This window comes from Cytophaga hutchinsonii ATCC 33406, assembly GCF_000014145.1.
Classification (GTDB): Bacteria; Bacteroidota; Bacteroidia; order Cytophagales; family Cytophagaceae; genus Cytophaga; species Cytophaga hutchinsonii.
In genome coordinates this window covers 533,530-591,200 of record NC_008255.1, presented here as the reverse complement: position 1 = coordinate 591,200, position 57,671 = coordinate 533,530, and the positions used below count along the sequence as shown (strand labels likewise).

Here is a 57,671-nt window from a genome sequence, read left to right as displayed (position 1 = left end):
AACAAGTAATTGCGGTTGTGCCAAAGCAGCCTGTTCACCGGTAATGGCGGCCTCACCGAAGCGTTCAGCAATGGCCGCTTTTATATCCTGAAACGTATAACTCATGCAATATTTTTTTCTTTGGCATGCGTTTCCAGAAAGCGTTCAACCGCTTTGGGCGCTACCAGTGTTTCTTTTCTGATCTTTTCCTGTAATTTTAAAAAACCGCCGATAAGCGCTTCAGGCCTCGGCGGACAGCCTGGTACATAAATATCAACCGGCACAATACGGTCCACCCCTTTCACTACGTGATAGCCATGTTCCCAATACGGACCGCCGCAGTTGGAGCAGGATCCCATTGAAATAACATATCTCGGTTCAGGCATCTGTTCGTACAAACGGCGGATGCGGTCCGCCATCTTAAAGGTTACGGTACCGGCAACAATCATCACATCCGACTGGCGCGGGCTTGGGCGCGGGATTACGCCAAAGCGGTCCAGATCATACCCCGATGTAAACGTCTGCATCATCTCGATCGCACAGCACGCCAGGCCAAAGCTCATAGGGAAAAGCGACGACAAACGTGCCCAGTTCAGCACATCTTCCAGTTGCGAAACGACAATGCCGCCTTGTCCAAATTTATGATCGAGTAAACTCATGAATGTTTGATTTTTCACCTACCCTGCAAGGGAGTAGTTTCTTAAGCATTAATCTTTTTTATGTATCCTTTGAAGGTTAAACCCTTTTCCGGCTGCGCATATTTTTCATTGATGGCCTCATATAGATTCTTCGGAACCCTGGAAACAAACGCATCTGCTTTCACTTCAGGTTTGTTCCAGTCCAGATATCCCTTGCGCCATACATACACAAGACCAATAAATAACAGCGTAATGAAAATCAGTATTTCAATGAGTGAAAAGATTGTCCATGCACCTTGTGTAGCTGCATCCAGCCTGTGATCACCGTACACCGTAGCGATTGGAAATAAATAAATAACCTCCACTTCAAACAACACAAAGATCAGCGCAGTCAGGTAATAGCGTGCGTTCATATTTACCCAGGCTTTGCCTACCGCATCTTCGCCGCATTCGTACACCATCAGTTTTTCAATATTCGGGCGGTTAGGCCGCAGCAGTGCAGCCACACCAACACCAATAAGTACAAACACAATACCGGTGATGATAAACAGGAGAATAACGCCGAATTCTGAAAGCTGTGAGGAAGTTTCAGTCATTTTAAAGGTGCTTATTTGAATAATTGTTTGAAATCTATGAAAGAAGAAACAAACTGAATGAGTTGATCCATAAACAATACCGTTAAGGGCGCCCAGAAACACGCGCTTAAAAACATGTAGAGGATAATTTTCTTTTTGTGTTCACCAAAAGATATGGCTATTAAAGCGCCGCCAATAGGCGAAAAGAGTACCGGTGTAAGGAAAGCAACGCCGATCAAACCTCTTTTGTTCCACACACGTACAATATTTCTGGTTTTAGGGGAAAATGTTTTGCGGTTTTTAAAAAGCGTTCTTTTTAAAAAACCATAAAATAAATCACCCAGTAAAGTCGTCAGCAGTACCACGGTAAGCATCATTCCGATTACCATCAGAATAATGATTTCCCAGTTGCTGAGCGAAAAAGCTTTCCCTATGAATGGCGCAAATCCAAACTTAGCGGAACTTACTAATATGACAGTTACATACTGTATTGCTTTTTCTAACATAGGACAAATATAAGCCCAAATGCCCATAAATACGAACGAATAATCAATTGCTTTTGCACGCCGGATCGATGATAAGAAGCTTATCTACCTTAAAAACAGTACCAAACAATATTAAAATTTGAATAATCCGTTAAAAGATTCTTGGCCGCGGTTGGCACGTCTACGTACAAACGAATAAAAAATATGTATTATAGTTTCTTAAGTAAACTGCCAGCCACTGCCTATAAGCCATCGGACCGCAAAAAAACCTTCCTGATCAATCAAGATAGGCCTCTTTTAACCGTTGGCTTTAGTCAACGGTTAAAAGAGGGTTGGCGCGTTTACGCGCAACCGAATAAAAAATATGTATTAGGGTTTCTTAAGTAAACTGCCGGCCACTGGCTATAAGCCATCGTGCCGCAAAAAAAAACCTTCCTGATCAATCAAGAGAGGCCTCGCTTCATTACCGTTGGCTTTAGTCAACGGTTAAAAGAGGGTTGCCAGTTTGCGTACAACGGAATAAAAAATATGTATTATGGTTTCTTAAGTAAACTGCCGTCCACTGGCTATAAGCCATCGGACCGCATAAAAAACCTTCCTGATCAATCAAGATAGGCCTCTTTTAACCGTTGGCTTTAGTCAACGGTTAAAAGAGGGTTGGAGCGTTTACGCGCAACCGAATAAAAAATATGTATTATGGTTTCTTAAGTAAACTGCCGGTCACTGGCTATAAGCTATCGGACCCCGTAAAAACGTTCCTGATCAATCAAGAGAGGCCTCGCTTCATTACCGTTGGCTTTAGTCAACGGTTAAAAGAGGCTTGCCAGTTTGCGTACAACGGAATAAAAAATATGTATCATGGTTTCTTAAGTAAGCTACCGGTCACTGGCTATAAGCTATCGGACCCCGTAAAAACGTTCCTGATCAATTTAAGAGAGGCCTCGCTTCATTACCGTTGGCTTTAGTCAACGGTTAAAAGAGGCTTGCCAGTTTGCGCAATAAACAACTACGCACAATCAAGTATTGCTCAGGCGCAAACGTGCCGGACCCTGGAGTAAAATAAGGTTATTATGGTTTCTTACCATCTGGCTGCAGCCAACCGTAAAAGAACTGTCAAGAGAATAAATGCATTCAACATTAATGCCCTATATTTGCACCACTCATCCTATAAAAAATGATTCGTACCATTACTTTTTTCAGTATCCTGGCTGTTCTTTTGCAATTCCAATCAAAAGCACAAAGTACCTATATCCCCTTAAATACAGGCGCTTACCATCTTACAGACCGGTATGAGGTGTTAAGCGGACGCATTGACCCGGCCATACACAGTTCTCTAAAACCTTATAACAGAGCTCACACCATTCAATTTATTGATTCATTGCCCACAGAAACCATCCAAACAAAAGCGGATAGTTTTAACATCAATTATTTCAACATTGATTCCTGGGAATGGTCGAACAGCAGCGCAGCAGCTTCGAAAAAGCCCCTGTTGAAATATTTCTACGAAAAACAAGCCGATGCCTATTCTGTCAATATAAAAGACTTTGACCTGCATGTGAACCCTGTATTGTATTTCCAGGGCGGCAACGGCGCCGGTAATACACAGCGCAACTATACCTTTACCAACACCAGAGGTATTGAGATCCGCGGACGGATCGCGAACCGCGTAGGTTTTTACACCTTCTTCGCAGATAACCAGGGAGCATTTCCGAATTATGTAAACGATAAAGCAGCCTATTATACACCCGAAGGTTCACCAACGCCAATTGTTCCGTATGAAGCCTTTTCAAAATTTTTCAAAACCAATGGATATGATTTTATCACCGGCCGCGGTTACATCACGTTCGAACTGGTAAAAAAATACATAGACATGCAGTTTGGCTATGATAAAAATTTCATCGGGAATGGCTATCGATCCCTGGTGCTCTCGGATGCCGGCGCACCATATACGTTTATGAAATTGAATACACGTGTCTGGAAATTGCAATACCAGAACATCTTTGCGCAAATGACCGCAGATGCACACGGAGCAAATGAATTGTATCCTAAAAAATATACTGCTTTCCACCATTTATCACTGAACATCGGCAAGAACCTTAACATCGGTTTGTTTGAATCCATTGTGTTTGGCCGTGCAGACTCTACCAGACAAGGTACTTTTGACATCGGTTATCTGAACCCGGTGCTCTTCTACCGTTCCATTGAGCAGGCAAACGGCAGCAGCGACAACTCCATTCTCGGGATTGATTTTAAATACAATTTCTTAAAACATTTTTCTTTCTACGGACAGATCGTGATCGATGAAATGATCTTCCAGGAAGTTAAAAACCAAACCGGCTGGTGGGCTAATAAACAGGCGCTGCAGCTTGGGCTGAAGTATTTCAATGCACTGGGCATAAAAAATCTGGACTTGCAAGCTGAAACAAATATTGTGCGGCCATATATGTACCAGCACGCGAATTACTATACCAGCTACACGCAATACAATCAGCCGCTTGCCCACCCGATGGGCGCAAACTTTACAGAGTTTATCGGTATTGCCCGTTATCAGCCTTTACCCCGCTTAATGCTGCAGGCTAAAGTATTTTATACGATCCTGGGAGACGACAGCACCACAACCAAAAACGATGTGCAGAACAACAATGGCGGAAACATCTTCAAAAGTTATACGCCTATTGCGGAAGCAAATACCTACAACAATAAAATCGCTCAGGGCATCCGTACCAATATTCTGTTCTTAAGCGCACAGGCAAGCTATCAGGTTCGTCATAATTTATTCGTAGATTTGACGTATATATACCGGAAACAAGACAGCGAACTCGCTTCGCGCAACCAGACAACCAATTACATCTCCTGCGGCGTACGATTAAACATTCAGCCCCGCACCTACGAATTCTAATACCGTTCAATGAAAACATTTAACCGAATACTCGCGTTTGCCAAGCCTTATCCAAGGTTTGCCGTTCCCTATTTTATTTTCGCAATGGCTTCCACCCTCTTTGGCCTGGTGAACTTTGCATTCTTAATGCCCATTCTGGACTTATTATTCAATGCAACAAAATCCCTGGAAAATTTAACGAAACCGGTACCAGGTTTTAATATTGATTATTTCAAAGGTATTCTGGATTATTACACCGCATCCTTGATTCAGGAATATGGCAAAAGTACAACGTTGATATTCATTGCGCTTTTTCTGATCAGTACAAATTTTCTTACCAACATCTTTAAATATTTTTCGCAGCTCATCAATACCCGTTTGCGTGCAACGGTTATTTATAACATGCGCGAACGTATGTTTGATAAGGTAGTGAAGCTGGATGTAGGTTATTTTACCAATCAGCGCAAAGGCGATCTGATGTCGCGTATGACAAATGATTTAGGTGAAATAGAAAACTCCGTGATCGGTGCCTTACAGGTATTTTTCAGAGATCCGTTCAACCTGGTTATTTATTTTATTACGCTGTTAATGATCCAGTGGGAATTAATGCTTTTTACGCTGCTGATCCTGCCAATAGCAGGTTTGGGCGTTTCCATCATTGGTAAAAAATTAAAAAAAGAATCCGAAGAAAGTCAACGCTCCGTTGGGCATATCCTGTCGCTGATCGATGAATCCATTAGTGGCATTCGTATCATCAAAGGATTTATTGCCGAAAAATTTGTCATTAATCGGTTTAATGATCAGGGGAAAAAATATGCAGATCTGACAAACTCCATGGGTAATAAAAGAGAACTTGCTTCTCCGTTAACAGAATTCATGGGCGTTACCATCGTTGCGATCATCTTATATATCGGAGGCAATCTTGTATTCTCCGGAAAAATGGAAGCAAGTACCTTTTTCTTATTTATTATCTGCTTCTACAAAATACTTGAACCGGTAAAAAGTCTTGCCTCTTCCATTACATCCATCCAGCGCGGCATTGCAGCCGGCGACCGGATTTTTGACATCCTGGATCATCCGGTATCTATTGAGGATACTCCATCGGCAAAAACACTCTCTGCATTCACTACGGGTGTAAGCCTGAAGAACATTGGCTTTAAATATGAAGAACATGAAGTATTGAAACATATTTCCATTGACATACCAAAAGGAAAATTGATTGCACTTGTGGGACCAAGCGGCGGCGGTAAATCTACCTTAGTCGACCTCATTCCGAGATTCTATGACCCGGCAACAGGCAGCGTAGAAATTGACGGTGTCAATATCAAAGACTATACACTGAATTCCTTACGTTCGTACATTGGTATTGTAACGCAGGAATCGATTTTATTTAACGATACTATTTTTAACAACATTGCTTTTGGTCTGCCGAACATTACACAGGAAGATGTTGAACGCGCAGCACGTATTGCCAATGCGCATGAATTTATCATCCGTACCGAAAAGGGATATCAGACTTCTATCGGCGAGCGCGGTTCTAAATTATCAGGCGGACAGCGTCAGCGTTTAAGCATTGCCCGTGCGGTATTAAAAAATCCGGACATCTTAATTTTAGATGAAGCAACATCTGCCCTTGATAATGAATCTGAAAAACTGGTACAGGAAGCATTAAATTATTTAATGAAAGACCGTACGTCCATTGTTATTGCACACCGTTTAAGCACCATCCGTCACGCCGATATGATCCTTGTACTGGACAAAGGCCAGATCAAAGAACAAGGCACCCACGAACAATTGCTGGCGCAGGAAGGCATCTATTACAAATTACACCAGCACGCCAGCGAAACCGGCGGCATGATCATCGAATAACGCGGTAGGGGCTGGCGGCGCCAGCCCCTTTGAAAAAAAAGTCTGGCGCAGCCAGCCCCCTACTGTCCCGTCATCCATTTTTTAAATAAACCGCCCCATACTACGCGCAACGATGACGGCGGGGTTTTATCTGCATACATTTTTTCTCTTTTCAATTCGATCAGATCGTATAATTTTTCTGCGAGCTGGCGTTCATGAAAAATATAATAATGCAATTCTTTGTGAATGGTCTGCAGCATCATTTCTTCATACCAGGCACTGAGTTCCCTATCTGCATAATCCTCGAAGCCCATTTTTTCAAGTACCAGATCCGTAAAATTGGTATAAAATTTTTCGGTATTTAATCCAACCGATTGCAATCCTTCGATTAACCGGTGATTGCGCATGTCTGCCAGCAGCAGGATAATTGTCTCCTTACGATGTGTGGTGTTTTTTTCCATAGACTAGATAACTAAAACGAACAATAGGCAGTGATGAAAAAAAATGCATAACACATGCCTTACATATTTGTAACCGAAAGATACAAATCAAATTTTAATAGTCCTATATATAGTACTATTAAAATGCATAAATCTATCGATTTTTGATCATGTCACTGACGAAAGAGCATTTTTTAAAGACCATAGGTAAAAAAATCAAAACCTTGCGTGAAGCAAAGGGTCTTTCTCAGTATGCTTTAAGTGACGAATCCGGAATTTCGCGCAGCCAGATTGTGCGGTTAGAGAACGGCGACCTGAACTGTACGCTCGCAACACTGCTGGTACTGGCAGAAACGCTTGGGGTTGAACCAAAGGACCTGCTGGATGTGTAAGGCTTTGTAAGGGCGAATTGCATTCGCCCGTGGACTGTGTTACCGCCTCAACAGTTATATACATACAATCTCTCAAGAGGCACCAAGCATTATATATAACAACACCCGCATCTACTGATTATCTGACTGCTTAAATCCTAACTACTTAAAAAAAGCAAATCTCTTTTTAGGTTTTATAAGAAGATTCGTTTGCAGGTGTTTTTCTTTGCTTCAAGTACTTCATACAGGCACGTGGCTAAATACAGCTCATGTTTTCTGAATGTATTCAGATCCGTATTAAACAACGTATACACAGAATCTTCATACCAATTAAAGAGCAGATCTTCATGCTCTTTTGCAATTTCCATTTTTGCAAAGATCAGATGGGTAAATTTTAATAAGTTTTTTATGACCTTTCATAAAAAATAATATATGGAAAAGGCTAAAAATGAAGCTTTAGACTCAAGACTGGAAAAGGTTGGTCGGAATAATGGATTTACGGATTAAAAAAAGGGCTACACTTCCTACGAACAGTTTGCTTTTGATCATAATTTGCCTCGTTCAGGCTATGGTGATCATGAGAATGGAAAAAATATGACGCTCGCAAGTTTGATACGACTACTGGATATTCATGAGATTACTTTGAATGATTTTTTTAAGGGATTTAAATAGAAACTAATATTTTAAAAGCAAATGACGATGTTTTTCAATGTACAATATACTATTGCTATTAAGCTCTTTAATTTTTTCTTTCCCTGTTACTCCGATTTTTTGATACGCAGAAAAATGAATTGTATCTGAAAGAATAATTTTTCCATCATTTTCAAAACTTATTAAGTGTTTGTCAAACAGCGCATCATAGGTTGGAGAAAGTAAAATGCCGTTATTAACATCTAATCGCTCTTTATCAGTTGCATCTTTCCATGGATGAATGTGTGATGCATTTAAAAGATTTAATTTATCAAAACCTGTAACCGCACACTTATATTGCCAGTGATGAATAATACTTTTCCGATATGCTCCCTGCCCAACACGCAAATTTACCTCACCCTTACGACTTGTTTCTTTTATTGAATCGATTCCATAAAATGGAATCGATTCTGCTGCTAGAAAATCAGTACTTTGATTCAATTCTTTAACTGATGGTAAAATTGCGCCTTTTCTTTTAAGAAAAAACCGTATACCTACACGTAGTTGTTTACTTGAGTCATGTGTCGGAAAATAATCAGTATCATAAAATTCTAATTCACAAATATACTTTACGATACCTGAACGTTGATATTGAAAAAGAAAAACTTGTTTCCCATTATCAATATGATCTCTTAAAGCTAAATTTCCTCTTGTAAAAGACATATCTCCCATTTGTCCTTCACCAGTATATTCAAATACATTAGGATTTTCCCATCCATCTTTATAACCATGCTGTTTTCCTGTAACTCCTGAAAAAATAAATATATAAGGATAATTCGCACAGTTAGATATCCCGCTCTGAGCATTTCCACCATATTGCTTATGTAGATCTGTACGTTTATATTCTTGTTCAGGAATAAATGGTTGTGTCATTATTGAATAATTAAGTTAAAGCTTTAAATATAAAGAAAGCTTAATAACAATGTTATTACATATTACTCATGATAAGCAATATCCTTAGATGTCACTTTGTATTTTGCAACGTCTCTAGTTGAATAAATATTTACTACTGTTACTGCAATTATTTTTACATTTACATTTATACCCTGTTTTATATTGTCATTATAAAGACCAATATAGTATCTTCCTGCTTGATTAGGAAAACTCAATCTTCCTTGATCACTTACTACATCTCCCTGTTTATATTGAAAAAAACTAAGCCCATACATAAAATTTTGTGCGCTATTATAATCTGACAAAAAATGGTATTTAACATTTTCACCGATAGCTGTACTAGTAAAAAAAGATGCACCATCTAATGCTAAAGCTACTAATGGTCCATATGGAGGTATTTTCCCTACATGTTGTGAAGTCGAATTTAAAAATTTTTGATTTGCTTCATCATATGCTTTCTTTCCTGCTTCATCGACTCCTATATAGTAAGAAAAACTTATTGTATTTGCTGGTAAAATAAAATCTACAATATTCCTACTCGGTGTACCACTCATAACTGTAGAAGAATGTACTGATGCCATTTGATCGCAAACATTTACCAAAGTCGTATCTATCTTAAATAAATAGCGTTCTTGAACTATATAATGAACAGTATCATATAATGTTTTCCATATAACGTTTGTATTAAAATTTTTAAACTCTTCACTAGATGGTATTCTTTGGATTTTTATTTTACAAACTCTTCCAGATATCGCAGAATTATAAAACGGAAATTTATAAATTGATTTTTTTGAAACGTTAACTGTCTTATTCGAAAATCCTCTTGTTTCATATTCCATATATTTAGAAGATGACGGCATTTCAATTATTTCAACTTCTTTTAAAGGCTTATTATCAATTTCTAAAAATGTAAAAACAATTTGATCACCTTCTTGAAACCCAAAATATAATTCTTCAGAAGACATTCCAGCAATTTTAAAAGTTCTTTCTGTTATATCAACAGGTTGTAACTGTGAGAAAGATTCTATAGATAAAACCGATATAAAAAAACAAATAATTATACTCTTCATATTTAATTTAGAATTTTTAATACTTTAATAACAATACCCACAAGCTTTATATTTTCCATGTTTATTAATTGCATCATCTTTAGTAACGCGAATTACTTCATGCGTACATTTATTTAATCCCTGACAGTAATCACTATGATATGCATAAGACGTAGGGCTTATACATATCAATACCATAGGCGATGCTGCTTGAAAAGCAAGGCACAAAATACATACAAATGCAATTAACCATTTACTCTTTTGTTCCATACTCTTTTTAAAATAACCACTATTTAACAACCTCTACCTCATAACTTTCGACAGCCTGTAGAAGTTGATCCGTAAAATTGTAGAGGTCATCTAATTTTACAAGTTCGTGTTTGATATCCTTTTTGGCTTCATCTAAAAAACTGATGTATTTTTTAGATCCGTTCAACCAAAGCCTGCAGATTATTTTACGATTGCTATCATCCAATAAAATCCCATAATAGGATTGCGTATCTCTACCAAAAATTCGGTTCACATCGGTCTTCTTTCTAAGAATCGCTTTAACAATTAAGAATGCTTCTTTTTCTTCTTCTGTTGTTTCTGTTTGCTTAGCCATAGTTTCAGTAGTTACTTGTTCGATAGCTTGCTCTGCTTCTTTTGTAATCTCTTTATCTAACGCAGACTTTAAACGATCGCTAATCATATCTGAAATAAATTGATTGACAGATTTTCGCACAATCTCCACAAACTGTGTCATTACTTTATCTGTAGCTCTACCATGATATACCTGGCTAACAAAAAATTTAACGAAAGCTTCGCTTGGTATTTTTAATTCATTCGACATGATGTTTTTAATTTCATTCGAATACTTTAATTCACTTGCCGTATTAGTTACAGCCTCAACATCAAAATATGATTTATGAAATTTCTTCAACTCCAAAACTTCTACTTCTTTCATATCAGCAATGTTGAATTCGAAAAATGGTTTCTCATCCATTTTATTTTGTTCAACTAAATCAGTGTAGAAGCGATAGTTTAAGCCATTTGTGAGTAAACCAAATTTTGCTTTGGTTGTGTGAAAATAGCGGAACAATTGGGAATTGTGTGGATCTAACTTTTCATTGTGATGTTTACATTCAATAAGAATAATAGGCTGACCATCTTTCATAATAGCGTAATCTACCTTTTCGCCTTTTTTAATGCCAATGTCAGCAATAAACTCCGGGTTAACTTCAAAGGGATTGAAAACATCATAACCAAGAATTTGAATAAAAGGCATGATTAAAGCATTTTTCGTTGCTTCTTCCGTCTGTATTTGAGGCAACATCTTTTCAACTTTGGTACCAAGCTGATGAATTTGATCTTTAAAATCCATTGTTATAAAATATTAAAAGTTAAACATAAAATATTCCGATGTCTAGACATCTTAAATTCAAAAATCTTTAATTAACTGATAGTCAAATTAAAAATTTAATGTCACAACATATGAAATTGAACTATTCTAAACAAGTAATTTTAATTTTAATCCAATTATATTTAATAAAAAATGATTAAAGTCATATTTACCCGAATACAGGATCCAAAAAATGAGTTGCTTATCTGCTTCCTGAAATTAAATGAATACTTATCTACTTAAAAGTCCTCAGCAACTCCGCCCCTTGCATCCTTCCCGAATACCCCTATCTTTAGAGACAACTAAACCAATCAACCGTATGAGCACACCTTCTTCACCTAAAAAAATTACCTGGATCATTGGCCTAACCTGTGGGATCTTAGGCATCATCGGCCACTATGCACACGTGGATGTGCTGAGCGAATACAGCTATCCCTTATTGCTTACCGGTTTCATTGTACTGGCGGCAGGCACCACGTTTAAAGAACTGTAATTAATTATGATCCGCCGCGGCGGAATAAATTCATAATTATGAATGTAAAGTCTTAGTTGTGCTATTAAGCACATGTATAAATGGTCTGATTAATTACCTCTAGGAAAATGGATTCATAATTCATAATTCATAATTCATTCCGCCGCGGCGGACCATAATTCATTCCTCCATCAGAAACTCCACATGCTCGTGACTCAGGATAATATCCATAACCGTATCGGTAAATTCTTCGCCTAACTCTTTCTGACTCTTCGCAAAATTCACCCATTTCAGCGAGATCGGCTCTTCGTAGTTGTGTACACCGAAACCGCCGTGCAGCAGGTCATTAAAGGCATTCAGATTATGCCCTGTTTTCCAGTCCAGATTTTTTGTTAATACCTTATCTACTTCGTTATAAAAACCTTCCTCGTCCGAGAAGTTATTACCGTTGATTACAATGATCTGTTCCATACAGACAAGTTATTCATTTAATGCAGAAATGTAAAATGCTTTTTACCTGCAAAGACATTAAATGACTATATTAATTAAAACTACACTATCGATCTCCGTACTGACCCCGGCAGGGGTCAAATATCTGTAGTAAAGATAACCTAAGAATAAAGACGTACGCGCTCGAAGAGCGCAATCAGCATTCAAATCTATTTCATAAATCAACCGCCCATTGCGATCCCTGTGGGATCGTGCGTAGGTTTAGGTTATGTAGTTGCTCTATATATATGTGACCCCTACCGGGGTCGTATATCCAATAACAAAAAGATAGTATTAAATTTCAGAATCGCTGAATGAAACAAAAGATCTCGCAACAAAAACAGAAACGATTCAGGTTAATCAATTGAATCAGCTGAATCATAGTTCAGACATTTCAATACACCAGATACCATTCCAACCGCTCATCACTACTCTTCAACAGCACACGCAAGACATCCGCATCATACGGCGTTTTTTTCTTCTGCACAATGGCAGCCTTCAGCTCTTTGCTCAGATAGGGATGATAAAATTTATACGGCAGCAGCCACAGCGAATCTCCGGGAATCTTTTTCACCGCAGCTATACTCAACGTACACAGCGGTTTAATTTTTACATATGTTTCTTCAGGCATGCCATACACTTCTTTCAGCTGTTCTGCTTTTACATACCCGCCCAGCAGTGTCCGGTATTTAATGATGCGTTTCGCAAACGCCGGACCAATCCCAGGCAGGGCCTCCAGCGCTGAAGAATCAGCGGTGTTAAGATCAACCATCTTCTGTTTGCCGCGCCGGGTGTCTTTTGTTGCAAGCGGTTTTTTCCACTTCGTACTTTTTCCTTCTTTTGAATATTTTGTATACGGACCATCTGTCGCTGTGGATTCGCAGGAATCTGTCAATAGCTGAATCGTTGAAAGATCCGGCTGCTGTGGTGTGTAGAACAGATAGCGATAGCCATACTGCAGTAAAAATGGTGTGATCAGAATAAAAATGAGAAATAAAAAACCTTTTGCTTCACGGTTGCTGGAACCGCTAGCGTGTTTAGCTGACTGAAAAGACATAAATAAAAAGTTGAAAGTTACGGTTGTTTCTTGATAATTCCGGTATCGATTTTATGTAAGTACTGATTCATGTCCTGCTTAAGCTCCCCCGCCAGCAGGTACAAACCAATGATGTTAAAAATGCTCATGGAAAAAATCATGGCATCTGAAAAGTCTACTACTTTCGTAAGGCTCATGGATGACCCTACGATGATAAAAAAGCAATACATACATTTATAGATCAGTTCGGAAGTCTTGCCGGCACCAAACAGATACCCCCACGACTTCAAACCATAATACGACCAGGAAATCATCGTGGCGAAAGCAAACAGAAAGACACTGATGGAAAGAATGTAATGAAACCAGTTTACGGTACTGGAGAATGCATGCGAGGTAAGCGTGATGCCGTCTTTGCCTACATCATGATACGCGCCTGTAATCACAATCACTACCGCCGTCATGGTGCAGATCACAATCGTATCCAGAAACGGTTCCAGCAAAGATACAAGCCCTTCTGTAACGGGTTCATTGGTCTTCACCGCCGAATGCGCAATGGAGGCAGAACCGACACCTGCTTCATTTGAAAAAGACGCTCTCCGGAAACCGGTGATCAGCACACCCAGCACACCGCCATACATGGCATCTGCATGGAAGGCCCCATTCATGATCAGTAAAAAAGTCTGTGGAATTTTATCGTAGGCTGCAAAGATGATATACAGGCAAGCCGCTACATATAAGGCACACATAAAGGGAACAATTTTTTCGGTTACATGTGCAATGGATTTTAATCCGCCAATGATCACACTGCCTACGAGTAAACTCAAGATCAACCCGGGCAACCACAGGTTGTTTGCGAACCAGCTTGCGCTGCCGCCTGTTTCTGCTACCAGCTGCGCCGTTACCTGATTGCTCTGGAACATGTTGCCGCCGCCCAATGCGCCGCCGATACACATGACAGCAAACAATACGGCAAGCACTTTTCCCAATACCGGAAAACCTTTTGCTTTCAATCCGTCGCGCAGAAAATACATCGGTCCGCCCGACACAATACCGTCTGCACTTACCTGACGGTATTTTACGCCTAAGGTGCATTCTGCAAACTTTGTCATCATACCAAAGAAACCTGCAACAATCATCCAGAACGTAGCACCCGGCCCGCCCAGGGTAATCGCAACAGCAACGCCGGAAATATTACCTAAACCAACCGTACCCGACAACGCTGTAGCCAGGGCCTGAAAATGATTGACCTCGCCTTTCGAATCGGGTTCATCATATTTTCCGCGGACAATATTGATAGCCAGCCAAAGGCGTGTAACATTAATTGCTTTGAGATAAAAAAAGAAAAACAAACCAGCGGTAATAAGCCACAATACAATCAAGGGTACTTCAACACCCGAAACCGGAATCGAATAAAAAATAATTGACGTAATAAAATCGGAGACCGGACTGATAAACGCATTGATAGCGGCATCCAGGCTTTGTGTTTCTTCCATTGTATAAAGATAAGGGAGAATTTGAATAGGATACAAAAAAAAGAGTGGTGTAACTAGCACCACTCTTAACCCTTTTATCAACTTATTCGCCAACTAAACGAACAAAAGTTGGCTATGTAAGACATGTTCAAAAATGTTTCCCCTTTCAGGTACTTCATTATATTACTGTAAAACTAGCAGAAAGAATTTCTATATGCAAACAATTTACCGAATTAATCTCCTGCAAATGAATACATTACAAGCAAAAAAGTTTAACCTTTGTTAACGATTTTAAGGTAAAATCCATGTATTGACATTCTTTTTTCAGACACAAGGTTTAAAAATAAAGGCAGTTGATCTAAAAAAGACTGTTTTTCAAAAAAACAGGTTCTAAAATGATGTGTATAAAATTTTACGCCCGAACACTTCTTGAGGCTGCGTAGGGGCGTGAACGTAGGAACGTATGGGCGAATTGCATTCGCCCGGTTAACGTAGGGGCGAATGCAATTCGCCCCTACGTTAGTTGTTCTTTCAGCAGGTCCAGTCCTTCTTCTAATGTGTGTGGTTTGTAGCCCAATTGTTTTTTTGCTTTGTCGATGATAAAACCTGTTTTGGGCGGACGCAGAGCAGGTTGTGTAAAGGTGGATGAATCGGCTTGTTTGATCAATCCTTTATCCAGCTTCCATACATCGGCAACTTTATGTGCAAGTTCGTACGGGCTTAGCATTTCTTCGCCGGAAATATTAAAGATGCCTTCCGCCTGATTTTTAACAATCAGCCAGCAGCCCATCGCCAGATCCTCAGCTAATGTTGGTGTGCGCCACTGATCGTTTACAACGTTGATCTCTTTTTTCTGTTCGAGATTATTTTTCACCCACAACACAATGTTGCTGCGGCTCATATCCTGCACCACACCAAACACCAATACGGTACGTGCAATCGCCCATTTCAGTCCGGAGTTCTCAACCGCTTTCTCTGCTTCCCACTTGGTCCAGCCATAGTAGTTGACCGGGTTTGGTATTTCTTCTTCGGTAAGCGGCCCGCGTGTTCCGTCAAAAATAAAATCGGTAGATACATGCAATAGAAATGCGCCAACCTCTTTACATGCTTTTACAATATGTTTTACTGAGGTGATGTTCTGATCCACACAAGCTTCTTTGTTCAGCTCACATTGGTCTACGTGTGTCATCGCTGCCGTATGAATAACTGCATCCGGCTTATGTTTCCGGAATACCTTTAACACATTTTCTTCTGAAGTTATATCCATGGATTCGTAGATATAATCTTCGTAGATCTCATCGCGGTTAGCGCCACGTGCCGTAGCGATTAATGTGATTTCCGGTTTCAGGTATAGTAATGAAACCAGCTTCTGTCCAAGTAAACCGTTACTGCCGGTGATTAATATTTTCATAAGCGTAAGGCTTGAGGCTAAAAGCCTAAGGCTTGTTCAATGATTAATAATTATTTTTCTTTCTTTATTGAGCTATTCCCCGATCTGTGGCACACAGACCGCACATTCCGTTCTGTGTGCCACAGACCGGGGATAGAGGCTTTAGGCTAAAGGCTTGTCCAATGATTAGTAATTATTTTTCTTTCTTAATTGAGCAAATAAATAAATGAATCTCGGCTCAGGCATTAGGCATTCCGCCTTATGCGTTACACCTTATAAAACCATTCGCAGTCATACAGCTTAATGATCTTCTTTGTTTTCATTTTAACAGCCGTAACCTTCATCGGTACATTTTTTAGCGGTCTGCTTGCACCATCCACCTGTACCTGTGCGATCTTATCGATCACATCAAAGCCGCTGATGGTTTGTCCGAACACCGTATAACTGTTATCCAGGAATGGTGTTCCCTTTTTATTCTGAACAATGTAAAACTGAGAGCCGCTGGATGCGCGCTGCGGATTAGCCTCATCTCCCATACGTGCCGCCGCCAATGCGCCTTTATCATGTTTCAGGTTCGGATTGAATTCTGCCGGAATGGTATATCCCGGACCACCAATACCATCGTTGCTGGTGATTGAATCTTTTGAATTCGGATCTCCACCCTGAATCATAAAATCAAGAATCACCCGGTGAAAGGTAGTGCCATCATAAAAATGTTTCTGAGCCAGATCAATAAAATTCTTTTTATGCAACGGCGTCTGATCATATAACAATAACACAATATTGCCATACGATGTAGAAATCGTTACGACATAATCTTCTTTGGGAAGAACTGGTGCTGTTGCGGTTTGCGCCTGCATTGTAAATAAGGATACAAAAGCGAATAGGGTTAAAAGTAGTTGTTTCATATATTTCATAGTGTATAGTCTAAAGTGTAAAGTGTATCGGTTACATATTTCCATAAGTGGTTGGCAGTTTAAGTGAAACAAGTATTCATGCTTTAATTAAAAGCATGTCCACTTAAACATACCGAACCACGGCGAAATTTCTACGAAAAACATGCCGTGGTTCGGTATGTTTACGCAAGGGCATTAGATAAAAGGTTGTGTCATTCATTTGCGTAAACTACCAACCACTTGTTCAAACGACAGCAAAAGCGAATAGGGTTAAAAGAAATTGTTTTGCTGAGGTCATCAGAAAAAGAGCAAAAGTATTATCTCACATACGATTACACTTTACACCCTAAACGCTACACTTATCAGCTTTTGCTCAATCCTTTTTTAATTTCCGCCAGAATCTCATCTGCTCCATCCTTCAGCAGTACCGTTGCTAATTCCACGCCGCGTTGCTCTGCATCGGCTGCGGTAAAACGGATTTCTTTTCGCAGGTATTTCGTTCCGTCTAAACTTACAATACCACCTGTTAACAGATAATCTGTATCGCGTTCAACAGCCAATGCAAATACCGGAATGCTGCAGCCGCCTTCCAGTGTACGCAGAAATGCGCGTTCCGCTGACACAGCAGTCTCTGTTGCCGCATCATTCAATACGGCACGGATAACCGCTGCCTTTTCTTTATCTAAGGTTGAAGCTGCTTCTATCGCCAGCGTGCCTTGTCCGGCTGCCGGAATAAATTCTTCCAGCGAAAGTTTTTCTTTAATCAGCGAATCATAACCCATTCGGTGCATACCGGCATAGGCGAGCAGCATGGCGTCGCACGCCCCTTCTTCCATCTTACGGATACGTGTCTGCAGGTTACCGCGCATATCAACCATCTTTGCCTGCGGATAAAATTTCCGCAGCAAGGCTCTTCTGCGTGTCGAAGATGTTCCGATAATAAGATCTGGATTATTCTTTAATGTATCAATCGGCTTGTGACTCACCAATACATCATTGACCAGTTCACGTTCGGTGATGGCAAGAATGTACATACCGCCTTTTAAATGCGTCTGCAGATCTTTGGCACTGTGCACCGCGATATCAATCGTGCCGGCATGCAGCTGTTCTTCCAGCTCTTCGGTAAACAAGCCTTTCGACCCGATCTTAGATAAAGACTGATCTAAAATTTTATCGCCTGTTGTATCTATGATTACAATTTGCGGTTCTAACCCCTTTGTCTGTAAACAAGCCGCCACATGTTCTGCCTGCCACAAAGCAAGCTTACTGCCGCGTGTTCCAATCCGAACGGTCTTATTCATTATTTCTGTTTGAAAATTTTATTCATCTGAAAAGAAGTATCCATGAATACCATTTTCGAATTTATGTTTCGTTCGATCTCTGCATGTGCTTCATTCAATACCTGAGAAAGGCTCACTACTTTTTGAAAGTCGATCACATTACTGAACTTCTGCACCATATCATCGCTGCTTTCTTCATCCACCCGAAGCAGGTCTGTACCTACTTCTTTATACATTAAACTATCTCTGAAAATACCAAGACCATATTGCAGCAGCGATTTTTGTAATTCTCTCGGCAATGACCCGAATTCGTCTGACATGCGGATCATATCCTGCAGCTTGGAACCAAAGCATGCTCTGAACCAATCACGGATCTTGGATTCGTGATCCTGATCTTCTTCGGATAACAGCTGTATGGCTTCGCGCATGTTTCCATCTGCCAGATACGTTACACGTTTGGCCTGCGCCTCACTTATATTTCTATGCTGAATCAAATACTGTCTGATTTCGGCATCATTAAATAAACGCACCTGCACACGTTGCGTACGCGAAATAATCGTCGTTAATAATTTTTCCTGTTTGGCTGTAATCAGCAAAAACAATGTTTTGGCAGGTGGTTCTTCCAGCGACTTCAGTAAGGCGTTAGCGCCTTCTGCACGCATGGTTTCAGGCAGCCAGATAATGACTACTTTATATTCTGCCTCAAAAGCTTTCATGGATATTTTCTTAACAACCGTACGGCTTTCTTCTACATTGATCAGAAGCTGTTTGTTTTCGCCATCGATCACTTCCATCCAGTCGTTGAAGGTAAAGAATGGATTTGCTAAAAATGTTTCCCGCCATTCCGGGAAAAACACTTCGCTGGACGCATCTTTGGTAATCTTTTTGTTGGTTGTTACCGGAAAGATTATATGCAGATCTGGGTGAATAAGTTTATTGTATTTACTGCAGGAAGAACATTTTCCGCACGAGTCTCCGTCTGCTTTCTCCAGGCAGTTCACATAGGTTGCATACGCCAATGCCAGCGGCAGTGCGGCAGAGCCTTCAACACCTGCAAAAAGCTGTGCGTGTGCCACGTGATTATTCGTAACCGAATTAACCAGCGTTGTTTTTACTTCCTGTAAACCGGGGATCTCTGAGAATTGCATCTTACTTCGTTTTTAATACTACTGAACGTTGCGGAGCTTCTGCCTGAAAAATGTGTTTCAGGATTGAAATATCATCGCCGCTTAATTCTACTTTTCTTCGTGCCATTCCTTTTTTCGCCACATCACATGCTTCTTCCAGACGGAACTCTGTAAAGCCTGCTGCAGAGCCCCAGGCAAAGGAAGGAATAAATTTAGGCGGAAAGGCTGCATCGTAAATATTGCACGATACGCCAACAACACTGCCGGTATTGAACATGGCGTTGATCCCGCACCGCGAGTAATCGCCCATGATCAATCCATGAAATATTTTGCCGGTATCTTCCAGTTCATCATGTACATAGGAATGTACTTTGATGGACGAGTAATTATTTTTAAGGTTGGAAACATTAGTACCTGCTGCCAGATTGCACCACTCACCAATCACCGAGTTACCGATGAAACCATCATGTACTTTGTTGCTGTAGCCAATGAAGATGGTATTACTCACTTCACCGCCAACTTTGCAATACGGACCAAGTGTATTGTCACCACGCATCTTTGACCCCATGGCAACAACCGCTCCCTGGCATGCTGCAAACGGTCCTTTAATGATCGCACCTTCCTGGATCTCTGCATCTTTTCCGATATATACGGGACCATCTTCTGCATTAATAATAGCCGCGCGGATCTTTACGCCGTTTTCAATAAATATATTAGACGGATTATATACAATGGTATGTTTGTCTTCAATGGCACAGCTTGTTCTGTCTTTTGTAATCAGATTGAAATCACTGCGGATCTCCGCACCGTTATGCGTGAACAGATCGCTTAGCTGACGGATAACCAGCACTTCCTGAAAATAATCGATGTGCTTTTTTAATATCCCCTTTGATGCCAGTATCATTCCCTGGTATACCAGTCCTTCGCCTTCTTGTAATTTCAGGATCTCACCAACCAGGTGTTCGTTCGGACAAACCGAACCGTTGATTACGTATTCCGCGGATTCAACAGACGGATATTTTCCCTGTAAATAGGTTTCTGTCTGAAAGTAGCAGTGTGCGTTTAAAAAATATTGCTGCCATTTTTCACGGATGGTATAAATTCCTATGCGCAACTCTGCCGTTGGTCGTGTAAAGGTTAAAGGCAATAATGCCTTCCGGACACCCGGCTCATCAAAGAATAGAATATTCATATACCAAAAATAAAAAAGTCTTTCCAATTTCCATTGAAAAGACTTTAATTCCCTGTGAATGGGGAGAAATATTATTTTTTGTAACGTTTGTTGAATTTTTCAACACGTCCTGCAGTATCCAAGAACATTTTCTGACCAGTGTAGAAAGGGTGAGAAGCAGAACTAACTTCCAATTTAACTAATGGGTAAGATTTACCATCTTCCATTGTGATTGTATCGCCAGTTTTGATAGTAGAACGGCTGATGAATTTTACATCCGCAGACATGTCGTGAAATACAACTTCTCTATAATCTGGGTGAATACCTTGTTTCATGATCGTATTGTTTAATTTTTCTTTCTTTTTAACTGAAAATGCAGCCAGAAGCACGCGCTTACAGATCATTTTCTTTCCGTTCACTTAATGAATCGGACGACAAAAATACGGAATATTCCCAAGACAGCAAAAAATAACGGATAAATTATCCGAATTTCGGTTAAAAAGCTGAATATGAGTAAAAAAGATGGTGTATAGGTAGTTATATCAGAGCGTATTCTAATCGGCAGGATCCAGACTGGTTTGTTTAGATTTAGTAGTGTTTGGTTACATCTCGCTGGGCAAGCATTCTCCTGTAATTTTTTTAAACCATTAGCTAAAGCTAACGGCAATGAAGCGCGTCAGTACTTAAATTAAGAGAAGTCGCGCTTCATTGCCGTCACATTTATGTGACTGGTATATGAATGATATAATTCATAATTTCTAACATCCATTCTTTATATTTGTCCTTTAAGCATAAAATCCATGGCAGAGAAGAATCTTATTTTAACGAAGAAACAAATTCAGCAGCGCATCAAACGTATTGCATACGAAATTCTGGAACAGAACTTTAAAGAAAAAGAAATCGTTTTTGCCGGTATTTATGATCGTGGTTATTCTGTAGCCAAGTTGCTGGAAAAAGAATTTAAGTCTATTTCTTCTACACAAACCGTGCTGATCAAAGTAACGCTGGATAAGCAGGCTCCTTCTCAAAGTGAAGTGACGCTGGATGTGGATGTTAAGACATTAAAAAACAAATGCATCATTATCGTAGATGATGTATTAAGCACAGGCCGTACGATTGCCTACAGCTTAAAACCTTTTTTAAATATCCGGGTGAAGCGTATTCAGACGGCTTTCATTGTAGACCGTGGCCACCACACCTTCCCGATCTCCGCTGATTTTGTGGGCTATGTAATGGCTACTACCCTGAATGAACACGTTGAGGTTAATCTTTCTTCGAAGGAAATGGGTGTGTATCTGAGTTAAATATGAGTTATCTGATATATTATTTCAGAACATTTCTCTTAAAAATCAAAGATTGGCTGCCTGAAAACGTGGTGGATTGGCTCAATGGAATTAGTTTCATTGTTTCAATATGGCTTTTCATCTTTCCTTATCCTTTTTTTAAAGAATTGTTTTGCATTTTAGCATGTATACCAATACTAGGTATTATTATTACAATTTTTAAAGAAAATATAACCTTTGATAGCTATATAAATAGAGATCCAAATCAAGATATAGGTGAACAAAATTCTGTACCTGGCAATATTGTGCCATGTGCCATTATATTAGCATTGAGCGCTTATAAAAATTTCGAATGCGAAAATTATTACATCTTAATAAAACATGTTGGGATGGTTTTTTTATTTTTTTCGGCTATTTTTATCTTAACACACATAATAAAAAAATTAAAACTACAGATAGTATCCTACTTTTTTATTGCTATATGGATTTTGATCTATAGCTATGGCATAACTTTTGGTATTAATTGTCTGTTTGATTCATCATCGCCTCAACGTTTTAGGACAAGCATCCTTGATAAATATTCTGGAGGCGGAGGCGATTATCCGGATACATATCATTTCACGATTGCTCCGTGGGGAAATCATAAATATACCGAAGACATATCTGTTTCAAGAAAACGGTATGATGCTTACAATATTGATTACACTATATACATTGACCAACAAAAAGGTTTATTTAATATTCCCTGGTATCATGTTGAGGATTCTAAAGCCCTTTATCCGATCCGGTAAATGTGAAGTAAAATTGCTTTTTAAAATCCTAAAATATCCTTCCACCCCATCGCTTTTCCATACTGCAGCACACCACGCTTAAATACCTGTGCAGCCATGTAAACAGCCAGTACAAATGTTGAAGCGAGTATCAGTAAAGAAGCAGCAATTTCCCAATTCGAAACACCGAAAGGAATGCGCAGCATCATGGCTACGGGGGACGTTAACGGAAAATACGACAGCACAACAGACAGCTGTGCATCCGGGTCGCTGATAATAAAGCCGGCAAACAGGAAGGTAATAAATAACGGCGCGGTGATTGGAAAGGTAAACTGCTGTGTATCGGTTTCATTATCTGTCATCGCTCCAATGGCCGCAAACAGCGATGCATACAATAAATATCCCAATATAAAGAACGCAAAGAAACACACACCGATCTGCAGTAACGGCAAGCTTGCAAAACTTTCCGCAAACACATTCCACTCCAGTGCCTGCCAGGCATCTTTGCTTACATGCAGTGTGTCATTCATATTTTTATCCGTAAACTGTGTAAGTGCATTTCCATATCGCTGTTGAAATTTCAAACCGACAAGCACATAAATCAAGGCCCAGAAACCAAACTGTGTGAGGCACACCGCAGCAATACCCAGTATTTTCCCCATCATCCAGTTAAAAGGTTTCACCGAACATAAGATTACTTCTACTACCCGATTGACTTTTTCATCAACAATCCCTTTCATTACCTGCACACCGTAATAGAAAATAAAAAAGTAAATAACGATGGCACAGAATAAACCAACCAGCTGAAACAGATCTGTATGTTCCGGTTCTTCTGTCAGAGGTATATACTGCATATCCGGCGCTGCAGCCAGCTGAGGCAGATAGGCGGAAACAATACTTTTCGCATACATATCCTGAACCTTGTTTTTAAGTTTCCACTGTTCAGCGGCTGACAAGCCTTTTTTGTCCCACACAACAACACGCTTGCCTTCAACGGAATAATACACCAGCACATCCGCATGCCTGCCCGCCAGCATAAAGTCTGCTTCCGTTTCTTTACTGCTGTTATTTTTTACAGGATGAAAAACAAATGTTTCATCTGCATAATTACCGCCTGTCTGATTTTGATCAGGCGATTGCAGCCACACATGTATACGTTCCGTTGTATTCAGGCTCAGGTAAACGGGAATCAATAACATACACAGCGATATAACCGGGCCAAGCAACGTAAGTACAAGGAACGAACGTTTTTGAATGCGGTTCACATATTCCTGTTTCAGAACAATCCAGATCTGCTTCATACCATCGGTTTGTTTACGTGTTCTAAAAACAGTTCATACATGCTTGGTAAATATTCTTCAAATGCATGTACCTCTCCCTGCTCAATCAGCAGGCTCAATAACATCTTTTTATCTAATGCGGAGGAAAGTACATACGATGCTTTTACATCCGTAAGTTGTTTCTGCTCTATAATGCCTGCCTTTGCAGAATCGGGCAAGGTTCCGCTGTAGATCAGCCGTATATAGCCTTTATCGAACTGTTTGCGTATTGCATGCGGTTCTCCCTGCAATACTATTTTTGCCTGATTGATCAATACCAGTTCTGTACATACATCTTCTACTGTATCCATGCGGTGTGTAGAATAAATAATGGTAGTACCGGAACGCTGCAATGCCTGAATTTCTTTTTTAATTACCTCTGCATTTGCCGGATCAAAGCCGCTGAACGGTTCATCCAGAATCAACAATTCGGGCTGATGCACTACTGCTGAAATAAATTGAATCTTCTGCTGCTGACCTTTTGAAAGTGTTTCCAGTACCTGACTCTGCAGGTGTTCTATTTCAAGACGCTTCAGCCAGTCCCTGCTTTGGTGCTTTGCTTCACGCGGAGACAAACCACGAAGTTGCGCGAAGTAGATCAATTGTTCCTGCACGCGCATCTTACGATACAGGCCGCGCTCTTCAGGCAGGTAGCCCATCTTTGTGCGGTGCGCTTCCTGCAGCTGTTCGCCGTTAAAAAATAATTGTCCGCTATCAGGCAGCACAATCTGCGTAATCAGGCGCAGCAAAGTTGTTTTTCCCGCGCCATTCGGACCAAGCAAACCAAGCACACTGTTTTTCTTAAGAGACAGAGATACGCTCTCAATGGCTGTGTAGGAGCCAAATATTTTTGTAACCGCTTCCAGTTTAAGTATCTCAGACATGCTTATATACCTCCGCCGGATATTCAACTTCTGATAAATACAATGCTTCCGGCGGCGCCGAAATTCCTGCCCGCTTTCTGTCTTTTGCTAAAATGATCTGCACAAAATCATCCAGGCTCATACGCCCCTTGCCTACTTCCAGCATGGTACCAACAAGTGTGCGTACCATTCCCCGGAGGAAACGGTTGGCTTTCACATGAAAATACAGCATGTCACCGTTACGTTCCCAATACGCGTGAAAAATGGTGCAATTAAAATTGGTTACGTCTGTATGCACTTTGCTAAAACTTTCAAAATCTTCGTATTGCAATAAAATTGCTGCTGCTTTATTCATTCGATCAATTTCTATTGGCGGATAAAAATAATAGGCCAGGCCAATTTCAAACGGATTCTTAACTAAGGTAATGCGATATACATATGCTCTGGAAAGCGCGTCAAAACGGGCATGAGCATCATCCTGCACCAAACGCGCAGATTTAATGCAGATATCCTTTGGCAGGTAGCCGTTTATCCGGAAGATTAGCGCTGCATCAATTTCTTTGGGAGAATCGAGATGAACAATCTGCGAAGAAGCATGCACGCCGGTATCTGTACGCCCGCTTCCAAGTATATCAATCTTAGCACCAAGCACATTGCTCAATGCTTTTTGTAAAACCCCCTGTACCGTTACCGCGTTTTCCTGTATCTGCCATCCATGATAATTAGCACCGCGATACGATATATCCAGAAAATATCTCAATTTTTTATTATTTTTATATCTGCAATTTAATTGAAAGCCCGTATGATACAAAGAATTCAATCGCTACTCTTACTTATTTGTGCTGCTGTGCTGATCGGCTGCCTGTTTACACCCGCCTGGAATGCTGTTTCTGACAATACTTCTTATGAGGTAAACTCCTTTGCACTAACCATTAGTCATGAAACCATTTCTACGGACAAAAATATTATTTTCATAGCAGCGCTGGTTGCACTAAGCATCTTTCTTACGTTTTTTATCATTTTCAAATACAATAACAGACTGCTTCAGATGCGCTTAAACATGATGAATACCATCCTGATCTGTCTGATCGAAGGCCTATATTTCTGGTACATACGCGAAGCAAAAATATTAATCGGCACAGCCGAATTCACGGAAAAATTCGGTCTGGCTTTTTACCTCCCTCTTGCAGCCCTGATCCTGTGTTTTATTGCAGGCAAGCGCATTCAGAAAGACGAAGAACTGGTTAAGTCGGTAGACAGGATACGCTAATATGCATGATGCAAAAGGCTTAATGCTGAAGGCCTAAAGCTTTTTTACAGTAAATTTAAAAATCCTCTCATTATATGAGAGGATTTTTTGCTTCAAGCCTTAGGCTTTACACATTAAGCTTTTTTCAAAAAGGCATCGTTTTTATCTATAGATTCGTTAATATAGTATACATCATTGCCTCAACCAACCGTTAAACCAATGAACCGTATTCTATTTATTCTTCTTTCTTTTTTTCTGTTTATCTGCTCAGTTTTCGGTCAGGATGATAAACTGATCAAAAAAGGTGACGCCGCTTTTCAAGCAAAAAATTATTCAGACGCGTTTGTCAATTATGAATTAGCCTGGCAGCAAAATAAAGAACATCCATATGTAAACTTCATGCTTGCTCAGTGTTACCTGCTCACTTCTCCCAAGCAAAAAGCGCTGGACTATGCGGGTGTTGCGGTTCGTAAATCTCCTAACCCAACTAATGAAATGTATTTTGTGTATGCGCAAGCATTACATCAGAATCACCGCTGGGATTCGGCTATCTATTATTACAAAAAATCTGATCCAGGAAAACTGAATTCTAAAAACATTTCACGTCTGGAAGGTGAATGTATGAATGGCAAACGTTATACAAGCAATCCTAAAAACATAAAAATTACCAATGCCGGCGCATTGGTAAACTCGCAGGGTATGGATTATCTTCCCAACATTACAGCAGATCTTTCTAAGCTGTATTTTACTTCCCGCAGAGGCGGCAGTACCGGCGGCAAGCTTGAAGCCGACGGGCTTCCTTATGAAGATATTTATATGTGCAGCAATGTTGGGGGCGCCTGGAACCAGGCAATAAATATAGGAGCGCCTTTAAATACAGATGTACACGATGCCTGTGTGGGTATTTCAGAAGGCGGGCAAACCATGTTTATTTACCGGGGCGTGAATGGCGGAGATATTTTTCAATCTGAATTAAAAGGAAAAAAATGGAGCGCCGCTTCGCCTTTGCCCATGAATACAGAGTTTTTTGAAACTTCAGCGTGTCTCTCACCCGATGAGCGTACCCTCTTTTTTGTCCGTGCAACAAATGCCTATTCAAACAGAGATATTTATATGTGCAGCAGAACCGTTGGCGGTAATTGGAGCAAACCTGTGAAACTCACCATCAATACCCCGTTTGACGAAGACGCTCCGTATATGCACCCGGATGGAAAAACACTTTACTTCAGTTCCAAAGGCCATTCTACCATGGGTGGTTATGACGTGTTTAAAACAACAAAGTTAGCCAACGGTGTATGGTCAACACCGGAAAATATGGGCTCGCCTGTTAACACGGCGGGCGACGACGTGTATTTTGTATTATCTGCAGATGGAAAAATCGGTTATTATTCTTCCAATAAAGAAGGCGGTTTCGGGAAGCAGGATATTTATTCGATCCGTATGCCTGCAGCAGAAAATGAACCGGAGCTTGCGTTGTTAAAAGGCAAAATACTTGACGACCAGACAGGAAAACCAACGGAAGCTTCCATCACCATTACAGATAATGCAACAAAGGAAATTGTTGCCAGATATAGGTCAAATAGTGAAACAGGTGAATACCTGCTTTCGCTGCCAGCGGGTAAAAACTATGGGATTGCTATTGAAAAAGAGGGCCATTTATTTTATTCCGAAAATATGACACTCAATAATACCAATGGTTTTAAAGAATATAAACAGGATATTACATTGGTAACAATTAAAACCTCCGGTAAAATTATTTTGAGAAATATTTTCTTTGATTCCGGCAAAGCAACCATACGCTTAGAATCAACGGCTGAACTCTTAAAACTGGTTGACCTGCTAAAAAACAATCCAACCTTGCGTATTGAAATTGCCGGCCATACGGATAATATCGGCGATGAAACATTAAATCAGAAATTATCTGAAGAACGCGCTAAAAACGTCGTAACTTTTTTAACTGCTAATGGCATAAGCGCAGGCAGATTAGTTGCCAAAGGTTACGGCTCCTCTCAACCTGTAGCTCCGAATACAACAGATACCGGCAGGCAACAAAATCGCAGAACTGAAATAAAAATTCTATAAATTATTCTATTTGTTGTATTTTTTTAATTCATAATTTGAAATTATATTTAGTTTTATCAACATTATTTTTAAAAATCGATTAGATATTCTAATTTAAGCTCTTCAAATTATTATTTCCCCATAACTCATTACCTATGAAAAAAATTTTACTTACAGTAACTCTTGCAGCAACGTCTTTATTTTCTTTTGCACAAACCCCTGCAGTTCCAAATGGTGGTTTTGAAACCTGGACAACAAGTCCTTGCGGTGAAAAACCCGACGACTATTTTACAGCTGCTGAATTATACAATTCCTTTTTTAATAGTTGCCCTAGCGATGCCGGTGTAACGAAATCCACGGACAAATATTCTGGTACCTATGCGTTAAAACTGACCGCATTCGGATTTCAAGGTTCCTCTTCAAATTCAATATATTTATCTTCATCTGTTGATGATTATGGTGTTAGTTTTAATGGTCGCCCGACAAAACTGGTTGGTTATACAAAATTTACTAAAGGTGGTACCGATGTACTAAACATTGGTGTAGAATTAGACGATGCTAATGGTAATGAAGTGGCATATAATGAAGTAAATATTTCAACGACACAATCCGGATATACAAAATTCGAAATCACGTTGGAGTATGGTACATCAAATACTAATGATGTATCTTCATTAATTATTTTTATCAACCTTGGAAATGCCTCTGATAAAGCTTCTGCCAGCAGTATTGCTTTGATTGATGCGTTATCTTTTGAATATGGAACAGCAACTTCTACCGTTAACTATTCTTCAAAGTCTCCAATCAACGTTTTTGCTGCAAACAATAGCATCAACTTCTCTGAAAATGTTTCTGACGTTCATGTTACAGATATGCTTGGTGCAAGCAAAATACAGGAAGCTGCAAGCACAAAAACAATGAACACGGCTTCTTTAATAAGCGGTTTATACATTGTGACGTACAACTACAACGGCAACTACTTCAGCAAAAAAGTAGTAATTGAATAACTGTTAAACTTGCTTTTTAATAAAATATAAAATTAATATAGATATGAAAAAAATTTTACTTACATCAGCTCTTGTAGCAACTTCTTTATTTTCTTTTGCACAAACACCTGCGGTCCCAAATGGTGGTTTTGAAAACTGGTCCGAAGCACTTTGTGATGGCGAAACACCAGATGAGTATGTAACTACTGCCGACATGTTTTTTGAAGATAATGGAGTATGCCCAACAACTACAGGCATTTCTAAATCAACCACTAAGTATTCAGGCACATATGCATTGCAATTAACTTCAGCAACCCAAAGCGGTATAAATATTGGGAACAGTGTTTTCTTATCATCTGATTTTACTGGCCGTCCTACAAAGCTTGTTGGCTATACAAAATTCACTAAAGGCGGAACGGATACGTTAGGCATCATGGTGGCTGTTGGAGATATTGAAAATGAAAATCCAGTAGCTTATGGAGAATTAACTCTTTCTGCAACACAAGGTGCTTATACTAAATTTGAGATCACACTGGAATACGATGCTGAAAATACTTCAGACGTGAATACATTAGTCCTGGTTATTGGAACAGGTGCGAAAACAGGCTTTGCATCATCCTCTACCGTTGCATTAATTGATGCATTGTCATTCGAATACAGTCCAACATCAACAGTTAACTACGCTGCAAAATCTCCAATCAACGTTTTTGCTGCAAACAACACAATCAACTTCTCTGAAAATGTTTCTGATGTACATGTTGTTGATATGGTTGGCGCCAGCAAAATACAGGAGGCTTCAAGTACAAAAACAATGAATACGTCTTCTTTAACAAGTGGTCTATACATTGTGACGTACAACTACAACGGCAACTACTTCAGCAAAAAAGTAGTGATCGAGTAATTGGTTAATTGCTAAACTTGATTTTAATAAAATAAGAACATAAAATTAATATAGATATGAAAAAAATTTTACTTTCAGCAGCTCTTGCAGCAACGTCTTTATTGTCTTTTGCACAAACACCTGCAGTTCCAAATGGTGGCTTTGAAAACTGGGAAGATGCTTCTTGTGAGGGTACTGAAATACCATCTGGCTACATAAGCGCTGCAGATTTATTTAACGAAGAAAACGGTTTTTGTCCTTCATCTACCGGAATCACTAAAGCAACCAATAAATATTCCGGCACGTACGCATTACAACTTAAACCTCAGGTGTTTTTAGGAGCATCACTTGGAAATGGTGTTTTTTTACAATCTGATTTCACAGGACGCCCTACAAAACTTGTTGGATATACAATGTTCACAAAAGGCGGAACGGATACCTTAGGTATCTTTGTAGGCATTGGCGATGAAAATGATGATGAAGTTGCGTATGGTGAAGTTACCTTATCCGCATCACAAGGTGATTACACAAAATTTGAAATCACCTTGGATTATACAGACAATACGTCAGAACCAACGTACGTAGTAATTGGTTTTACAATAGGAAATACAACAAATGGGTATGCAACAGCTAGTACAACTGCTTTGATTGATGCATTGTCATTCGAATATACTGCAACATCAGCAGTTAACTACGCTGCAAAATCTCCAATCAACGTTTTTGCTGCAAACAATGTAATCAACTTCTCTGAAAATGTTTCTGATGTACATGTTGTTGATATGCTTGGTGCAAACAAAATACAGGAAGCTGCGAGTACAAAAACGGTAAGCGCTAACTCACTAAACAGCGGTTTATATATTGTTACATACAACTACAATGGCAACTACTTCAGCAAAAAAGTAGTAATCGAGTAATCCTCGCTATATAATATATCAAATGAAAAGGATTAATAAGTTTATACTTATTAATCCTTTTTTTTATCCTGCCATTTAATTTACCTCCATGAAAAAAATTATATGTTATCTTTCTCTGTCAGCACTTTCATTAAGCTCTTTTTCTCAAACTCAGATTGCAAACGGTGATTTTGAAAACTGGTCATCTTCGGAATATTGTTCAGCACTGGATTCATTGGACAATTTCTTAACTGGGCAGGCTTTTTTTTATCTGAACGCAAAAAATGAAACAGATGCTATTGAGTGTCCGGCATTACCGTTTACGTACAAAACAACAGATAAGCAATCGGGCAGCTACGCACTGAAACTTGGTCCTCAATACTTTGATGATAAAGCCTATTACAATTTTGTAACGCTTGGGGAAGCAGCGTATTTTGAAGAAGAAGGATCGGTTGCTTCATTCGGTATTCCTTTTACCGGCCGTCCTTCAAAACTAACGGGTTACTATAAATGCACAGCGGGTGCGGTTGGTGATGAATTGCAGATTAAGGTATTCGGTTCAAATTTCACCTCAGAAGATCCTTTATTTTACGGGGTATTCACTGCTTCCGAAAATCAACCGATGTATGAAAAATTTGAGATTGACTTAGTCTACGATCCGACAGACCCGAATAATGCCGTGTATTTAAGTATGTTAATTACAGTAGGTAATTTAAATGACGGATCAATTGATGAAAACACCGTAGCATTTATTGACAATCTTGTATTTGAATATGATGCTACTGCTGCGACAAGTTACACACCAGTGTCTCCCATCCATGTGTTTGCTTCAAATAAAACCATCAGCTTCTCTGAACATGTATCTGATATACATGTAGTGGATATGGTTGGTGCGAACAACATTCAGGAAGCTGCAAGCACAAAAACACTGCATGCAGAAACGCTTAACAGCGGATTATATATTGTTACCTACAACTACAAGGGCAACTACTTCAGTAAAAAAGTGGTGATCGAATAAGGTAAATTAGTTTACCAGATTCCAGTTGCTGGTTACCAGATAAAAAACGACTATTTACTTAAACCAATAGTCGTTTTTTATTTACTCAACTTCCGTTATTTTTTAAAAACTCCTATTTGAGCAATTGCTTCAGTCTGTTAACTCGTGTCTGGCAACCGGCAACTCTCCCTGTCATGTTGTCACTTTTTCACCTGTGGAACAATCTTTGAATCCCATATCCATATCATTAAAACTTAAACATCTATGCAAGAAAAAGGTAATATCTCCATTCACACCGAGAACATTTTCCCTATCATTAAAAAATTCCTTTACTCTGACCATGAGATATTTTTACGCGAATTAGTATCTAATGCAGTGGATGCTACGCAAAAACTGAAGCGTTTGGCTGCTCTTGGCGAATATCCGGGCGAACTTGGCGACACAAAAGTTACTGTCAGTGTAAATAAAGAAGCAGGCACGATCACCATTACCGATCGTGGTATCGGTATGACGGCGGAAGAAATTAAAAAATACATCAATCAGATTGCGTTTTCCGGTGCTACAGAATTTATAGAAAAATACAAAGATAAAACAGATACCAATCAGATCATTGGCCATTTTGGTTTGGGTTTCTATTCGGCCTTTATGGTTTCTTCTAATGTTGAAATCAATACCCTTTCCTACCAGCCAAATTCTAAAGCTGCACATTGGATCTGCGACGGTTCAACGGAGTTTGAAATTAAACTTTCTGATAAAGCGGAACGTGGTTCTGAAATTACGCTGCACATCGCAGAAGATTCACTTGAATTTTTAGAAACAAGCAGAATTCATTCTATCCTTGATAAATACTGCCGCTTTCTTCCTGTTGAAATTGAATTTGAAGGTGAAATCATTAATAACCCTTCTCCGCTCTGGACCAAACAGCCAAGCGAATTAAAAGACGAAGATTATATTGCTTTCTATAAAGAATTATATCCGATGTCTGAAGACCCATTGTTCTGGATTCATCTGAACGTGGATTATCCATTCAGTTTAACAGGTGTATTGTACTTCCCTAAACTGAAAAAAGACTTTGAATTCCAACGCAATAAAATTCAGTTATACTCCCGCCAGGTATTTATTACCGATGAAGTAAAAGATATTGTACCCGAGTTTTTAATGTTGCTGCATGGCGTTATTGATTCTCCGGATATTCCGTTAAACGTGTCGCGAAGCTTCCTGCAGGCGGATGGCAATGTTAAAAAAATTAATAGCCACATTACTAAAAAAGTAGCGGATAAACTGAACGAACTGTTTAATAATGACCGTGCGGGCTTTGAGGCAAAATGGGATGATATCGGCATGTTTGTAAAATACGGCATGATCAGTGAAGAGAAATTTTATGATAAGGCTAAAAATTTCTGTTTACTGAAAAACACCGACAATGCATTGTCTACTATTGAAGAATACGAACAGAAAATTAAACCCATACAAACGGATAAAAATGATAAGCTTGTGTATTTATACAGTAACAATGCTGTAGCGCAGGACATTTTCATTCAGGCGGCGAAGAAAAAGCAATATGACGTATTGTTGCTGGATTCGGTTATTGACTCGCACTTCCTTGGTCAGCTGGAGAGTAAATTAGAAAAAGTACAATTCAAGCGTATTGATTCTGAAAGCGTTGATAAACTGATTGAAAAAGACGAGCCGAAATTGAGTCTCTTAACAAAAGAGCAGGAAACGCAGGCGGAAGAACTGTTCAAAAAAGTAGTGAATAATGGGAAGGTAATTATCAAACTTGAACATCTGGCTACCGACGATATGCCTGTAACCATTGTTATCTCAGAATTCATGCGCCGAATGAAAGACATGGCAGCTACATCCGGACAAAGTATGTTTGGCGGTTTTGAATTAACACACGAAGTTGTAGTGAATACAAACCACCCGCTCATAGCAAAAGCCATCGCGGCTCCTGAAGCAGAAGGCGAGCAACTGATCAAACAAACCTACCAATTGGGTTTACTTTCACAAGGTTTATTACAAGGTGCTGAACTAAGCGCCTTTATTGAGCGGAACATGAATGCACTGGTGAAATAAATCAGAGATCATTTAATTTATACGTATAAAGCCCGGATGGTGATACCTTCCGGGCTTTATTGTTTTGTAATCCGCCACATAATGTAACGGTAATGAAACGCGGCAGTAGATAAATCTATCTATTAAACATATAATTATGATACGTTGTTTTAATTTCAGTCGGAATTAAAACAACGTAAGACTCCGCTTCATTACCGTTTGGCTTTAGCCAACGGATAATGGAAGACTCCGCTTTCGCCGCGGCAAACCGTTTGGGTTTTGCCGCCGAAAATGAAAAAAGTTCATAGTAAAAGCCCTTATAATTACTGGAATTTCTTTGTTTTGTAATCCGCCACATAATGTAACGGTAATGAAACGCGGCAGTAGATAAATCAATCTATTAAACATATAATTATGATACGTTGTTTTAATTTCAGTCGGAATTAAAACAACGTAAGACTCCGCTTCATTACCGTTTGGCTTTAGCCAACGGATAATGGAAGACTCCGCTTTCGCCGCGGCAAACCGTTTGGGTTTTGCCACCGAAAATGAAAAAAGTTCATAGTAAAAGCCCTTATAATTACTGGAATTTCTTTGTTTTGTAATCTGACACACAAATGAAACGCGGCAGTAGATAAATCAATCTATTAAACAATAATTATGATACGTTGTTTTAATTTCAGTCGGAATTAAAACAACGTAAGACTCCGCTTCATTACCGTTTGGCTTTAGCCAACGGATAATGAAAGACTCCGCTTTCGCGGCGGCGAACCGTTTGGGTTTTGCCGCCGAAAATGAAAAAAGTTCATAGTAAAAGCCCTTATAATTACTGGAATTTCTTTGTTTTGTAATCCGCCACATAAATGTAACGGTAATGAAACGCGGCAGTAGATAAATCAACGGGTAGAATATCCGCTCACTCTTTACACAATAATTGATACTTTTAGTAGTTTTGTATCTGATGAAACAGTTTTTTAACGTACGCATATTCCTTTTAGGCATATTCATTCTGCCGCTTTTTTCTGTTGCTCAAACAGATACGCTGTTACCTTCGGGAAAGAAGCCGAAGTATTATGTTATGGAGACAGATACGGTACCTGAACTGATGTTCCGCCCGGACACCATCCCTTCAAACAAAAGAAAAAAGAAAGCTCCCAAAAAGAAGAAAAAGGTTTTTTACGATTTAAAGTGTAAAAAAGGATTTATCCGTACCATTTCAGGAGCCAGCGGAAACGTTACGCTTGAAAAGTTCTATTACTTAAAAGTATGGAAGGACCCGAACCCGTATATTCTGGATGTGTATGTATGGGATATTACAAAAAATAAAATTGTAAAGGTTACAAAAATTGAAGCCGATAAGCAGCCTCAGTATAGAATACTGCATGGCCCGTATACCCGGGAAGTGAATGGCAACTTAGTTGAAACAGGTGCTTATTACATTGGCACCAAGCACGCCCGCTGGGAAACATATGATAAAAACTTCATTCTTCAGGCCAAAACCAAATACTATAAAGGCTGGCCCAAAGAAGCTAAAATCGCCTATTACGATGGCGGCCATACCAAATTAAAAGAAGTAATGCCCTATGAATATGGCAAACTCCAGGGTGATTATTACTTTTTTACCGAAAAAGGCATTGTTTTAATGAAAGGAACCTACGAGAACGGCGTAAAGGTTGGTACCTGGGTTGAATATTTCCCGGATTCGCCTAACCGAAAACGGGAAACAAAATATACTGATGATCCGGACGTGGCAGCAGAACCGATTATAGCAAAGGAATGGAACGACAAAGGAAAGCTGATCATTATCGACGGACAACCCATTCCGGAAGGTTCTAAAAAGCAGGATGAAGAAGATCCGATTAAAAAGCGTTTAAAGAAAAAACGATAGTTTAACCCTAAAAAGCGTTTCCAATAATAATGGAAACGCTTTTTTTGTATATTTGGCAAGAAAACGAACGTATAAAAATACACGAACCCCACATGACGAATACATCAGATTTCACTTCCTGGAAGAAGCTAAACGAGCATTATTCTAAAAGTTCAAATTTGCAGATGCGCGACCTGTTTGCAGCAGACAAGGACAGATTTTCTAAATACTCCGTTCAATTCAATGATATATTAGTCGATTACTCAAAGAATAGGATTACAGATGAAACCATTTCGTTATTGATTGCGCTGGCAGAAGAAGCCGGATTGAAGCAGGCAATAGAAGATATGTTCGCTGGAAAAAAAATAAATAATACAGAAAAACGTTCGGTACTGCACGTTGCCTTACGCAATCGCTCTAATACGCCAATCCTTTCCGATGGCAAAGATGTGATGCCGGAAGTAAATGCTGTATTAGAAAAAATGAAAGGTTTCTGCGAAAAAGTTCGCAGCGGTGCATGGAAAGGCTATACAGGCAAATCCATTACAGACATCGTGAACATCGGTATCGGCGGTTCTGATCTTGGCCCGGTAATGGTTACCGAAGCATTAAAACCTTATGGTTCACCAACACTCCATGTGCACTTCGTTTCAAACGTTGATGGTACGCACATTGTTGAAACAACAAAAAAATTAAATCCGGAAACAACATTATTCATCATTGCTTCCAAAACATTTACCACACAGGAAACCATTACCAATGCTGAATCTGCAAAAGCATGGTTCCTGCAAACAGCAAAAGACGAAGCAGCCGTTGCCAAACATTTTGTTGCCCTTTCTACAAACGCGAAATCTGTAGCCGCTTTCGGCATTGATACAGAAAACATGTTCGAATTCTGGGACTGGGTTGGCGGCCGTTACTCCCTTTGGTCTGCCATTGGTTTATCTATTGCGCTATACATCGGATACGACAACTACATTGAATTGCTGAGCGGTGCACATGCAATGGACAAGCATTTCAAAGAAACGCCTTTCGCTAAAAATATTCCGGTGCTTCTTGCCTTGATCGGTATCTGGTACAACAATTTCTATAAAGCAGAATCACATGCAATTCTTCCGTACGATCAGTACATGCATCGTTTTGCTGCGTACTTCCAGCAGGGAGACATGGAAAGCAATGGTAAACGTGTAACCAAAGACGGAACTGCTGTTACCTACTCTACCGGCCCGATCATCTGGGGTGAACCAGGGACGAACGGTCAGCATGCCTTCTACCAATTAATTCACCAGGGAACAAAATTGATACCGTGTGATTTCTTAGCGCCTGTTATCAGTCAGAATCCGATTGGTGATCACCACCCGAAATTACTGGCAAACTTTTTTGCACAAACGGAAGCCTTAATGAAAGGTAAAACAGCTGCGGAAGCAAAAGCTGAATTGGAAAAAGCAGGACTTTCTGCTGAAGATGTTGCTGCCCTGGTAAACCACAAAGTATTTGAAGGCAACAGACCAACCAATTCCATCTTCTTTAAAAAATTAACACCATTTACATTAGGATCATTAATCGCCATGTACGAACACAAGATCTATACACAAAGTGTGGTATGGCAAATCAATGCATTTGATCAGTGGGGTGTTGAATTAGGTAAGCAGCTGGCAAATGCGATTCTGCCTGAATTAAAAGATAACGCAGCGGTAACAAGCCACGACAGCTCTACAAACGGGCTGATCAACTTCTACAAAGCGAATAAATAATAACATACAGCATGTGCCGGTTCGTGATTGAACCGGTACATAATTTAAATGACTCCTGTAATTTTTAAAGATGGCATATATGAAACAAATTCTTTTTTATTTTTCAATTGCAATCTTATTACCGTGCTGCTCCGAAAAAAAAAGGAGTGATAATACAACAGATTCTGTACACGCAGCACCCGCAGATTCAGTAAATAACAGTCAAGCAGACAATACGGTGGATTATTACACGTATTCAGAAGTAATCAATAAAGAAGGTTCTGTAACATTGGTAACAAACCCGACAACAATTTTTTCGGATTCTTTATTACAAATCAATACAGGTGTTGTTCTTGCAACTGGAGAATATATCACCATTGAAAAATACTCCGGCACAACATCAAAAAACAACTGGAATGAACCCGTTTACAGAATTGCTTATAAAATGGGTCCGGATATTGTTCACGGCTATACATCCCAATCTTACATTGCCTCCAGAGTTGATACGCTAAAAAGTAACAAACTTGTGACGCTAACACTGGGCTACAATCTTATAAAAGATATTTTTACCGGAAATGTTCAGCTATTAAATCCCCAAGGCGGTATCTTAGGCAATGCCGTTATTGATTTAGACATTCCCAAAGAGGACGAAGCACCGCATAGCTTTACCTATTATTTACACTATGAAGAATTGAAACAAAATACCGGTCTGGAAGGAGTAACAGAAGCGTTTTATATAGGCGCCGGTTACGATGCCTGCGGTTATCCGCATATTAATAACATTCTGTTCTGGAATGATAAAAAATTACTTGCTGCACCTCCAACCTATTCTGTTGCGGACGCAGATGTTTTTTATGAAAGCAGCTATTTGATTTTCCCGGCAGATTCTCTGGGAAAAAAATCATGTATTCTGAATATCATTGAAGCGGAAGAAGACGTTGACAATATTGAGGACAAAGAAGGAGTTCCGTATAAAAAAAAGGACTCTACCGTAATCCTGTTTAAATGGCACGCCGCTGCTTTCAGCTATAGCAAAGGCGATACAATTATTAAAACTTCCAGAACGTTTGCTTTTTCAAATCACGAATAAGCGTTATCTAAAATAGTATCTAATGAAATTCATTTTCACATCATTACTCCTATCCTCTTCCCTGTTATTTATTGCCTGTAAAAAACCGGCAACGGTGAGCAGTCAACAACCCGTTACAAAATCTGTTGAACAGGTGGCAGAAGAATCCCCGGTAGTAAAACCAAAACGTCCGGTGTATGAAAATGTATCACTGGATGAAAAGATCGGTCAAATGATCATGATCGGTATCAACGATCGTAAAAGTATTGCAGCCACTGATTCTGTTCTGATTGAAATTAAATCAGGGAAAGTTGGCGGCATTATTATGTTTGAAAAAAATATTGCCGCAGCCAACTCTGCCGCAACATTAAAAAAGCTGATTTCAGATCTGCAGGCAAGTGCTTCAACACCTTTATTCATGAGCATTGATGAAGAAGGCGGCAAAGTACATCGCTTAAAGGAAAAATACGGATTTGTACCCATGCCTTCTGCCGGTTATCTGGGCAATCTGAATAATCTTGATTCAACAACGTATTATACCACCAATCTTGCGAAAGAATTAAAAGAACTGGGCTTCAATTTAAACTACGCGCCATGTCTGGACCTGGCTACAAATCCCAATAATCCGATCATTGCAAAAGTTGGCAGAAGTTATTCTGCTGATCCGGATCTGGTTTCAAAGCAGGCAGCAGCGAGCATTAACGCGCATCATACACAAGGTATAAAAACAATTGTAAAACATTTTCCCGGCCACGGCAGCTCTATGTCTGATTCACACCTGGGAATTGTTGATGTAACCAATCAATGGAACATTATTGAACTGATGCCTTATAAAACATTGATCCAGTCGGGTACCATCGATGCGGTAATGACCGCGCACATTATTAACGAACACCTGGACCAGTCAAAACTTCCCGGCACGCTTTCCAAAGTCGTGGTTACAGATCTGCTGAGAAATATGCTTGGCTTTACCGGAGTTGTTTTTTCAGATGACATGCAAATGTATGCAATCAGTAAAAACTACGGACAGGAAAATGCCATTAAGCTATCCATTCTTGCAGGTGTTGATGTATTGGTTTTTGGTAACAACGTAAGTGCTTCAGACCGGATAAAAGCTTCCGAGATTCATGCTATCATAAAAAAACTGGTGCTTTCAGGTGACATACCCGAAAGCCGGATCAATGAGGCGTATGAGCGGATTTTAGCCTTAAAAAACAAGGAAATTAACTGATATGCCGGTTTGAAGACAAACCTGTGGTCCGTTAAAATCGAGGTTAATTCAAAATTTCATGGACATTTTACCTCAATTTTAGTAATTTGCATAAAATTTAAAATCCACCAATACCATGTTTCAATCAATTGTAGACACCATTCACCAACTTCAGGGTGATTATAAATTCGATGATCCAATAGCAGCCTATGGGGTTATAGCGTTTGTATTACTTATTGGGCTTGAAATTGTGCTTAGCTTAAAATATGACCCGGAATTGTACCAGTGGAAAGATTTCGGCGCCAGCGTATCTATGGGAGCCGGTTCTGTTATTGTTGCCGTATTTGCTAAAATTCTTTCTTTCGCCATGTTTATCGGCGTATATAAATTATTCAATACACCCGTTAATCCAGCCGAAGGATATAATTTCTTCGAACCCAACAGCGTAAATATTTTCGGCTGGGCTTCCTTTGGAATGGCCTGGTATATATTCCTGATCTGCCAGGTTTGTGATGACTTCAATTACTACTGGTATCATCGTTTAAGCCACACGATCCGTTGTCTGTGGGCTGCACACATTGTACACCATTCTTCTGATAACTTTAACTTAGGTTCTGGTATCCGCAACGGATGGGTAACATTGATCTATAAACCAATTTTCTGGTTATGGCTTCCTGCTATCGGCTTTAGCCCGGTTATGGTAATGATCTGCCTTTCTATTCAATCTTTGTGGCAGTTTCAATTACACACCAAGTTTATGCCGTATTTAGGTTTCTTCGAAAAATTCATGAATACCCACAAACAACATCAGGTTCACCATGCACAGAACATTGAATACATGGATAAAAACCATGGTGGTTACCTGAATATTTTCGATAAAATATTCGGTACACACGAAGTACTTGACGACAAAAACATTGAAATTAAATTCGGTGTAGTACACCCACCGCATTCCTATAATCCATTGATTATCTTAGGTCACGAATACAGAGACATCTGGAACGATGTGAAAAGCACGCCAAACTGGGGGCATAAATTTATGTACATCTTTGGCCCTCCGGGCTGGATGCCGGGTGATTTCTCTCAAACAGCAAAAGCATTACAAAGAGAAATAAAAAGACAAAAAGAAGAAGCTAAAAAAGCTGCTTCCCAACAGGCAGTCGCTTAATACATAAGATAAAAAACAAAAAGCCCACGTTTTAAAAATGTGGGCTTTTTGTTGCCTGCTCACGGATCCTCCTTCGGATAATTGAAACCATGGATTATATATAAGGCATTCTGCAACATTTAATACGAATCATGTAAAATATATTGATTCAGGCACATGCATATTTGTATTGTTAACCAACTAACCAATACAGCTATGAAAGAAGAACAAAACCAGGACGTAAGCAAACTTGTAGATCTTGTAAAAGATGTGCGAAGCTGCATGCTTATTACCATTGAAAAATATACAGATATTCTTGCCGGTAGACCTATGGGTATTTCTAAAATTGAAGAAGATGGCACCATGTGGTTCTTTACGAAAACAACGTCTCAGAAAGTAGATGAGATTGAGCAGAACAGCCAGATTTCATTGGCGATCATGAGCGAAAGTAAAAACATTTATTTAATGATCAACGGCACAGCTGACCTCTCGTATGATTACGGAAAGATGAAGGAGCTCTGGAACCCGGCTATGAAAGCATGGTTTCCGGAAGGTCTTGAAGATCCGGATATGATGCTGATCAAGGTTACGCCGTCAGAAGCTAGATACTGGGACAGCAGTGCAAGCAAAATGATTGTTGCATTAAATATGGTAAAAGCCATAGTAACCGGTAAAGAATACAACGAGGGTACGCACGGAAAAATCCGTTTGTAAATACAAGATAACAGAAGAGAGGCACGAAGCCCATTATTAAAACAGCCCACGGTTTAAACCGTGGGCTGTTTTAATAATGGGCTTTTCACAAGGCTATCTTTATATATTATTTGCTTACTGAATATATACTTCCAGTAATTTTACAGCTCCCAACGGAGAAAATAACAATTCTTTAACAGATGCCGGGATTAACACGACATCGCCAAACGTAAGGAGTTCAGAAGTATTATTACCTGTTGTCATCATCACATCTCCTTCCACAACCATAAAGATGCGGAACATATCCGTTTCCGAATAATCCAGTTCGATTTCATCTGTAAGAACAAACAGGTCTGTTGTAAAATACGGACAATCAACCAGTGTTACCGGAATATTTTCTTCGTAGGTGTAATTTGTTTTATAGGTATCGCTTACACTAAAATCAATTGCATCCAGGGCAAGATCGGTATGCAGTTCACGTTTATTTCCTTTTGCATCTTTGCGGTCAAAATCATAGATGCGATACGTAATGTCTGATGTCTGCTGAATTTCAGCCAGCAGTATACCTTTACCAATGTAGTGAATACGGCCTGCCGGCAAATGAAACACATCACCTGCATCTACATTTTCATAATGCAGAATATCTGTGATCTTTCCTTTATTCAGGTAGTCTAAATATTCTTCTTTAGTAACCGCTTTGTTAAATCCTACATTTAAACGGGCTGCCTCATCGGCTGCTAGTATGTACCACATTTCTGTTTTACCGGAACATTTATGCCGTTCTTTTGCCAGTGCATCATCCGGATGTACCTGAATACTCAGGTCTGCATTTGCATCAATAAATTTTATAAGCAATGGGAACTCTGTTCCGAAACGTTCAAAATTTTTCTTTCCCAATAATTCAGCGCCATGCTTTTTTACCAAAGCATTCAGATCCATACCTGCAAACGCACCGTTCTCTATCACAGATGGTTCTTCGGCAACAGCAGACAACTCCCAGGTTTCACCACAGTTTGGCAGCGGAGCAAAATCTTTTCCCAATACGGTTTTGATTTTAGATCCGCCCCAGATCTTATCTTTAAAAATTGTTTTAAATCGTAAGGGATATAATGTGCTGCTCATAAAATTACATATAAGGGTGCAAGATATAGATTCAATCAATTCAAAACAATATATAACTCTTTGCTGCTTTTTTAAAGTGTTACATCCATTAAATGTACCGGCAGCTCTTCTCCGGTTATGGCAACAACATCAAAGCGTATTCTCCCTTGCCAGTTTACCGTGTAAATATAGGCTTCCGCTGTTTCCTGGATCTTCAATAATTTTTTTTGTGTTACAAACTCTTCCGGAAACCCGTAGCGGTTATGCTTGCGGTATTTAACCTCTATAAAGCACATGCAATTGTTGTGCACGGCGATCAGATCGATTTCACCTTTACCGATCCGCAGATTTTTTTCAATGATTTTGTATCCTTGCTGTTCCAGGAAAGCACACGCCTTCTGCTCGCCGGCTATTCCCTTCTGTATATGCTCCATAAAAAAATGTATATTTGTATACTGATTGACTGTAGATGCATAAAAATACAAACAAAAGCGTATTAGTAGAAGATTTAGGCCTGATTGATTACCAGCAGGCCTGGGATTATCAGACACAGCTTTTCAATTCCACTATTGAAAAAAAACTTGCCCTACGTGATTTGCCCGAAGATGAGCAGGTTGCGCCGGGTAATTTCCTGATTTTCTGCGAGCATCCGCATGTATATACGCTTGGCAAAAGCGGAAAAAGAGAACATTTACTGATCTCAGAAGCACAATTGCAGCATGCTCAGGCAGCATATTATGAAATAAACCGCGGCGGTGATATCACCTACCATGGTCCGGGCCAATTGGTTGGTTACCCGATCTTTGATCTGGATAATTTCTTTACAGATATTCATAAATACCTGCGTTATATTGAAGAAGCAATCATCTTAACCCTGGCAGATTTTAATATTGTGGCGGGCCGTATCGATGGACTTACAGGTGTTTGGATAGAATCTGACAACCCTTTAAAAGCACGAAAAATATGTGCCATGGGTGTGAAAGCAAGCCGCTGGGTAACCATGCATGGCTTTGCATTAAACGTTCAGCCGGATTTAACTTATTTTAAAAATATTGTACCTTGTGGTATTGATGATAAAGCAGTAACATCAATTGAACAGGAATTAAATACTACTGTATCCATGCAGGCGGTAAAGGATTATTTATTAAAACACCTCACCGCACTGTTTGAACTGCATATTGAAAACACAACACATACAACATAAATTCCTTTGATGTTCGCACGTGGCAGCAGCCGCTCTGCGAAATAAAAGACATTACCATTAATGAAAAAAGATATTCCTTTCCCACCCGTTGAAGGCGTATATATTGCCATTGCTCAAGAAGTTTCAGACAGTATCTCCTGGAACGTTTATGTAGTAAACAGCAACGAATTTGAAATCGAAAATGTATTTGTACGCTCCAGGGGATATGGTGAAAAAGACGGTTTCCCGCAGGAAACATCTGTCTTACGCCATGCGATTCCAAATGTAGGTCCGAATGGATATGCCAAAATTGAATTGATTGATCCGTCTGTTTTTCATTTAAACAATGAATACTGGATCAGCTATTTTGTTGGAAAGCAGATCTATGACAAAAAATTCATTTTTGTACCTGAAACAATAATTGAACAAAACTTAGTTCCTATCCCGCAATTAGGTACTAAAGGCATACTGCACAGATAATTCATATTAATACCGTGTTACGGTATTGTTGAAACCTTTAACGTAATTTTTACGTTTAAAGAGGGACGTTATAATGAAGAATTTTGCATTATACCTATTTATAAATAACTTACTACTAATTACATAGATCGGAAGAAACGCACTAATGCAGGCAGAGGGTGAAAAAGTAGAACAGGATTTCCTACTAAAAGTAAGTAATCTCAGCACGCATTTCCGTACTGAAAGAGGAATTGTTAAAGCTGTAGACAATGTCAGTTTTACACTTAAGCGTGGTGAAACCATTGGTATCGTTGGCGAATCCGGCTCCGGTAAATCTGTTACTGCATTATCTCTGATGCAATTGATCCCGAACCCACCGGGTAAAATTGCAAATGGTACGATCGAATTCAATCATCCGCAAAAAGGTATTATTGATCTGGTGACACTGGATAAACAGGAAATGCAGCAAGAACGGGGCAACTCGATTTCCATGATTTTCCAGGAACCGATGACTTCACTGAACCCGGTATTTACCTGCGGGGATCAGGTTATGGAAGCCATACAATTGCACCAGAACGTATCCAAACAGGAAGCAAAAAAACGAACCATCGAACTTTTCCAGAAAGTGGAACTGCCCCGACCGGAAGCTATTTTTGATTCTTACCCGCACCAGATTTCAGGCGGACAGAAACAACGTGTCATGATTGCCATGGCCATGTCCTGCAATCCTTCCGTGTTAATTGCTGATGAACCTACAACGGCACTTGATGTTACTGTTCAGGCACGTATCCTAGAATTGATGCAGCAGTTACGGGATGAAAACAATATGGGCATTTTATTTATCACGCATGATTTGGGCGTGGTAGCTGAGATTGCCGATAAAGTAATTGTTATGTACCAGGGCAAAATTGTAGAGCAGGGCACTGTATATGAAATCTTCTCTAACCCGCAGCACCCGTATACAAAAGGCTTGCTGGCATGCCGGCCTAAACTGGATCTGCATCTGAAGGTATTACCTGTGGTGTCTGATTTTATGGAAATAGACGTGCATGGGAAATTCCTTGAAAAAGAACGTAAGTTTTCTTCCATTGGTGAAGCCATTTTATTCAACTACGTTTCAGACGAAGATATTATAGACCGGAACAAGGCCTTAGCCGTGCTTGAACCGCAATTAAAAATTAAAAATCTTAAAACGTGGTTCCCGATCAAAAAAGGTTTTTTAAATAAAACCGTTGATTATGTAAAAGCTGTAGATGATGTTTCCTTCAATGTATTTCCGGGAGAAACGATTGGCCTGGTTGGAGAATCCGGTTGCGGTAAAACCACCCTGGGGCGCAGTATCCTGCGTTTGATCGATCCTTCAGAAGGTTCAATTGAATTTGAAGGCGTAAACATTTTAGATTTAAACGAAAAAGAATTACGAAACCTGCGGAAAGATATCCAGATCATTTTCCAGGATCCGTACTCTTCCTTAAACCCACGTATGACCATCGGTGAAGCCATTATTGAACCGATGCGTATCAATAACATTTTAGACACGGATTTTGCCCGTAAAAAACGTGCTATTGAGTTATTGGAACGTGTAAACCTGAATCGTAAACAGTTCAACCGTTATCCGCATGAATTTTCCGGCGGTCAGCGTCAGCGTATCTGTATTGCACGCGCACTGGCCTTAAATCCGAAATTCATTATATGCGATGAATCTGTATCCGCGCTTGATGTGTCCGTTCAGGCACAAGTGCTAAATTTATTGAACGAATTAAAAGAAGAATTCAATTTTACCTATATCTTTATATCACATGATCTTTCGGTGGTCAAATTTATGTCAGACCGGATCATTGTAATGAATAAAGGTAAGATTGAAGAAATGGGGTATGCTGAAGATATTTATCATAACCCACAAACCGAATATACTAAACGACTTATTCATTCTATACCTAAAGGGAACCTGGAAGATATTCTTCGGGCCCAGTTAAAACGAAAGAACAAAGTCTGATCTTTTTCATGAGAAAAAAAACAACAACAACAGAACAAAGCGACACAAAAGGCGGAGAAAGCCTTAGATCAAAAACAACCAAATTTTTTAATAACAGCAGAAAGAATCCTTTCAGCTATAAAGAATTAATCAAAAAACTTCATCTCGTTCGCGATAAAGATAAAAAAGCACTGAAAGATGTGCTCGAAGATCTTGTACGTGAGGGTATACTTGCAAAAGATAAAAGTGGCCTGTATAGTAATGCCGGCAGCAGCGGCGGCGAAAGTCTGGTCACGGGTCGTGTTGATTTTGTCAACGCGCGTTTCGCTTACGTAATTCCTGAAGGAGAAAAAGCAGACAACGACATCTGGATCAGCAGCAATAAAATGAGCGGCGCACTTGATGGTGATATTGTACGGGTAGCTGTTTATAAAAAAAGCGGCGGCGGCAATAAAGGTACAAAAAGTGCTGAAGGTGAAATTGTAGAAATTGTAGAACGCAAGCGTACCTCATTCGTAGGCCGTATTGAAGTATCGGCGCGCCATGCCTTTGTGGTGCCCGACGGCCGCAAGATGCACGTAGATATTTTTATTCCGAAAGAACACATCAACGGAGCCAAAACCGGCGAAAAAGTTTTGGTGGATATTACTGCCTGGCCGACACGCGATGAAAAAAGCCCTACGGGAAAAGTTACCGAAGTGCTTGGTATGGCAGGTGAAAACGAAACGGAGATGCACGCCATCTTAGCAGAATTCGGTTTGCCGTATGAATTCCCGAATCAGGTTATTAAAGCTGCGCAGGACATAACAGCTGAAACATCAGAAGCTGAAATCAAGAAACGCCGTGACATGCGTGGAACTACAACATTCACCATTGACCCGGAAGATGCCAAAGATTTTGATGATGCCATTTCATTCAAATATCTTGACAATGGCAATTGGGAAATAGGTGTACACATTGCCGATGTATCACATTATGTACAGCCTGGCGATACGCTCGATAAAGAAGCATATCGACGAGCCACCTCTGTATACCTGGTAGACCGTTGCGTACCTATGTTACCGGAGCGGCTCTCAAATGAATTGTGTTCATTAAGACCCAACGAAGATAAATTAACCTTCTCTGCTATCTTTGAAATTGATGCCGATGCAAAAGTGCTGGACGAATGGTTCGGAAGAACCATCATTCACTCTACCCGTCGTTTCAGCTATGAGCAGGCGCAGGAAGTAATCGAAACACAGCAGGGAGATCTGGTAAAAGAATTAACCATACTGAATACACTTGCAAAGAAGATGCGTGCACAACGCTTTAAAGAAGGCGCTATCAGCTTTGAAACCGTTGAAGTAAAATTCCAGCTGGATGCAAAAGGCAAACCGCTGGCCGTTGTTCCTAAAGTGCGTAAAGATGCTCATAAACTGATTGAAGAATTTATGCTGCTTGCCAATAAGCGTGTAGCCGAGTTTGTATTCAATCTGCGCAAAGGCAAAGGCACATCCAATACCATGGTGTATCGTACGCACGATGCGCCAAACCCTGAAAAGCTGGCTTCGCTTGCAACCTTTGCAAAACGTTTCGGACACAAAGTTGAGCTGGACGATGAAAATGCGATTGCAAAAAACCTCAATAAATTAAGCGATGAAGTTGAAGGTAAGCCGGAACAGAACGTTTTGCAGAGTTTAGCGATCCGGACCATGTCTAAAGCCATCTACAGCATTGAGCCGGATATGCACTTTGGTCTGGCATTCAAACATTACTCCCATTTTACCTCTCCGATCCGCCGTTACCCGGATGTGATGGCGCACCGTTTACTGCAGCATTATCTGGATGGCGGTAAATCTGCCGATAAAGAGTATTACATTGAAGCTTGTGAGCATTCTTCGGCACAGGAAAAACTGGCGGCAGAAGCAGAGCGCAGCTCGATCAAATTCAAACAGGTTGAATTTATGCAAAGCAGTATCGGAAAAGAGTTTGAAGGTATTGTGTCTGGTGTAACAGAGTTTGGTATGTTTGTAGAAATTGTTGAAACCAAATGCGAAGGTATGGTACGCCTGGCAGACATGGATGATGATTTCTATGAAGTTGACACCGACAACTACCGGATCGTTGGTAAAAGAAATAAACGGATGATCACCTTGGGTGATTCTGTTCAGGTAATTGTTAAATCTACCAACCTTGAGCGCAGAACAATTGATCTGGAATTAGTAAAAAACAGTGATGGAAATAGAGACGTAAACAGAGACGCCCTGGATTTCAGCGATGCACGTAAACCATCAAAACGATAATCAAATATAACCTGTTTCTGACTACTGCATTAATTTAAACTAATATGTTACTTACTACGGAACGATTAACCAAAGACATTTCAAAAGCTATTTCAAAAGCTGAATTTGGTAAAGAACCCACAGAACTATACGAACCGATCCGATACATTATGGATTTAGGAGGAAAGCGCATGCGCCCGCTCCTGACCATTCTGTCTAATTATATCTTCACCGAAGATACGAATAACGTTATGAATGCTGCCATTGCGGTTGAAGTGTTCCACAATTTTACGCTCATGCACGATGATATCATGGACAACGCTCCCTTGCGCAGAGGAAAGGCAACCGTGCATGCAAAATGGAATACCAACATCGCAATCCTTTCCGGTGATGTAATGCTGGTTGAAGCATACAAACAATTGATGACCATTGATGAGAAATACCTGAAACAGGTGCTGGATCGTTTTAACGAAACAGCTGCAGGTGTTTGTGAAGGACAGCAGTTTGATATGAATTTTGAATCGCTGCCTACTATTTCGGTTGATGATTATATTAACATGATCCGCCTGAAAACTGCTGTGTTATTAGGTTTCAGCATGGAGCTTGGCGGTATTCTTGGAGATGCGGACGAAAAAAGCTGTACGTATTTAAACACGGTTGGAATCTCTGCCGGCATTGGGTTTCAGTTAAAAGATGATCTGCTGGATGTGTATGGTGACGCTGCTACCTTTGGTAAACAGGTTGGCGGTGATATCCTTGCAAACAAAAAAACGTTTTTACTGATCCGTGCGCTTGAAAAAGCAGCAGGCAAAACAAAGAAAGATCTGGAAAAGCTATTGACGGATAAAACCATTTCAGACAAGGCTAAGATTGAAGGTGTAACCAATATCTACGATCAGTTAGGCATTAAAGAAGAAACGGAAGCATTGATTCAGCAGCATTTTAATACAGCTATTGAGTCACTGGGCAAAGTAAAAGGATCTATTTTCCGCAAACATTATATTAAAGATTACCTGCTTGCACTCATTGGCCGCGAACAATAACACCTATTTTATTTACAACTCTTTCGTATGATCAATCTATCGGTAACAACTATTCTCATTGTCATTAATTGTGTTGTCAGCTATTTAGCACTGAACAACCCAACGGTGATGAACCGGTTGATCCTTACTCCTTATTGGGTAGAGCGTAAAAATGAATATTACCGTTTTATTACTTCCGGTTTTATTCATGCGAATTTTATGCACTTAGCTTTTAACATGATCTCGCTGTATTTTTTTGGATACATAGTGGAATCCAAACTGGGCGGCACCTTATTTATTTTACTCTACCTGCTGGCCCTTGTCATTTCAGACATTCCAACGTACCTGAAATATAAAAACAATTCGAATTATGCTTCTCTTGGTGCATCCGGCGCGGTTTCAGCAATTATCTTCGCTTCGATCTTATTTTATCCGGTGAATTTAATTTTTGTTTATTTCATTCCGGTTCCCGCATTTATGTTTGCTATTTTATATCTGGCTTACTCTTACTACATGGATAAACGCAGCGGCGATGCGGTAAACCACTCTGCACATTTTTATGGCGCGGTTGTAGGGTTGGTGTTTGTAGGTGCGCTGGATTACACACTCATTCCTGCCATGTTCACGACGATTGCAGATGCCGTACTGAATTTCTTCCGGTAAAAATCTTATATTAAAATAACGGTCATTCGGATTACCGCCGTATGATCTGTACCCAGCCTTTTTGCACCGGACAGTTTTTCAAGGTAAAGGAATAGTAATATACACCTTCGGAAAGCCCTTCCCCGTTCCAGTTGTTATAATATCTTTCTGCACCGAATACCTGTGCACCCCAGGCGTTATAAACCTCTAAACTTCCATAGTCTCCGTTTGTACCTTTAACCTCAAATGTTTCGTTATAGCCGTCTTTATTGGGTGTAAACAGATTCGGGAGTATTAATGAATACGAACTCAGGTGAATCGCATCTGCCACTGTGCCACAAGCATTCGTAGCTGTTACCGTATACGTACCGGCAGTTTTTACCGCATAGATCTGCGCATCCGATCCATCCTGCCAGCGGTATGTTTCAAAACCGTCGCCTGCATTCAGGGTAATGTTCTCATCCGGACACATGCTGTGATCGTTTCCGAAATCAATGCGCGGGAGTTTATCTACCGTTACCGTTTGTGTAATCACTGTGGCCGGATCAGAAACATAGCTTATCAGCTTTACCTGGAATGTACCCGGCTTAGAGAATAAATGTTTCGGGCTTTGCAGGGTTGAAGTATTCTGCGCGCCTGTAACCGGATCATCAAAGTCCCACAGGAACGCATAGCAGTTCGTATCTTTCAGTTCAAAGCTTGTAGAGTCCCCAACACATACACGTGTATGGCTAAAGGTTAAGGCCGAACAGAGCGGAGTTGTTAAAGGAATATTGGTTTTGAGATTTGAAGGTAGGTTTGGCCGGCACAGCGTATCCGTAACTAAGATAGTTAAAGCATCTGGCAATACGGGCAGGCAGGTAATCGCATTCTGATTACATAAAAGTGTTATAAGCGTTTCAGGAAGATTGGGTAAGATTGTAATTTTATTTCTATCGCATCTTAGTGACTCTAAGCCGTAAGGTAAATAAGGAAGCGAGGTTAACAAGCTATTCCTGCAAGTAAGATAACGTAAGGAGGCTGGTAACAAAGGAAGCTGTTCAATTGGATTTTCAGAGCAGCTTAAATTATCTAATCCTTGTGGCAAAGACGGAAGAACAGTTAACAAATTATGGTCTACATTTATTTCATATAATGCACTCGGCAAGACAGGCAAACTGGTAAGCTGATTGTATTCACTCCGTAAATAACGTAACGATTCCGGCAATGCCGGCAACGTGGTTAATTGATTATGCAAGCAAGCTATATGAGTAAGGGATTGCGGCAACCTTGGTAAAGATTGCAGCTGATTATTGTAACAGTATAAATAAATAAGTGAGTCAGGTAAATCCGGTAAAAGAGTTAGTTTATTATCATTACAAGCTAAATTTTCTAATGCCATTGGTAAATAAGGCAATGATGTCAATTGATTAATGCCGCAGAATAAATTAAGCAACGACGGCGGCAGTGCAGGTAATACAATCAGTTTATTGCTCCCGCATGACAAATCTTTTAAGCTGACTGGTAATGGCGGTAAAAAAGTAAGTGTATTGTTTTCACAATTCAAACGTTCTAACTGATCAAAATATTGAATGCCGCTTAGGTTTGAAATGGCCAGACTGGGAACGTCTATCTGTTTATTAGTAATTATGTCTATACATGTTGTATCCATCTTCCCTGCCTGCATACAGGATGGGAACCTGCTTTCCAGATAAGCCCTGAAATTGGCATCCGGAATGGAAACATATTGTGCATGAAGGGGTGATGAAACAGATAATAAAATCCCGATGTGGAATAAGAAAAGTAAATAATGACGCATTAAAAGAAACAAGTGGTAGAAAATCAAAGATACACTAAATGTATAACGTTCTTTTTTGTTTTATATTTTATCCTGTAAAAGATCCCATAATTTTTTCTAGCTAAACTCACTGAATATTTTTATATTCAATATAACAGCTATACCATCTATGAAAGTATTATTTATCATTAACCCGAATTCCGGAGCGGGCAGCAGCGCAGCTACCATTGCACGTATTCAGGAAGCTGCGGCTCTTAAAAACATCTCTACCTGCATTCTTTACACGACAGGTACCCGCGATGATGAAATGATCCGTAAAGAAATTGATCTGTATAAACCCGACCGAGTAGTTGCCGGCGGCGGTGATGGTACCATTCAGCTGGTAGCGCGAAACCTCATTGGTACAAATCTGCCGATTGTATTGCTGCCGCTTGGATCTGCCAACGGTTTGGCAACTTCGCTGGATATTCCAAAAGACGATGAAGCCCTGGCGGATTATATCTTCTCTGATTTACAGGCGATGCCGCTGGATCTGCTGCGGATCAACGACATTCATATCTGCGTGCATCTTGCAGACATCGGCATTAATGGCATGATGGTGAAAGAATATGAAGAAGGCGGCCACAGTGGCATGCTTGGCTATGCGCGCCATGTGGTGCATGCCGTGAAAGAAACGCCTTTAATGAAATATACGATCAAAACGGAAAAGGAAACATTGGAGCAGGAAGGATATATGCTGGCCTTTGCCAATGCAAACATGTATGGTACCGGGATTCAGATTTCTGAAGGCTCCGTGCACGACGGCATGTTTGAGATCCGCAACATCCCAAAGATCAGCTGGATCGATTTTATTAAAGCCGGGCTTACAAAGTTTAACATTTTTATCGATAAGCATATGTTTACCGATGTGATCAGCTGCAAACAGGCGGAAGTTTTTATTGACCGCAAAGTAGATTTTCAGATTGATGGGGAATACATCGGCGAAGTAAATTATCTAAAAATTGAAATGCTTCCTTCCGCAATAACCATTTTAATTCCATGACACCGAAACAACCCATACTGCTGAGCTTTTATGCGGTAACCAACGGCGAAAAACTGATGGTATTCGGGCACCTTACACATTCGTTTAAGAAAGACCTGAACTTTAAAGGTTTCAGTTCAACAAAAACTTTTTTCACATTATTATCCTTATACCGTACGCGCTTTGTAGCGAACCACGAAGTGGAGATTACATTCAATACCGGAAAATCAACGGTAACAACCGATGCAAAGGGTTCGTTTTTCTTAACCGCAGATCTGCTCACCGGACAAACATCTGTGCTGGATGTACAGATCGACGGCATTTCTGTAACCTTTATGCCTGAACTCTATGATCTGACTATTCACGAGATCAAAACAGATACAATTCTGATCTCAGATATTGATGATACGGTATTGCATTCCTATATCTCAAATAAATTCATGAAGTTCCTGACGCTGATGTTTACTGCAGCAGAACGGAGAAGAGCCGTAGAGCCAACCATGAAGCTGATCCGGGAACAGTATGCGCAGGGTGTTACCCCTTTTTATCTTTCAAACAGCGAACAGAATTTATATCCGCTCATCTACCGTTTTTTAAAACACAATAACTTTCCGAAAGGTCCGCTGTTTTTAAAAGAGATGCGTAAACTGCGGGATGTATTCCGTGGTAAAAAATTTCCGGAACAAAGTTTACATAAGCTTACCACACTGAATCTGCTGCTGCGCTTTTTCCCGGAAAAGAAATTTATTCTTGTTGGTGATAATACACAGCACGACCTGGATATTTATTTAAGTATGGCAGAAAAGTTTCCGGCATGCATTAAATACATTGTCATCCTTAAAGTAGTTAAACGGCCCGCAGACGATGAAGTTGTGGCTTATTCAACAGAACGGTTAAAGCAAAAACGTATCGGATTGTATTATGGAAATGAGTTTCCGAATCAGTTTAACTTAAAAAGTAACAGTACTCATACATAGATTACAAATTTATCTGCATCCTTTAGAATTCCTAAAGGATGCAGATAAATTTATTGTTTAATAATTTTTAACACCTGCGCATGATCTTCATTTTGAATATATAAAAAGTAAACGCCTGATGAAAAACCATTCATATTCCAATACGTTATCTCATCAATATTCTCATTCATTATAACTTGTCCAAACTCATTCACCAGTGAAGCAATACCATGTGCTTTTATGGTTAATATGCCAGACACCGGATTGGGATATGCAGAAAGTATTTTTGTTTCAACCGGTGCTCCATCTAAAATTGAGGTGCTTAAAGGCAATGTGTAGGTCCACATTGTTTTAGGATCAGATGATACTGTACCTAAAGCGACAACCTGTATAAAATATCTTTGATTAGGTTGCAAACCGGTATATGTATATGATGCCTGACTGCCAGTTAATGTAATGACACTTGAATATGAAATTCCATCTGTTGATATTTTCAGTTTGTATCCTGTGGGGTTTGAACCTGCTCTTGCAGACCATGAAACAGATATTTGATCTGTCTCAACGTGTGTAATCGTTGTATTAATTACAATGCCTTCTTTACCTCCCGAAATGAGTACTTTATAATCTTCCGTCTCACCAAATATCGCCTCTGTACACGGGTCATTCGTATAAATATAATTTCTAAGTCTTAAACGTGTATATCCATTAATAGCTGATACAGGAACAACAAAAGGTCCCGCATCAAAAGGAGCATCAGTACCTTCCGTATGGAAATTAACAAGTGCTTCTGACGGTTCAAAAATTCCATTTTGATTTACATCCAAATGCATATTAAAATCATACCATTCATCTCTATCATTTTTCATGGTGTATGCATAGCTATTCCCCGCTATAAGATTAATTGTTTTAGTAGCATATAGATCTGAATAGCCTTCTGACGTATACCCACAATTCCCCGCAGTATTATTAACGAAATTAATCGAAGGGATAGCAAATTCAGAAAGTTCAAAACTATAGCACCCAAAATTACTTTCAGGTAAACAATAACTTAACTCAGGGTTTATTACAGTTGTCATAACATCCGCTATAGAACTATATATAGTTCCGGTGACATGTTTTATCCGGTAAGAATACTCCTGATCGGGCACAACATCTGTGTCTGCATACACTTTAGGTGTTGAAACCGTAGTTGTTTTTACTGTTGAAAAATTAATTCCATCAATACTTCTTTCAATTATGTAATTATAGGCATTGGTATTATCTGTCCAGCTAAGGTCAATCGTGTTATCCTGTTGATTATAAACTCCGGTAAGTGTTGGAGGTATATCTTTAATAAATTGCTCCGTTACGGTGCTGTATAAAGCGCCATGTACATGTTTTACCCGATAAAAATATTTTTGACCCAGTGCAATATCCGAATCAACATACAATTTAGGTGTTGAAACCGTAGTTGTTTCTACCGGTAAAAAATTGACACCGTCAATACTTCGTTCAATCACATAATTATAATCATTCGTATTATCTGTCCAGGTGAGTTCAATCGTTTTGTTTGATTCATTGTAAACACTGTTGATAGAAGTCAACGCTACATCTTTAACAAATTGTATCAGATAATCTTCTGTTTCGCTATAGTTATACATTCCATTCGGACTGTTAGTATTATTTTGCGCAAACGAACGGATACGCATACGTTTATAACCTGTAGTTGCCTGAGACGAAACGGATACAGGAACTGAAACCGTCATAGGGCCAAATCTGTTTGGTTCCCGGTATTTAACTTCTCCGGCATCATCAAAATCACCGTCTCCATTTTCATCTAAATATACATACATATATGTAGGCCCCCAGCCTGTACCGCCATTACCATCTTCAATGACTTTAACTTTCAGATCAAGATTAAAATTTCCTCCGATGAAAAAGGCAGGAGTAGGTGTGAACGCATTAAACGTATAATTCTCTTGAATATTTGTTTGATTATTCAAACTTGTATTTGCAACAGAAACGCCCCCTATTGAAGAGAAATCAGTTACAGGAGCATCTAAAACGATAGGAATAATTGGATGTGCGTTGGCTGGCGTATAGCTTACGGAAGAAGAATAGGTAATACTGTTTAAATGCCGGGCTCTGAATAAATAGGCATTACCGGTACGGATATCTGAAAGTAAACTTTTCGTAACAGCAGCTTTAACACCAATCATTACAGTCCAGCTTCCGCCTCCATCCGTTGAATATTCAACGATTGTACCCAATGAACCTGAGCTGTTCACCCAGGAAATTTCATCATATCCCTGTTTTGCTGTTATTTTTAACGATGCCGGCGCTCCGGAAAGTCCGGCTCCCTGCATATCTGTATAAGAAGAATGATACAAAGGTATACTTGCAACCATGCGCTCATATTGCTGAGGCGTAAATTTGAATCCGCATTTGTTATCATAATAAGACATGAAGTTATCAAATGGCGGCGTGTATGGATCATTATTAAGATCTCTTGTGTTGGAAGTGACCACGCATCTTTCATGACTTAAAACTTCACCAATAAGCTGAGGTGCCTTCAGATCAGATGGGTCTGCTTCTGTATCACAAATTTCATCGCCGGCAGTGGCACAGTTTCCACCAACTCGCTTAACCTTTTCAACACCTTTTGCAAAATCAAAGGTATGAATCAATGTAAAAAAGTGCCCGAACTCATGAATTACTGTTCGCTCAGAAAGGTCAGCTAATTCAACACCGGATGGCCCGCCTAAACCTGCAATTCCCGGAGAACCTGACCAGCCATCCAGGATCCAGATGTTAGCGGTATTCGGATTTTTATAATTTGCAAGCAATTCAATGTGCTTTGCACCATCCCGTACAGGATATAAATAGTCATCATTGTTTATATAATCAATATTTCCATTTATATAAAACTGAATATGTGCGTTGGAGAAGACTCTGTTCAGGCTTAGCAAACTATGATACAGGGGTTCAAGAGAATTGTTTTTAGAATAAGAACCATTTGTATGGCGTACAAAATGTATCGTTAAAGGAATGTAAAGAATACCATTAACAGGAGATATACTTGCTGTTCTGGATGCCTGTGAAAAATGATCGTTTTGTTTCAATGTTTCGTGAAACTCATGCCCTACTCCACAGTGCTGGGCAATTGTTGAACCCGAAATAAGTAAGAGCATCAGCACAAGGTGCACTTTGTTAAAAATCAGTAAAATTAATTTCATATTAAAATCATATTTATCAATAAGATTACAATCTAGGTATTTCATCTTAAAATGACACTTTATTGCACAGATAAAAAAATATATTTAAAAAATAGCATAAATACTTTTTATAAAACAATTAGTTGAAACGGAAATACATTAATCTGATTTAATTATTTTATATACCTGACAAATATCCTGCGAATAAACACGCATCAGATACATACCCGGTTTCAATAGTGCCACATGCAGTATTGTTTCATTGGGTGAAGTAAAACACTGGATAATGGTGCCCGTCATGTCAGCAATTTCCATACGATCGACAGGCTTGATGCATTTCACATTAAAGATACCTGTATTGCTGGGATTGGGATACACCTGGATCAATTGTTCTGCTGCAGGACTGATCTTTTTATTCGTCAACGGAATACTGTTTGATTC

53 protein-coding genes (2 of these 53 only partly in view) are annotated in these 57,671 nt (G+C 39.7%); 27 read left to right on the top strand and 26 right to left on the bottom strand.

The annotated features are described in order from the left end of the window. The 4 genes in view from CHU_RS02540 to CHU_RS02525 are tightly spaced (at most 41 nt apart) and all read right to left on the bottom strand, a layout consistent with a single transcriptional unit that may run on beyond the window. Positions 1 to 105 carry the 5' portion of an NADH-quinone oxidoreductase subunit C gene (locus CHU_RS02540; RefSeq protein WP_011583915.1) on the bottom strand. The gene continues 402 nt to the left of window position 1, outside the view, so 105 of the gene's 507 nt are visible here — the first part of the coding sequence; it begins with the start codon at positions 103 to 105; its stop codon lies beyond the left edge, outside the window. Beyond that, positions 102 to 638, bottom strand: coding sequence for an NADH-quinone oxidoreductase subunit B (locus CHU_RS02535; RefSeq protein WP_041932144.1), 537 nt, complete (start codon positions 636 to 638; stop codon positions 102 to 104). The genes CHU_RS02540 and CHU_RS02535 overlap by 4 nt, the downstream gene beginning before the upstream one ends. Positions 639 to 679: 41 nt before the next feature. Next, positions 680 to 1,213, bottom strand: a complete 534-nt coding sequence (locus tag CHU_RS02530) for an NADH-quinone oxidoreductase subunit A (protein WP_011583913.1) — start codon at positions 1,211 to 1,213, stop codon at positions 680 to 682. 11 nt (positions 1,214 to 1,224) lie between these two features. Continuing rightward, positions 1,225 to 1,698, bottom strand: coding sequence for a hypothetical protein (locus CHU_RS02525; protein ID WP_041932544.1), 474 nt, complete (start codon positions 1,696 to 1,698; stop codon positions 1,225 to 1,227). A gap of 1,153 nt (positions 1,699 to 2,851) precedes the next feature. On the opposite strand from CHU_RS02525, the gene CHU_RS02515 reads away from it, so the two are divergent. Further along, on the top strand, positions 2,852 to 4,576 hold the full coding sequence (locus CHU_RS02515; protein WP_011583911.1) for a capsule assembly Wzi family protein: 1,725 nt from the start codon (positions 2,852 to 2,854) through the stop codon (positions 4,574 to 4,576). 9 nt (positions 4,577 to 4,585) lie between these two features. Next, positions 4,586 to 6,424 (top strand): ABC transporter ATP-binding protein, encoded by a 1,839-nt coding sequence (locus CHU_RS02510; protein WP_011583910.1) that lies wholly within the window; start codon positions 4,586 to 4,588, stop codon positions 6,422 to 6,424. Between the two features lie 59 nt (positions 6,425 to 6,483). Here CHU_RS02510 and CHU_RS02505 read toward each other — a convergent pair whose 3' ends face one another. Beyond that, a complete protein-coding gene (locus CHU_RS02505) occupies positions 6,484 to 6,864 on the bottom strand; it encodes a hypothetical protein (protein WP_011583909.1) in 381 nt (126 codons plus the stop codon). A gap of 149 nt (positions 6,865 to 7,013) precedes the next feature. Between CHU_RS02505 and CHU_RS02500 the strand changes: the two genes are divergently transcribed. Continuing rightward, positions 7,014 to 7,235, top strand: coding sequence for a helix-turn-helix domain-containing protein (locus CHU_RS02500; RefSeq protein WP_041932142.1), 222 nt, complete (start codon positions 7,014 to 7,016; stop codon positions 7,233 to 7,235). A 173-nt stretch (positions 7,236 to 7,408) separates the two neighbouring features. Here the strand turns inward: CHU_RS02500 and CHU_RS19515 are convergent, their stop codons facing one another. The 4 genes from CHU_RS19515 to CHU_RS02480 all read right to left on the bottom strand — a co-directional run bounded on the left by CHU_RS19515 (position 7,409) and on the right by CHU_RS02480 (position 11,210). Continuing rightward, positions 7,409 to 7,582 carry a hypothetical protein gene (locus CHU_RS19515; RefSeq protein ID WP_011583907.1) on the bottom strand — a complete coding sequence of 58 codons (174 nt, stop codon included), beginning with the start codon at positions 7,580 to 7,582 and terminating at the stop codon, positions 7,409 to 7,411. A gap of 307 nt (positions 7,583 to 7,889) precedes the next feature. Then, positions 7,890 to 8,777, bottom strand: a complete 888-nt coding sequence (locus tag CHU_RS18745; RefSeq protein WP_011583906.1) for an HNH endonuclease — start codon at positions 8,775 to 8,777, stop codon at positions 7,890 to 7,892. Positions 8,778 to 8,839: 62 nt separating this feature from the next. Continuing rightward, positions 8,840 to 9,868, bottom strand: coding sequence for a hypothetical protein (locus CHU_RS02485; RefSeq protein WP_011583905.1), 1,029 nt, complete (start codon positions 9,866 to 9,868; stop codon positions 8,840 to 8,842). A 268-nt stretch (positions 9,869 to 10,136) separates the two neighbouring features. Then, on the bottom strand, positions 10,137 to 11,210 hold the full coding sequence (locus CHU_RS02480; RefSeq protein ID WP_011583904.1) for a type I restriction endonuclease: 1,074 nt from the start codon (positions 11,208 to 11,210) through the stop codon (positions 10,137 to 10,139). A 337-nt stretch (positions 11,211 to 11,547) separates the two neighbouring features. Between CHU_RS02480 and CHU_RS19510 the strand changes: the two genes are divergently transcribed. Then, complete coding sequence (locus tag CHU_RS19510; protein WP_177254134.1) at positions 11,548 to 11,721, top strand: hypothetical protein; 174 nt, start codon at positions 11,548 to 11,550, stop codon at positions 11,719 to 11,721. A gap of 159 nt (positions 11,722 to 11,880) precedes the next feature. Here CHU_RS19510 and CHU_RS02475 read toward each other — a convergent pair whose 3' ends face one another. From CHU_RS02475 to CHU_RS02435, 9 genes are all read right to left on the bottom strand, one after another. Further along, positions 11,881 to 12,171, bottom strand: a complete 291-nt coding sequence (locus CHU_RS02475; protein WP_011583902.1) for a barstar family protein — start codon at positions 12,169 to 12,171, stop codon at positions 11,881 to 11,883. Positions 12,172 to 12,583: 412 nt separating this feature from the next. Beyond that, positions 12,584 to 13,246 (bottom strand): ComEA family DNA-binding protein, encoded by a 663-nt coding sequence (locus tag CHU_RS02470; RefSeq protein ID WP_011583901.1) that lies wholly within the window; start codon positions 13,244 to 13,246, stop codon positions 12,584 to 12,586. 17 nt (positions 13,247 to 13,263) lie between these two features. Further along, a complete protein-coding gene (locus CHU_RS02465) occupies positions 13,264 to 14,718 on the bottom strand; it encodes an alanine/glycine:cation symporter family protein (RefSeq protein WP_049755420.1) in 1,455 nt (484 codons plus the stop codon). Between the two features lie 493 nt (positions 14,719 to 15,211). Next, the gene (locus CHU_RS02460) at positions 15,212 to 16,108 is read right to left on the bottom strand and encodes an SDR family oxidoreductase (RefSeq protein ID WP_011583899.1); all 897 of its coding nucleotides are present in this window, start codon (positions 16,106 to 16,108) and stop codon (positions 15,212 to 15,214) included. A 245-nt stretch (positions 16,109 to 16,353) separates the two neighbouring features. Then, positions 16,354 to 17,004 carry a peptidylprolyl isomerase gene (locus CHU_RS02455; protein WP_011583898.1) on the bottom strand — a complete coding sequence of 217 codons (651 nt, stop codon included), beginning with the start codon at positions 17,002 to 17,004 and terminating at the stop codon, positions 16,354 to 16,356. 341 nt (positions 17,005 to 17,345) lie between these two features. Then, positions 17,346 to 18,284 (bottom strand): hydroxymethylbilane synthase, encoded by a 939-nt coding sequence (gene hemC, locus CHU_RS02450; RefSeq protein ID WP_011583897.1) that lies wholly within the window; start codon positions 18,282 to 18,284, stop codon positions 17,346 to 17,348. After that, on the bottom strand, positions 18,284 to 19,411 hold the full coding sequence (locus tag CHU_RS02445) for an ATP-binding protein (RefSeq protein WP_011583896.1): 1,128 nt from the start codon (positions 19,409 to 19,411) through the stop codon (positions 18,284 to 18,286). The genes hemC and CHU_RS02445 overlap by 1 nt, the downstream gene beginning before the upstream one ends. Before the next feature lies 1 nt (position 19,412). Further along, positions 19,413 to 20,582: a GlmU family protein gene (locus CHU_RS02440; protein ID WP_011583895.1), complete on the bottom strand. Its 1,170-nt coding sequence runs from the start codon at positions 20,580 to 20,582 to the stop codon at positions 19,413 to 19,415. Between the two features lie 71 nt (positions 20,583 to 20,653). Then, on the bottom strand, positions 20,654 to 20,896 hold the full coding sequence (locus CHU_RS02435) for a type B 50S ribosomal protein L31 (protein ID WP_011583894.1): 243 nt from the start codon (positions 20,894 to 20,896) through the stop codon (positions 20,654 to 20,656). Between the two features lie 465 nt (positions 20,897 to 21,361). Between CHU_RS02435 and CHU_RS02430 the strand changes: the two genes are divergently transcribed. Together CHU_RS02430 and CHU_RS02425 are read left to right on the top strand one after the other, a co-directional pair. Then, on the top strand, positions 21,362 to 21,865 hold the full coding sequence (locus CHU_RS02430; protein ID WP_011583893.1) for a phosphoribosyltransferase family protein: 504 nt from the start codon (positions 21,362 to 21,364) through the stop codon (positions 21,863 to 21,865). A gap of 2 nt (positions 21,866 to 21,867) precedes the next feature. Next, the gene (locus CHU_RS02425; RefSeq protein WP_011583892.1) at positions 21,868 to 22,635 is read left to right on the top strand and encodes a hypothetical protein; all 768 of its coding nucleotides are present in this window, start codon (positions 21,868 to 21,870) and stop codon (positions 22,633 to 22,635) included. 20 nt (positions 22,636 to 22,655) lie between these two features. On the opposite strand, the gene CHU_RS02420 is transcribed toward CHU_RS02425, so the two are convergent. From CHU_RS02420 to truA, 3 genes are read right to left on the bottom strand one after another with little or no spacing between them, the layout of a single operon-like run. Further along, positions 22,656 to 23,915, bottom strand: coding sequence for an ABC transporter permease (locus CHU_RS02420; protein ID WP_011583891.1), 1,260 nt, complete (start codon positions 23,913 to 23,915; stop codon positions 22,656 to 22,658). Continuing rightward, positions 23,912 to 24,817: an ABC transporter ATP-binding protein gene (locus CHU_RS02415; protein WP_011583890.1), complete on the bottom strand. Its 906-nt coding sequence runs from the start codon at positions 24,815 to 24,817 to the stop codon at positions 23,912 to 23,914. Before CHU_RS02415 ends, CHU_RS02420 begins: the two co-directional genes overlap by 4 nt. Continuing rightward, positions 24,810 to 25,556, bottom strand: coding sequence for a tRNA pseudouridine(38-40) synthase TruA (gene truA / locus CHU_RS02410; RefSeq protein ID WP_011583889.1), 747 nt, complete (start codon positions 25,554 to 25,556; stop codon positions 24,810 to 24,812). Before truA ends, CHU_RS02415 begins: the two co-directional genes overlap by 8 nt. A 42-nt stretch (positions 25,557 to 25,598) precedes the next feature. Between truA and CHU_RS02405 the strand changes: the two genes are divergently transcribed. The 13 genes from CHU_RS02405 (at position 25,599) to CHU_RS02335 (ending at position 41,660) form a co-directional block, all read left to right on the top strand. Beyond that, the gene (locus CHU_RS02405; protein WP_011583888.1) at positions 25,599 to 26,066 is read left to right on the top strand and encodes a DUF4293 domain-containing protein; all 468 of its coding nucleotides are present in this window, start codon (positions 25,599 to 25,601) and stop codon (positions 26,064 to 26,066) included. Positions 26,067 to 26,264: 198 nt separating this feature from the next. Then, the gene (locus CHU_RS02400; protein ID WP_011583887.1) at positions 26,265 to 28,127 is read left to right on the top strand and encodes an OmpA family protein; all 1,863 of its coding nucleotides are present in this window, start codon (positions 26,265 to 26,267) and stop codon (positions 28,125 to 28,127) included. Between the two features lie 134 nt (positions 28,128 to 28,261). Further along, positions 28,262 to 29,113 carry a T9SS type A sorting domain-containing protein gene (locus CHU_RS02395; RefSeq protein WP_011583886.1) on the top strand — a complete coding sequence of 284 codons (852 nt, stop codon included), beginning with the start codon at positions 28,262 to 28,264 and terminating at the stop codon, positions 29,111 to 29,113. A gap of 43 nt (positions 29,114 to 29,156) precedes the next feature. Beyond that, a complete protein-coding gene (locus CHU_RS02390; protein ID WP_011583885.1) occupies positions 29,157 to 29,993 on the top strand; it encodes a T9SS type A sorting domain-containing protein in 837 nt (278 codons plus the stop codon). A gap of 56 nt (positions 29,994 to 30,049) precedes the next feature. After that, a complete protein-coding gene (locus tag CHU_RS02385) occupies positions 30,050 to 30,886 on the top strand; it encodes a T9SS type A sorting domain-containing protein (protein WP_011583884.1) in 837 nt (278 codons plus the stop codon). Positions 30,887 to 30,974: 88 nt separating this feature from the next. Then, a complete protein-coding gene (locus tag CHU_RS02380) occupies positions 30,975 to 31,883 on the top strand; it encodes a T9SS type A sorting domain-containing protein (RefSeq protein ID WP_011583883.1) in 909 nt (302 codons plus the stop codon). 243 nt (positions 31,884 to 32,126) lie between these two features. Then, positions 32,127 to 33,941 (top strand): molecular chaperone HtpG, encoded by a 1,815-nt coding sequence (gene htpG / locus CHU_RS02375; protein ID WP_011583882.1) that lies wholly within the window; start codon positions 32,127 to 32,129, stop codon positions 33,939 to 33,941. 940 nt (positions 33,942 to 34,881) lie between these two features. Next, on the top strand, positions 34,882 to 35,808 hold the full coding sequence (locus CHU_RS02360) for a toxin-antitoxin system YwqK family antitoxin (RefSeq protein WP_011583878.1): 927 nt from the start codon (positions 34,882 to 34,884) through the stop codon (positions 35,806 to 35,808). 92 nt (positions 35,809 to 35,900) lie between these two features. Continuing rightward, positions 35,901 to 37,541 carry a glucose-6-phosphate isomerase gene (pgi, locus tag CHU_RS02355; protein ID WP_041932540.1) on the top strand — a complete coding sequence of 547 codons (1,641 nt, stop codon included), beginning with the start codon at positions 35,901 to 35,903 and terminating at the stop codon, positions 37,539 to 37,541. A gap of 79 nt (positions 37,542 to 37,620) precedes the next feature. Then, positions 37,621 to 38,610 carry a hypothetical protein gene (locus CHU_RS02350; protein WP_143143956.1) on the top strand — a complete coding sequence of 330 codons (990 nt, stop codon included), beginning with the start codon at positions 37,621 to 37,623 and terminating at the stop codon, positions 38,608 to 38,610. A gap of 22 nt (positions 38,611 to 38,632) precedes the next feature. Next, positions 38,633 to 39,820, top strand: coding sequence for a glycoside hydrolase family 3 protein (locus CHU_RS02345; protein WP_011583875.1), 1,188 nt, complete (start codon positions 38,633 to 38,635; stop codon positions 39,818 to 39,820). A gap of 115 nt (positions 39,821 to 39,935) precedes the next feature. Beyond that, a complete protein-coding gene (locus CHU_RS02340; protein WP_011583874.1) occupies positions 39,936 to 40,967 on the top strand; it encodes a sterol desaturase family protein in 1,032 nt (343 codons plus the stop codon). A gap of 195 nt (positions 40,968 to 41,162) precedes the next feature. Further along, positions 41,163 to 41,660: a pyridoxamine 5'-phosphate oxidase family protein gene (locus CHU_RS02335; protein ID WP_011583873.1), complete on the top strand. Its 498-nt coding sequence runs from the start codon at positions 41,163 to 41,165 to the stop codon at positions 41,658 to 41,660. A gap of 114 nt (positions 41,661 to 41,774) precedes the next feature. On the opposite strand, the gene CHU_RS02330 is transcribed toward CHU_RS02335, so the two are convergent. Both CHU_RS02330 and CHU_RS02325 read right to left on the bottom strand, forming a co-directional pair. After that, a complete protein-coding gene (locus CHU_RS02330; protein ID WP_011583872.1) occupies positions 41,775 to 42,761 on the bottom strand; it encodes a type I phosphomannose isomerase catalytic subunit in 987 nt (328 codons plus the stop codon). Between the two features lie 71 nt (positions 42,762 to 42,832). Continuing rightward, positions 42,833 to 43,174: a YraN family protein gene (locus CHU_RS02325; protein WP_011583871.1), complete on the bottom strand. Its 342-nt coding sequence runs from the start codon at positions 43,172 to 43,174 to the stop codon at positions 42,833 to 42,835. Positions 43,175 to 43,209: 35 nt separating this feature from the next. Between CHU_RS02325 and lipB the strand changes: the two genes are divergently transcribed. The 6 genes from lipB to CHU_RS02295 all read left to right on the top strand — a co-directional run bounded on the left by lipB (position 43,210) and on the right by CHU_RS02295 (position 50,303). Further along, positions 43,210 to 43,944: a lipoyl(octanoyl) transferase LipB gene (gene lipB / locus CHU_RS02320; protein WP_011583870.1), complete on the top strand. Its 735-nt coding sequence runs from the start codon at positions 43,210 to 43,212 to the stop codon at positions 43,942 to 43,944. A 60-nt stretch (positions 43,945 to 44,004) separates the two neighbouring features. Then, positions 44,005 to 44,403 carry a hypothetical protein gene (locus CHU_RS02315; RefSeq protein ID WP_011583869.1) on the top strand — a complete coding sequence of 133 codons (399 nt, stop codon included), beginning with the start codon at positions 44,005 to 44,007 and terminating at the stop codon, positions 44,401 to 44,403. Between the two features lie 145 nt (positions 44,404 to 44,548). Continuing rightward, the gene (locus CHU_RS02310; protein ID WP_011583868.1) at positions 44,549 to 46,378 is read left to right on the top strand and encodes an ABC transporter ATP-binding protein; all 1,830 of its coding nucleotides are present in this window, start codon (positions 44,549 to 44,551) and stop codon (positions 46,376 to 46,378) included. Between the two features lie 8 nt (positions 46,379 to 46,386). Continuing rightward, positions 46,387 to 48,639 (top strand): ribonuclease R, encoded by a 2,253-nt coding sequence (gene rnr / locus CHU_RS02305; RefSeq protein WP_011583867.1) that lies wholly within the window; start codon positions 46,387 to 46,389, stop codon positions 48,637 to 48,639. Between the two features lie 44 nt (positions 48,640 to 48,683). Beyond that, entirely contained in the window at positions 48,684 to 49,661 is a 978-nt protein-coding gene (locus CHU_RS02300; protein WP_011583866.1) for a polyprenyl synthetase family protein, read from the top strand. 27 nt (positions 49,662 to 49,688) lie between these two features. Next, positions 49,689 to 50,303 (top strand): rhomboid family intramembrane serine protease, encoded by a 615-nt coding sequence (locus tag CHU_RS02295; RefSeq protein WP_011583865.1) that lies wholly within the window; start codon positions 49,689 to 49,691, stop codon positions 50,301 to 50,303. A gap of 31 nt (positions 50,304 to 50,334) precedes the next feature. Here the strand turns inward: CHU_RS02295 and CHU_RS02290 are convergent, their stop codons facing one another. Next, the gene (locus tag CHU_RS02290) at positions 50,335 to 52,080 is read right to left on the bottom strand and encodes a gliding motility-associated C-terminal domain-containing protein (RefSeq protein WP_011583864.1); all 1,746 of its coding nucleotides are present in this window, start codon (positions 52,078 to 52,080) and stop codon (positions 50,335 to 50,337) included. 148 nt (positions 52,081 to 52,228) lie between these two features. Here CHU_RS02290 and CHU_RS02285 point away from each other — a divergent pair, with 148 nt between their 5' ends. Next, on the top strand, positions 52,229 to 53,101 hold the full coding sequence (locus CHU_RS02285) for a diacylglycerol/lipid kinase family protein (protein WP_011583863.1): 873 nt from the start codon (positions 52,229 to 52,231) through the stop codon (positions 53,099 to 53,101). Next, a complete protein-coding gene (locus tag CHU_RS02280; RefSeq protein WP_011583862.1) occupies positions 53,098 to 54,057 on the top strand; it encodes a phosphatase domain-containing protein in 960 nt (319 codons plus the stop codon). The genes CHU_RS02285 and CHU_RS02280 overlap by 4 nt, the downstream gene beginning before the upstream one ends. Positions 54,058 to 54,107: 50 nt before the next feature. Here the strand turns inward: CHU_RS02280 and CHU_RS18740 are convergent, their stop codons facing one another. Together CHU_RS18740 and CHU_RS02270 are read right to left on the bottom strand one after the other, a co-directional pair. Then, on the bottom strand, positions 54,108 to 57,251 hold the full coding sequence (locus CHU_RS18740; protein WP_143143955.1) for a GEVED domain-containing protein: 3,144 nt from the start codon (positions 57,249 to 57,251) through the stop codon (positions 54,108 to 54,110). Positions 57,252 to 57,389: 138 nt separating this feature from the next. Then, positions 57,390 to 57,671, bottom strand: partial view of a right-handed parallel beta-helix repeat-containing protein gene (locus CHU_RS02270; protein WP_143143954.1) — the 3' portion only. The gene runs 1,332 nt beyond the window's last position; only the last 282 of its 1,614 coding nucleotides appear in the window; its start codon lies beyond the right edge, outside the window; the stop codon is at positions 57,390 to 57,392.

What these genes read in the sequence shown, in the direction of transcription:
- CHU_RS02535 (WP_041932144.1), bottom strand. Translation starts at nt 638, where the DNA reads ATGAGTTTACTCGATCATAAATTTGGACAAGGCGGCATTGTCGTTTCG.
- CHU_RS02530 (WP_011583913.1), bottom strand. Translation starts at nt 1,213, where the DNA reads ATGACTGAAACTTCCTCACAGCTTTCAGAATTCGGCGTTATTCTCCTG.
- CHU_RS02525 (WP_041932544.1), bottom strand. Translation starts at nt 1,698, where the DNA reads ATGTTAGAAAAAGCAATACAGTATGTAACTGTCATATTAGTAAGTTCC.
- CHU_RS02515 (WP_011583911.1), top strand. Translation starts at nt 2,852, where the DNA reads ATGATTCGTACCATTACTTTTTTCAGTATCCTGGCTGTTCTTTTGCAA.
- CHU_RS02510 (WP_011583910.1), top strand. Translation starts at nt 4,586, where the DNA reads ATGAAAACATTTAACCGAATACTCGCGTTTGCCAAGCCTTATCCAAGG.
- CHU_RS02505 (WP_011583909.1), bottom strand. Translation starts at nt 6,864, where the DNA reads ATGGAAAAAAACACCACACATCGTAAGGAGACAATTATCCTGCTGCTG.
- CHU_RS02500 (WP_041932142.1), top strand. Translation starts at nt 7,014, where the DNA reads ATGTCACTGACGAAAGAGCATTTTTTAAAGACCATAGGTAAAAAAATC.
- CHU_RS19515 (WP_011583907.1), bottom strand. Translation starts at nt 7,582, where the DNA reads ATGGAAATTGCAAAAGAGCATGAAGATCTGCTCTTTAATTGGTATGAA.
- CHU_RS18745 (WP_011583906.1), bottom strand. Translation starts at nt 8,777, where the DNA reads ATGACACAACCATTTATTCCTGAACAAGAATATAAACGTACAGATCTA.
- CHU_RS02485 (WP_011583905.1), bottom strand. Translation starts at nt 9,868, where the DNA reads ATGAAGAGTATAATTATTTGTTTTTTTATATCGGTTTTATCTATAGAA.
- CHU_RS02480 (WP_011583904.1), bottom strand. Translation starts at nt 11,210, where the DNA reads ATGGATTTTAAAGATCAAATTCATCAGCTTGGTACCAAAGTTGAAAAG.
- CHU_RS19510 (WP_177254134.1), top strand. Translation starts at nt 11,548, where the DNA reads ATGAGCACACCTTCTTCACCTAAAAAAATTACCTGGATCATTGGCCTA.
- CHU_RS02475 (WP_011583902.1), bottom strand. Translation starts at nt 12,171, where the DNA reads ATGGAACAGATCATTGTAATCAACGGTAATAACTTCTCGGACGAGGAA.
- CHU_RS02470 (WP_011583901.1), bottom strand. Translation starts at nt 13,246, where the DNA reads ATGTCTTTTCAGTCAGCTAAACACGCTAGCGGTTCCAGCAACCGTGAA.
- CHU_RS02465 (WP_049755420.1), bottom strand. Translation starts at nt 14,718, where the DNA reads ATGGAAGAAACACAAAGCCTGGATGCCGCTATCAATGCGTTTATCAGT.
- CHU_RS02460 (WP_011583899.1), bottom strand. Translation starts at nt 16,108, where the DNA reads ATGAAAATATTAATCACCGGCAGTAACGGTTTACTTGGACAGAAGCTG.
- CHU_RS02455 (WP_011583898.1), bottom strand. Translation starts at nt 17,004, where the DNA reads ATGAAATATATGAAACAACTACTTTTAACCCTATTCGCTTTTGTATCC.
- hemC (WP_011583897.1), bottom strand. Translation starts at nt 18,284, where the DNA reads ATGAATAAGACCGTTCGGATTGGAACACGCGGCAGTAAGCTTGCTTTG.
- CHU_RS02445 (WP_011583896.1), bottom strand. Translation starts at nt 19,411, where the DNA reads ATGCAATTCTCAGAGATCCCCGGTTTACAGGAAGTAAAAACAACGCTG.
- CHU_RS02440 (WP_011583895.1), bottom strand. Translation starts at nt 20,582, where the DNA reads ATGAATATTCTATTCTTTGATGAGCCGGGTGTCCGGAAGGCATTATTG.
- CHU_RS02435 (WP_011583894.1), bottom strand. Translation starts at nt 20,896, where the DNA reads ATGAAACAAGGTATTCACCCAGATTATAGAGAAGTTGTATTTCACGAC.
- CHU_RS02430 (WP_011583893.1), top strand. Translation starts at nt 21,362, where the DNA reads ATGGCAGAGAAGAATCTTATTTTAACGAAGAAACAAATTCAGCAGCGC.
- CHU_RS02425 (WP_011583892.1), top strand. Translation starts at nt 21,868, where the DNA reads ATGAGTTATCTGATATATTATTTCAGAACATTTCTCTTAAAAATCAAA.
- CHU_RS02420 (WP_011583891.1), bottom strand. Translation starts at nt 23,915, where the DNA reads ATGAAGCAGATCTGGATTGTTCTGAAACAGGAATATGTGAACCGCATT.
- CHU_RS02415 (WP_011583890.1), bottom strand. Translation starts at nt 24,817, where the DNA reads ATGTCTGAGATACTTAAACTGGAAGCGGTTACAAAAATATTTGGCTCC.
- CHU_RS02405 (WP_011583888.1), top strand. Translation starts at nt 25,599, where the DNA reads ATGATACAAAGAATTCAATCGCTACTCTTACTTATTTGTGCTGCTGTG.
- CHU_RS02400 (WP_011583887.1), top strand. Translation starts at nt 26,265, where the DNA reads ATGAACCGTATTCTATTTATTCTTCTTTCTTTTTTTCTGTTTATCTGC.
- CHU_RS02395 (WP_011583886.1), top strand. Translation starts at nt 28,262, where the DNA reads ATGAAAAAAATTTTACTTACAGTAACTCTTGCAGCAACGTCTTTATTT.
- CHU_RS02390 (WP_011583885.1), top strand. Translation starts at nt 29,157, where the DNA reads ATGAAAAAAATTTTACTTACATCAGCTCTTGTAGCAACTTCTTTATTT.
- CHU_RS02385 (WP_011583884.1), top strand. Translation starts at nt 30,050, where the DNA reads ATGAAAAAAATTTTACTTTCAGCAGCTCTTGCAGCAACGTCTTTATTG.
- CHU_RS02380 (WP_011583883.1), top strand. Translation starts at nt 30,975, where the DNA reads ATGAAAAAAATTATATGTTATCTTTCTCTGTCAGCACTTTCATTAAGC.
- htpG (WP_011583882.1), top strand. Translation starts at nt 32,127, where the DNA reads ATGCAAGAAAAAGGTAATATCTCCATTCACACCGAGAACATTTTCCCT.
- CHU_RS02360 (WP_011583878.1), top strand. Translation starts at nt 34,882, where the DNA reads ATGAAACAGTTTTTTAACGTACGCATATTCCTTTTAGGCATATTCATT.
- pgi (WP_041932540.1), top strand. Translation starts at nt 35,901, where the DNA reads ATGACGAATACATCAGATTTCACTTCCTGGAAGAAGCTAAACGAGCAT.
- CHU_RS02350 (WP_143143956.1), top strand. Translation starts at nt 37,621, where the DNA reads ATGAAACAAATTCTTTTTTATTTTTCAATTGCAATCTTATTACCGTGC.
- CHU_RS02345 (WP_011583875.1), top strand. Translation starts at nt 38,633, where the DNA reads ATGAAATTCATTTTCACATCATTACTCCTATCCTCTTCCCTGTTATTT.
- CHU_RS02340 (WP_011583874.1), top strand. Translation starts at nt 39,936, where the DNA reads ATGTTTCAATCAATTGTAGACACCATTCACCAACTTCAGGGTGATTAT.
- CHU_RS02335 (WP_011583873.1), top strand. Translation starts at nt 41,163, where the DNA reads ATGAAAGAAGAACAAAACCAGGACGTAAGCAAACTTGTAGATCTTGTA.
- CHU_RS02330 (WP_011583872.1), bottom strand. Translation starts at nt 42,761, where the DNA reads ATGAGCAGCACATTATATCCCTTACGATTTAAAACAATTTTTAAAGAT.
- CHU_RS02325 (WP_011583871.1), bottom strand. Translation starts at nt 43,174, where the DNA reads ATGGAGCATATACAGAAGGGAATAGCCGGCGAGCAGAAGGCGTGTGCT.
- lipB (WP_011583870.1), top strand. Translation starts at nt 43,210, where the DNA reads ATGCATAAAAATACAAACAAAAGCGTATTAGTAGAAGATTTAGGCCTG.
- CHU_RS02315 (WP_011583869.1), top strand. Translation starts at nt 44,005, where the DNA reads ATGAAAAAAGATATTCCTTTCCCACCCGTTGAAGGCGTATATATTGCC.
- CHU_RS02310 (WP_011583868.1), top strand. Translation starts at nt 44,549, where the DNA reads ATGCAGGCAGAGGGTGAAAAAGTAGAACAGGATTTCCTACTAAAAGTA.
- rnr (WP_011583867.1), top strand. Translation starts at nt 46,387, where the DNA reads ATGAGAAAAAAAACAACAACAACAGAACAAAGCGACACAAAAGGCGGA.
- CHU_RS02300 (WP_011583866.1), top strand. Translation starts at nt 48,684, where the DNA reads ATGTTACTTACTACGGAACGATTAACCAAAGACATTTCAAAAGCTATT.
- CHU_RS02295 (WP_011583865.1), top strand. Translation starts at nt 49,689, where the DNA reads ATGATCAATCTATCGGTAACAACTATTCTCATTGTCATTAATTGTGTT.
- CHU_RS02290 (WP_011583864.1), bottom strand. Translation starts at nt 52,080, where the DNA reads ATGCGTCATTATTTACTTTTCTTATTCCACATCGGGATTTTATTATCT.
- CHU_RS02285 (WP_011583863.1), top strand. Translation starts at nt 52,229, where the DNA reads ATGAAAGTATTATTTATCATTAACCCGAATTCCGGAGCGGGCAGCAGC.
- CHU_RS02280 (WP_011583862.1), top strand. Translation starts at nt 53,098, where the DNA reads ATGACACCGAAACAACCCATACTGCTGAGCTTTTATGCGGTAACCAAC.
- CHU_RS18740 (WP_143143955.1), bottom strand. Translation starts at nt 57,251, where the DNA reads ATGAAATTAATTTTACTGATTTTTAACAAAGTGCACCTTGTGCTGATG.